The following is a 57,671-nucleotide window of genomic DNA, read 5'->3' as shown; positions in this document are numbered from 1 at the left end:
AATTGATAGTAGTCACCTTTTGGTGACCATCTGAGGAGATAAGCCTATGCCTGCCTGGGTTGACGGTAAACTGATGTTCTTCGCGGATTCCCCGCCGCGCCGCTTGATGGATCTTTTCTCCCTGAAGTGGAGCAGCATGGTGTTGCATGCGCTGTATCACTGGCCGAACCAGCGCGCCCGCACCGGGGAACTTCAGCGCAGTTTGCAGGGGATTTCGAAGAAGATGTTATTCCAAACGCTGAAAGAACTGGAACAACGTGGCCTGATCGCGCGCCATGTTTATGAGGTAGTGCCACCGAAGGTCGATTATCGCCTGACACCGCTCGGGATGACCTTTGCCGCACCGATTGAACAGATGTATCAATGGGGGCTGGAGAATCAGGCCGCGCTGGACGAAATGACCGCCAACTACCGCGCGGCTACGGACGCGCGAGACGTTTAACTGGCAGCCGAACGGACGGGAGTTGTAACAGGATATGCGTGAGGCAGATGATTTCAGTTTACCGATACTCGCCCGGATTTAGCGTACAAATCCGGGCGGGAAGGCTATCAATCGGCCTGATCCGTTAAGGTGTAAGGATCGATTTTTGTAGGCGGTAAACCAAATGCATTTAATTTAGCCATCAGCGAATTATAGGCATTGGGGTCTTTCGGCATCAATCCCCAGATGGAAAAGAAGGATGCAAGGTTATGCCCGGAATAAAAGCTGGCTCGCAAAATGAAGCTGTTTATTTTCTCTTCATCGGTTGCCAGAACAGGTTGCGTAGCACGGTAATAACGATGTAACGACTGATAAAACACATCACCATAAGCCAGCCAGAGCTGATGGAACATCATTAATTTTCCTTCATTGCCCAATTCCTTATCCAGATTGTAATCCTTTTCAGACGACGTCTTATTAAGATACTTTTTGGCTCTCCCCCAGGAATCAGTTTCTTTCATCCAGCGGGATGGATATATCCCCATGGCTCTTTCGGCCGCGAGCGTGAAAATATTAACCTGAACTTCGTTAATCCCATCCCATCTCCATAAATTCTGCTGATGCATATGGCCCAACTCATGCCAGGGGCCCCAACCATCGTTGGCAAATCCTTTAAGACTGAGGAGATGCCCCATCGTATCTTTGTAATAAGCGGTGTGATAATCGGTTGCAATCATAAACACGTCGGGATTATCTGTTTCAGTCATTAATATCTTGTGCAAACTTTTGCTATTTGAAGAAAAAAGTGTAGGATCATCTTGTAACATTGCAATTTTATCTTCAGCGTTTATGACTTTGTCAATGGCCTGTAACACTTTATCCTGATCTTCTTCGAGATAACGCAACGCATTTTCCCGCGAAGCGACAATAATGGCACGTTCTGATTCCAGAATGACATCAGGCGCCGGATAATTATCTAACATTGCGCGCCATGCGGCCTTCGTCGTCGTGCCCAATTGATACCTCGGCATTGGATTTGCGCCCTCTATGGTAAGGTTGCATGATGCGTCAGCATTATATTCCATCATTGCTGCCTGTGCGTAAAGAATGCCCCCATTCTGACCCGAGGTGAGAGTGTTATGCACATTCTGGACTACCGCTCTTCGTAGAGGAGTCGTGCCTTTATAACGGGTATAAGTACCTACCTGAATATAAGGATATATCTTGTCTTTATGATTCGTGCAATCAATATAATAATTAAAAGATTGTCCAGGCTCCACATAATATCCTAAAGGGGAACCATGATGCCAGGCCCATGATGCCATTCGTTTGGAATCCGGTACACTGAACGGAGTGCCTCTGAGCACAATTGGCGAATTATTAGAAACTGTTTCATTGCCAACCAGATTGATGGGAGGAAAAACCTGAGGAGATACGTTCATTGCATAGAGAGAGGAAGATCCAGTGATAAATATCAAGGCAAGAGTACGGGGCAGCATTTTTTTTGACAATTTATACATCCTTAAACATTAATTTCCATTTAATATTACTACCTGGTGCGGCCATATTTCTCTCAATAAGAATACTAAGGAGATAAGCAAAAGGTGGAAGTTTAGCCCCCCTTATTTCCACATCAAGAAATATGGCGCACAATAAAATCACTCAAAAGTAATAATATTTACTTGATCGCAATCAATTTCAAATAATCTGAAGGATTATCTAAATAAAAACCAGCTATTTCCATGAATGAGAAAAGCGCATGATTTATCACAAAATCTGGATGGGAATGATATCAGCCAGCCTAATCATTCAAGGAGTAGGGATCGTTTTTTGTAGGTGGAAAACTAAATACACTTAATTTACATATGTCCGATGGGGCATTCTCGATATAGATTCTTTCCTGATGGTTTATCGTTACATCTTAGTTAAAATGAGTTACTTCCGAGTAGGACGCAGATTTATGGATAAAAAATCGTTAATTATCCACATACCGTGGTAGCGGGATTTTGTCGCGCGGCTAGGGACGCGACATCAGACGCATCATGCACCTCTGGTCCTGCTCCTGACGCGGATTAAACACCACCAGGCTCAGGCCGGGTTTACCCTCGACGGCAAAGGTGCTGTACTCCAGTTCCAGCACCCCTTCGTCCGGTAGCCATAGTTGTTTGATCCCTTCGCCATGCTGGCTGACTTCCTGCGATTGCCACAAGTGGCGGAAGGTTTCACTCATGGTGCACAACTCGTCCACTAGCGCACGCACATGCTCGCTGGCTCCGGTGCGCGCCACATCGGCGCGGAAGTTCGCCACCATACCGCGCGTGACCTTCTCCCACTCGGGTAAGCGCTTTTTCATCTGCTCATCGCGGAACATCATCAGCAGGATATTGCGCTGATCAGGTGGTAGTTGCGCATAATCGACAAAAACCTTGGTAGCCGCCCTATTCCACGCCACCACTTGCCACTCGGCGGTTTTCACCAACGCCGGGGTGATTGGCATACTGTCCAGCACGCGCTGCAACGAGGGCGATACGCTCACCCCACCTTGCCAGCTGACACCAGGCAGACGATTCTGCGCCAGTAAAAAAAGGTGATCGCGCTCGGCGGCACTCAACTCCAGCGCCTTCGCTAATCGCTCCAGCACCACCTCAGATGGCGCACCGCCCCGGCCCTGCTCCAGCCAGGTATACCAGGTGGTGCTGACGCAGGCGCGAACCGCCACTTCTTCGCGGCGCAAACCCGGCGTACGACGGCGCTGCATCGGGTAACCGAGTCGGGCTGCGTCCAGACGCTGGCGGCGTTCACGCAGATAATTGCCCAGCAGATTGTCGTCTTGCATTGTCATGGTTTGTATCCTGTTAGTTTCAATACCCGTATAAGCTCACGTCTGTTCACCCGGTCGCAGGCTTTTATCATAGTGCCTGTTAACAGCCAGTGAGGAGCACGAATATGCGAATTTTTGTGACCGGGGCGAGCGGCTTTGTCGGCTCCGCCATTGTGAAAAAACTCCACGCACGTGGTCACGCGGTACTGGGGCTGGCGCGGAGCGATGCGTCAGCAGACAAGTTGCACCAGCAGGGCGTGACGGTGTTGCGCGGCGATCTGGAGGATATTGCCAGCCTGCGCGTCGCAGTGCGACAAAGTGACGGCGTGATCCACGCTGGCTATATCCATGACTTCAGTCGTATGGATCATGCCGCCGCTGTCGATCTACAGGCGATTTTAGCCATGGGTGAGGAACTGGCGGGTTCCGATCGGCCACTGATTGTTACCTCCGGAACCGCGCTGGTTGCACCGGGACGGTTAGCGACTGAGCAGGATCAACCGGTGGCAGGCGCGCATCCGCGTTCGGCTTCCAACGTGGCGGCACTGGCGCTGGCGGAACGAGGGGTGCGTGTCGCGCTGGTGCGCTTGCCACCGACGGTACATGGCGCAGGCGATCACGGTTTTGTGCCGATGCTGATTAACCTGGCAAAGGAAAAAGGCGCGGCGTTTTACGTGGATGACGGGGAGAACCGCTGGCCTGCGGTCAATCGCTTTGACGCTGCCGAGTTGTTTTGCCTTGCGGCGGAGCAGGCACAAGCGGGCACCATTCTGCATGCGGTGCAGGAAGAAGGTATTCCCTTCCGCCAGATCGCGGAAACCATTGCCGCAGGGTTATCTCTGCCGGTGAAAAGTCTGACACCAAACGAGGCGCAGGAATGGCTGGGTTGGATGGCGCGTTTTGCCGCCACCGATAATCCGACGTCCAGCGCATGGACGCGCCAGACCTTTAACTGGCAGCCAGACGGGCCGGGATTGTTGCAGGATATGCGCGAAACAGATTACTTTTGCTGATCGTACGGTACCGTAGCGGCGCGATTTATCGCGCGTTTTTTAACATCATAGGTCAAACGAGCGCGATAAATCGCGCCGCTACGGTTAACGACTATGCGAAAGGAAATTCACGCGCCAGCAGGCGTGCAATCACATTCAGCGCGCCTTCATCATTGTTGCTTTCGGTTTTATAACGCGACACCGCGTTGACTGGCGCGGCCGCATTCGCCATCGCAAAGCTGTAGCACGCCTGACGCAGCATTTCGAGGTCGTTCGCGCTGTCGCCAATCGCCAGCACTTCGCAATCATCGATACCCCATTTCTCCTGCAACAACGCGATACCGTGCGCCTTATGGCAGCCGGGAATGATCAGATCGACAAAGCCAAAACCACTGGATACCGGATGCATAATGTTTTCAACCGCATTCAGTTGCGTATGCAAACGCTCCATCAGCGCATCAACACCTTCATGCGCCAGATTGAGCGAAAACTTAAAGATGATGTCATCGATATCGTAAAGGTTGTCGCGTTTTTCCAGACGATGGTAATGGTTGGCGAGCATCGCCATTACCTCATCCGGCATCGAGGTATGCACATAGGCACCATTACGGCCGCACACCACGGTGCTGATCTCCGGCTCTTTTGCCAAAATGTCGAGGATCTGATGCACCGCTTCCGGTGCCAGTTCGCCACAGAAAATCTCTTCGTTGCTGTCCGATACCCAGGCACCGTTCTCTGCCACAAAGGCAATTTCGTTTTTGATTTCAGGAAAATAGCGCAGCAGCTGATAATATTGATTGCCGCTGGCGACCACGAAACGGATGCCCTTCTCTTTCAGCAACGCGTACTGACGCAGAAAGCGCTGCTTGTTGTACTGCTTGTTGTCATCCAGAAACGTGCCATCCATATCCACCGCAATCATTTTCACTGCCATAGTGCTCTCCTGTATCTGTGCGCCGTCACATCCATCCGGCTTCAAAGGTTTTATTCAGCTTACTCGCGGTGTGGATTAATGAGAATGTTAATTATCAGATTGTTCACCGCTTTCAGAGATTTCCAGACCATCTTTTACTGTAAATCGCTGCCTTTTTCCCTGATCCCGCTACAGATTCAGGTGAGGGCGTTGGTATCACGCCCCCGTCTGACGTTATGCCGCTGCGCTCTCCTCCCGCAATCCTGCCAGCAACGTCAGCGAACTGGCGACCGCACCGAAGATCCCACCCTGCATATGAATCATGCTTAAAGCGGCTTCATGATGCTTCAGTTCCGTTGCAGCGCAGCAGTCCGACAACACCAGACATTCGAATCCACGATCGTTGGCTTCACGTAACGTGGTATGCACGCAAACATCGGTGGTGATGCCGCTGATGATCAGATTGCGAATGCCGCGACTGCGCAGAATCAACTCCAGATCAGTGGCATAGAAGGAGCCTTTACCGGGTTTATCAATAATCACCTCACCGGGCAACGGTGCCAGCTCTGGGATAATCTCCCACCCCGGCTCCCCACGCACCAGAATGCGGCCACAGGGACCGGGCGCACCAATCTCGGCCTGCATGCGCTTTGAACGCCAGCGTTTGTTGGCTGGCAGATCGCTCAGATCCGGGCGATGACCTTCACGCGTATGAATAATAGGGAAGCCCAGCGCACGCATTTTCGCCAGCACCTGCTGCAACGGCACGATGGGGGCGCGCGTCAGGGCGATATCGTAACCCATGCTATCGACATAACCGCCTTTACCACAAAAATCGGTTTGCATATCGATAATCACCAACGCCGTGTCGCGCGAGCTAAAGCGGCCATCATACGGCCAAGCGTAAGGCGTTGAATCAATAGAATAGTCAGGCATTTTCTTTCTCCAGATTCTGTACTGTCACTGGCCGCTGCATCTTCACAATCAGGGTATAGCTGAGTGCCGCTGTCACCAGCCCAATCACCGCTTCACCAAATTGCGGGAACGCCACATGTGCCAGCACCGCACACAGGCTGCCAATCGCCCAGGCGGCAAACGCGCTGCCACGCAGACGGCGAGTCGGCCGTTTTTCACTGACTTTCGCCATAAAGATCAAATCGACAATCATGACCGCGCCAAAAGGTGGCACCACGATGCCGAGCAGACTGAGCCATTCAAGAAAGTATGACCACACGCCAGCCAGCGCCAGCACGCCACCAATCCCCCCCAGGATCAGCGTCCAGATGCGCATTTTGCTGCTGAACAGATGACTAAAACCCACCGCACCGTTGTACAGGCAATGGGTGCAGACCGAACCGAGGTTGATAAACACAAACAGGAAGGCAACCGTCGAGAGCAATACGCCGTGGCCCATCAACATCGGCAGAAAATTACCGCCGTTGCTGACCGGATCAACCGCCGCCCCCACCGCAACAATCACCACACCAAACAGATACGAGATGACGTTCGCCAGCGGGAAGGCCGAAAACGCGGCAATAACCGCTGAGCGCCCATCTTTGGACCAGCGCGTGAAATCTGCCGTCATGGTGCCGGAATCGGCAAAACCCGCCACCACCATAGTCACGGCCGTCCCCATACTCATCGCGCCGGCGGCGCTGGCACTGCCCTGCCACTGCGTGATGGCACTGAAATCATGATTTTCCGCAATCAGCCATAAGGCCACCAACCCCAGCACCACAAACAAGGGTGCGGCGATCATCCCCAGCACCGAAAGCGCCCGAACACCAAGAAAGGTGACGCCGGTATACAGCACCATGGCGAAAGCCGTTACCGCCAACGCGTTCCAGCCGAAGGTCTGGTTAATCACGGTTCCCGTCAGACCAGTCTGGAAAGCGTACCAACCAATCACCACCGTCGACAGAAAGCCAGAGACCAGAATGTAGCCTTTGGTGCCGAAGGTGCGTTTTGCCTGTAGCGCAAAGTTCATGCCGGTGTTGCCCGCAAACCAACTCAGCGCACCCACGTAGGCAAACAACACCAGATTACCCAACAGAATGGCGATCAGCGCAGGCCAGAAGCCGAGATGCCAGGTGATGATGCCGCCAAATAACGCATTGGTTAAGATCATCGGAAAACCAAACCACACCGCGGAGACCGAACGCGTTGAATGACGATGGCTCAGGGGAACAGGCTCGTGTTCGAATTCCTGCTCCAGGGCAGGGGAAGATTTATCACTCATGGACGACTCCGGTAACAGCAGGATAGAAATGATTCCAGGGTTGAATGCGCTCAAAAGCGGCACTTGCCGCCAGCACCAGGCCATCGTCCAGATGACGACCTACAATCTGCATGCCAATCGGTAACCCGCTGGCCGTGAAGCCCGCCGGGACGGAAGCCGCCGGTTGGCCGGTAAAATTGAAGGGAAAACAGAAAGAGAGCCAGTGGTCGCTGCGAACCATACGGCCATCAATGATCTCCGGGCCTTGCATGCCCAACGGGAACGGTGGTGTGGCTAAAGTCGGCGTCAGCAGCAGATCGTAACCTTGCATAAAGCGCCATAGCTGGTTACTGAGTTTTTTCCGTGCCGCGATGGCATCGGTGAATGTCTCCGCACGCCAGTCATGTTGTAGCATGGCGGCCAGATGGGGAGACATGCGCGATCCCAGTTGCGTGCGCAGGTCACGCATCCCACTCAGGTCACTTTCCAGCGCCACCAGCGCCGAAAAAGCGGCAACTTCATCTTCAATCGCCGGGTTAACCTCTTCCAGTTCTGCCCCCAGTTTGCGAGCAAAACGGCGTGCGGCGGCAGTCACAACGTCGCGGACTTCAGCATCAACCGCGACAAAACCAAAGTCCACGCTGAAGGCGATACGTAAGCCCTTCAGCGGTTTCGCCAGCGTATTTAGCCAGTGCACATCACTACAGGGAATGGAGTGTCGATCGCGCATATCGGGGCCAGCCATCACCGACATCATTAGCGCGGCATCACGCACGCTGCGTGTCATCGGACCGATATGCTCCAGCGACTCCCAACTCGATACTCCCGGATAGCGTTCGTCACGACAGCCAGGCCATAGCGGCACGCGCCCCATCGACGCTTTTAAGCCATAGACACCGCAGTGCGCTGCCGGAATACGCACTGATCCCCCACCATCGCTACCTAACGCGATGGGACAAAGACGAGCAGCCAGCGCCGCCCCCGAACCGGCACTGGAGCCACCAGGGGTTTTGCTGAGATCCCACGGATTACGTGGCGATGGGAACAGCGGATTGTGCCCTACACCGCTATAACCGAATTCCGGTGCGGTGGTTTTCCCCAACAACACCGCATCTGCCGCCAGCAGACGCTCGACAGTGATGTCATCTTCATCCGGGATAAAATCGGCATAGGCGGCGGAACCGGACGTGGTTTTTATCCCGGCAGTGCAGATCAAATCCTTCACCGCCAAAGGCACCCCAGCCAGCGCACCGAGTGTTTCCCCTTTCAGCCGTCGGGTATCAATCGCGCTGGCCTGTGCCAACGCCCGCTCTGGCACCAGAGTACAAAAGGCCTGAACCTGCGGTTCCCGCTGATTGAGACGGTCGAGTGCGGCTTGCGTCAGTTCACGTGCTGACACCTCACCGTTGCTTACCAGTGTCGCCAGCAATGTTGCATCACCATCCAGTAACTCATCAAACATGACTTTCTCCAGGAGAATCGTAGATACCCGGAGTCAGTGCAGATCGCGTGCCAGATTGCTCGGCTATAACGGTGGTAAAGCGAGAAAGTCAGTCAGGATACGGACTGGGATACAAGATCGAATTCTTATAGCCAGAAAACGTTAGCACCATTGCTAGCAATGCACTAAAACGGCGCGGGCATTGCGGCAAAACCGGGCAGAGTCTGGAGTACACTGAGTCGATCCACCAGCGCCCTGACGCGCAGTGGAATAAAACGCGCGTCAGGAAAAACCGCGTACAGGTAGCGGTCCGGCAAGCGATATTCAGGCAACACCTGAACCAGGGAGCCAGATGATAATGACGCAGCACCCAGCGGCAGTTGTAAACCACCAACCCCCAATCCCGCTTCAATCGCCTGCATCAGCACCTGGCTGGTGTTGGCTCTGAACACAGTATTCACCGGAATGGTGAGGGTTTCCTCGCCAGAAATTAAGGTCAGGGGTGCGTCTTTAGCGATGCCTGCGAAACGCACATGGGGAAAATCCCGCAACTGCGCCACCTCGCGTAACGGCCGATCGTGGATTAACGCCGGGGACGCCACCAACACCGTGGTTACCCGCGCCAACTGACGCGCTGCCATATTCGCCGGAGGGTGATCTGCCAAACGCAACGCCACATCAACACCTTCACTGATCACCTCAACCAGTCGATCATCCAGCGCGACATCCAGCCGGATACCCGGATGCTCCTGCTGAAAACGCAACAGATGCGGCAGGAATAGCTGGCCGATACCGCTGGGAAGCTGGATATGCAGATTGCCCCGCAATTGCTGCTGCACCGGGCGCAGTTGCGTCTCAATATCGTCCATTGCCTCTATCAGTGGTTGTATTTGTTGCAGATACTGCGCCCCTGCTTCCGTTAGCGCCATCGCACGGGTAGTACGTCGCAGCAACACCACCCCCAACTCCGCTTCCAGCGCGGCAATCTGCTGGCTGATCGCCGACTGTTTGCTGCCGCTCTGGCGTGCAGCCGCAGAGAAAGAACCCGCCTCTGCCACGCGAATGAAGGTGGCGATGGCATTCAGCTTATTGTTCATTTATTAAATTCCGTGATAAGTGACATCAAATTGATGGGATATAACCACAAAAAATAATAGATGAGAATGCAACCTCCACATCATTTGGAGATCCTCTATGCATCACTCATCACAGCAAAAGGTCGCCCTGGTAGCGGGGGCGACCGGCATCGTCGGCAGTAAACTGATAGAAACGTTGTTGGCGCAGCAGTGGCAAGTTATCGGCCTGACCCGCCAGCAGACGCAACAAACGCAGCCTATCCCTTTGGTTAGCGTGGATCTGCTGGACAGCACCAGCAGCGCATCAGCTCTGGCTGGATTGACTGACGTGACCCACATCTTCTACAGCGCCTGGCTGGATGCGCCCGACTGGTCGTCAATGGTGGAGCCTAACGTCACAATGCTGCGCAACCTGGTGCAGGGCATCGACGCTTGTGCGCCGTTGCAGCATGTCAGCCTGATGCAGGGATATAAGGTTTATGGTGCCCATCTGGGACGTTTCAAAACCCCGGCGCGTGAAAGTGATCCCGCCGTTGTGGGCGCGGAGTTTAATGCGGCACAGCTGACATGGCTCTCGGCATACCAGCAGGGTAAGCCCTGGCACTGGAGCGCGCTGCGGCCAGGCGTCGTCGGCAGCCCGGTAGCGGGCAATATGATGAACCTGGCGCTGAGTATCGCGATCTATGCCTCGTTATGTCGGGTGCTGGGATTGCCGTTACGTTTTCCCGCCTCACTCGCCACCTGGCACAGCATGGTCGATCACACCGACGGCAGGTTATTGGCAGCGGCGACCGTTTGGGCGGCAGATAACGATGCGGCACGTAACCAGGCCTTTAACGTCAACAACGGCGACTTGTGGCGCTGGAGTGAACTCTGGCCCGCCATTGCGCGTTGGTTTGAACTTGACAGCGCACCTGCCGCGACGATCTCTTTCCAGCAAATATTTCGCGACTACCGTCCGCAATGGCAGGCGCTGGCTGAGCAGGCTGCTCTGCGACAGACTGACCTGCTGCAACTGAGTGATGGGCGCTTTGCGGACTTTGTTTTTAGCTGGGATTACGACATGTTCGGCGATGGCAGCAAATTACGCCGTGCCGGTTTCAGTCACTACTGCGCTACTGACCAGATGTTTTTTGATTTGTTTACGCAGTTCCGTCAGGCGAGGATCATTCCTTAATCTCTGACTCATAGAAAAAGTTACACAACAGCTGCCAGAGATAGCTGGCAGCTGGGGTGAAACGGTGATCCACGCTGCGCAGCAAATGGCACTGACTTTCCCGCGCGATGCGGTGATCGAGGGGAATCGCCCGCAACCCCTGCTCCAGCAAAGCGCGTGGCACCGCCTGTTGCGTCATAAACGCAATGCCCAATCCGGCCTGGCACAGCGCCAGTGCACTGGAAAACAGGTTGCAGCAATATGCCGGGGCCAGCAACTGTCCTTCACTTTTGAAGATGGCACTGAGATAACGTTGCAGACCAAAGGTGTCGCTCATGGCGATCAGACGGTGCTGTGTCAGTTCCGCCACGCTAATTGAGGAGTAACCGGCAATGGGGTGATCCGGCGTAACAATGGCGCAAATTGGCCCTCGCACAAAGCTATGACTTTTTAAGCCAGGTGGCCCGGCAGTGCCAAAACCGACCGCCATATCGACCTCACCGCGCATAATCAAGTCAACGGTGGTTTGCATATCACCCGAACTGATATCGATAAACACCCCCGGCCAGGCGACGGAGAACTCCTGCAACACATGGTTAACCACCTCTTCCACCATGCCCTGCCCGATGCGCAACGTGACCGATCCACCACGCATATGCCGCATATCCCGCAGTTGTCGCTCCAGCAGTTTGCGGCGCTGCGTGGTCTGCGCATAATCCTCGGCCAGCAGCTTACCGGCTTCCGTGAGCACCACATTGCGCCCGCGCCTCTCCAGCAGCGGCAATTGCAGGCTACGCTCCAGCAGCGACAGTTGGCGACTGACCACCGAAGGGTTGATTCCGAGGGCATCGGCGGCACGCCGGATACCGCCCTGCATCCCCACTTCATATAAATAACTTATCGCTTTCTCAGGATAAGCGGCATTTGTCATAAGATAAGCCTATCTGTTGCTTTCAGGTCAACAATTCTAGCATTCCCAGTTCATTTTTAACCGCTGACTTTTCTGCGCATACTGCCGTCTGGACTAAGGCAGGAAAATATAAATGAACCATATAAAAAATTACTTACAGCAGCACGCCGACGAGATTCTGGGCGATATCAAACGTCTGGTGCAGGCGGAATCACCGTCACTCGACAAAGCCGCCGTCGATCGCTGTGGCGAAGTGCTACAGAGCATTTTTCAACAGCGCCTGGGGATCCATGCTGAAGTTGATCATCAACCGAGCTATGGCAACCATCTGCGTTTTGCGTTGGGTGAAGATGGCCCACAAACCACCCTGATCGGACATTTCGATACCGTCTGGGATCATGGCGAGTTGGCGCTACGGGAAGAGGATGGCAAGTTTTATGGCCCTGGCGTGCTGGATATGAAAGCCGGGCTGGTGCAGGCCATCTGGGCGGTACGTGCGCTGGTGCAGCTAAAGCGATTAACCGGGAAGCGCATTGTGTTTCTCTGTAACAGCGACGAAGAGGTGGGCAGCCCCAGTTCCAGTGCCTGGATCGGCCGCAACGCGATGGGTTCAGAACAGGTGCTGGTGGTGGAACCCGCAGAAGTGGGCAGCGGTGCGCTGAAAATAGCGCGTAAAGGAACCGGACGTTATGACGTGGTGATCACCGGTCTGGCGGCCCATGCGGGCAACAACCCCGAAGAGGGGATCAGCGCGGTGCAGGAGATGGCGTATCAAATCCACGCCCTGCACGCCCTGAATGATCCGCAACGCGGTACCACGGTGAATGTTGGCATCGCCAATGGCGGTAGTCGCATCAATGTGGTGGCTGACCATGCCGAGCTGGGCATTGATACCCGTGTGACCAGCGAGGAAGAGGCGCAGCGTATTCATCACGCCATCACTAACCTGCAAGCGGTGATGCCGGGGATCACCCTGGAAGTTACCGGTGAACAGGGGCGTCCGCCGATGCGGCAAACCCCGGCTTCCACGTTGTTGCTGGTGCGTGCACAACGCATTGCCTTAGCGCTTGGTTTTGCGGTTGAAGGCAAATCCGTCGGCGGTGGCAGCGATGGCAACTTTACCGCTGCGCTGGGACTGCCCACACTCGATGGCCTCGGTGCCACTGGCCGGGGTATCCACGCACGTCATGAACATATCAATATTGTCGATATCGTGCCGCGTGCCGCCCTGGTCGCCGGTATTCTCCTTGGCGACAACTCAGCAGGTGATACGGCATGAGTCAGGTGAATATTGCGCCATCCGCCACGGTGCCGGTGGCACGTCCCGCCGGGCAAAGCCCGTATTTGCTGCTGTTTATTATGCTGGTGGTGGCGGCTATCGCCACCTGGCTGATTCCGGCGGGTGCCTTCGATTACGAAACCCGTGAGGGGATTAAGTTTGCGGTGAAAGGCAGCCTGCATGCCGTGCCGCAGTCCGGGGTTTATCCGCTGGAGATCTTCACCGCGATTGCCGACGGCATGGTGAAAGCCGCGCCGATTATCTTTTTGATTTTGTTCACCGGTGGCGTGCTGGCGGTGGTGGAGTCAACCGGGGCGATTAAAACTGCACTGAATTCTCTTGCCCGCAGCACTCGTCTGAGCGATACCCGCATCATCCTGATCTTCGGTGTGATTTTCGCCATTCTGGGCACCACCGGCGCGGTGATCAACGCGGTGGTGGCGTTCGTGCCCATCGGTTTGCTGGTGGCGCGTTCACTGGGTTTATCGCCGATCCTCGGTGCGTCGCTGGTGTATCTCTCCTGCGCCGCCGGATTTAACGTCTCGGTGTTAGGGCCAGCCACCACCGGCCTGACGCAGCACCTGGCGCAGTTGCCGATTTTTTCCGGCATGCTGCTGCGCGGACTGACCTTTCTGCTGTTTGCGTTGAGCGCGATGGGCTATTTGATTTGGTCGGTGCGCAAAGCACGTAAGGCAGGCGAGTTACGTCCCAAACAGACAGAGGCGCAGGATGCCACGCTGGTGGTGACACCACGCCATAAGTTGATTCTGCTGACCTGTGCGCTGGCGCTGATTATTTTTATCAGCGGGGCGGTCAGACTGCATTGGGGCACCAATGAAATGTCGGCGATGTTTGTCTTGCTGGCGATTGTCGTCGGGTTGATTGGCCGCATGTCCGGGACCGACATCGCTAATACCTTCCTCGCCGGTTGCTCTGGCCTGGTGAAAGGCGGGTTTATTGTCGGTCTGGCGGGCGCGGTGTCACTGGTGCTGCAACAGGGCCATGTGCTCGATCCGATTGTCGGCTTCCTGACCGATTTGCTGGCCCCGGTGCCGCAAAAGGTCGCGGCCATTGGTATGTTCATCAGCGCCGCGTTGATTCACTTCGGCATTTCATCCGGTTCCGGAGAATCGGCAGTGCTGATCCCGATCTTCTCACCGCTGGGAGATAACCTCGGTCTGACCCGCCAGGTCACGGTACAAACGGTGCTACTGGGTGAAGGCATTGTGAATTGTATCAGCCCTACCTCGGGCGTGCTGATGGCGGTGCTGGCAACCGCGGGTATCCCGTTCGGTAAGTGGCTACGTTTTATTGCACCGCTGATTGCGGTGTGGTTTGCCATTTGCGTGGTGATGCTGCTGATTGGCGTCTCGATTAAGTGGGGACCGTTCTGATTTTATAGCCCGCAATACACGTAGCGGATTGATTTATCACGCGGTTTTACCTCACACGATAAATCGCGCCGCTACACCTCCCTCCCCCACATGTAACCCTGTCCGATGCGCGTTTTTCCCTCTGTGAACTCACGCAACATTCCACTGTTGCGGTTTTGTTATTTTCGCTGCATATTACGAATGAAAGTTAAAACTAGTTCATTCGAAACATCGTACCCGGACCTGGAGTTGCTATGAACATTCCTTTTACTTCGGTAACCCTCCCAGAAGATCACAAGGCGAAAATCCGCCTGATGAAACAACAACTCAGAAAACAAATTGGCGATGTCGACGGTTTATTCCTTCAAGTGAAAGCCAAAATCAACCAAGCGATTGCGCAGGCAAAGGAAGATGAAGCACAGCGGGGCTCAGCCTGGCCGGAAGTCAGCTGGCGGGATATTGCCGAAAAGAACGTCACTCAGGCACAAATCGACTTTATCAAACGTCGTGGTTGCGTGGTGGTGAAGCAAAACTTTGCCCGTGAGCAGGCGCTGGCATGGGATAAAGCGATGCTTGATTATCTCGAACTGAACGATTTTGACCGTCAGTATCGTGGGCCAGGCGACACCTTCTTTGGCAGCCTGGAAGCCTCCAGGCCGGAGATTTACCCCATCTACTGGTCCAAATCACAGATGGAAGCCCGACAAAGTGAAGGGATCGCGCTGACGCAATCGTTCCTGAACCGGCTGTGGAAATTTAACAGTGGCGGCGTTAACTGGTTTGATCCGGACGTCAGCATCATCTATCCCGATCGCATCCGCCGCCGTCTGCCCGGCACCACGTCGAAAGGACTTGGCGCCCATACCGATTCGGGTGCGCTGGAACGGTGGTTGTTGCCCGCCTATCAGCAGGTGTTTAGCAAAATCTTCAATAACCAATTTGCTGACTACGACCCCTGGGATGCCGCCCACAGGACTGACGTCAATGAATATGATGTGGCGAATACCACCAAATGTTCAGCCTTCCGAACCTTCCAGGGCTGGACGGCGCTGTCAGATATGGAAGCCGGCCAGGGGTTGCTGCATGTGGTGCCAGTACCGGAAGCCATGGCATATGTGTTATTACGTCCGCTGCTAAGTGATGTGCCGGAAGATGAACTGTGCGGTGTCGCCCCCGGAAAAGTGCTGCCCATCTCTGAGCGTTGGCATCCCGATTTGATTGAGGGTTTGTGCTCTATTCCGCCATTACAGGCGGGCGACTCTGTCTGGTGGCATTGTGATGTGATTCATGCCGTGGCCCCGGTTGAAGACCAACAGGGCTGGGGAAATGTGATGTATATTCCCGCCGCGCCGTTGTGCGATAAGAATCTGCGCTATGCCGCAAAAGTGGCGAATGCACTGGACTTCGGTATTTCGCCCCCTGACTTCCCGCGCGAAGACTATGAACGCGACTGGCAGGAACGTTTCACCACCGCAGACCTGAACGCCATCGGCAGACGTAGCCTGGGATTAGCCTGACCGCCATCCGCCCGGTGCTGCCGGGCGGGTTTCTGTTACACTGCGACATTATCCTAACCGTGCCCAAGCCTGATGCGATGAATAGCCGACACCAACAGATTATCCAACTGGTAAACGAAAGGGGCAGCGTCACCGTTAACGAACTTTCGCAGTTAACCGGCGTTTCCGAAGTGACCATCCGCCAGGACCTTAATGCGCTGGAGCGCGAAAATTTCCTGCGCCGCGTGCACGGCTCCGCCGTCGCTCCCGACAGTGATGATGTCGGTTCGCGCATGCGCACCCGTTACAAGATTAAGCAGGCCATCGCTGAACGTGCCGCGTCATTAGTCAATGACGGTGAAGCCATTTTCATAGAGGGCGGCAGCACTAATGCCCTGCTGGCGCGCTGTCTGGCTAACCGCAAAGATTTGACCATCATCACCGTCAGTCACTACATCGCTCAGTTGCTGCGTGACTCGCAATGTGAAGTGGTTATCCTCGGCGGCCAGTACCAGAAAAGCAGTGAATCGGTGGTAGGCTCGCTGACCCGCTTCTGTATCCAGCACATCAATTTCCATAAAGCCTTCCTTGGCGTCGATGGCTGGCATGCGGAAACCGGTTTTACCGGCCGGGATATGATGCGCTGCGATGTGATCAATGCGGTGATGGCCAAACAAACCTACACCGTCGCCGTTACCGACTCATCGAAATTCGGCGTGATCCATCCCTATCCCAGCTCGCCGGAACACCCTTTTGACGCCGTGATTACCGATGACGATATTCCCGCCGCCGCGCGTGAAAATCTGTCTGAATCGGGCGTGCGGTTAGAACTGGTGGCACAGCCTGAGTAGCATACGAACGCACAAATTGATCGTTGCCTGGCCTTGGGATAAGCGCATCATGTCCTCCTTTGGCCTAAAACCAGGATCAACACATGAGCAAATTGTTTAGTCCCATCAAACTGGGTTCGCTTGAGCTGGATAACCGCATCGTGATTGCCCCAATGTGCCAATACTCGGCACAAGAAGGCTGTGCCACCGCATGGCATCGTATCCATCTGGGACAACTGGCGTTTTCTGGTGCCGGGTTACTGATCGTCGAAGCCACCGCCGTAGAAGCACAAGGACGCATTTCACCGCAGGATCTGGGTTTGTGGGATGACGCAACGGAACAGGCCTTGCAGACGGTAGTTAACGATGTTCGTCAGTACGCCGATATTCGCCTTGGAATTCAGCTCGGTCATGCGGGACGCAAAGCGTCAACCTTCGCGCCCTGGCAGGGCGGTACGCAAATTCCGCTGGAGCAACAAGGCTGGCAAACTGTTGCTCCTTCTGCGATCCCGATGCATGAAGGTGAGCACTCACCTACACCCCTGACCCATTCTGACCTTGCCCGGATTAAACAATCCTTCGTTGCCAGTGCCCTGCGCGCGGTACGCATTGGTTTTGAGCTGATTGAACTCCACGCCGCCCACGGTTATCTGCTGCATCAGTTCCTGTCACCGCTTGCCAACCAGCGTGAGGATGAATACGGCGGTAGCCTGGAAAATCGTATGCGCTTCCCACTGGAAGTGCTGGAAGCGGTGCGTGCGGCCGTGCCTGATCATGTGGCCGTCGGCGTCAGGATCTCCGCCACCGATTGGGTCGAAGGGGGTTGGGATGTGAAGCAATCCGCTGAATTCTGTCAGAAAATTGAAGCACTTGGCTCAGCGTATGTGCATGTTTCCAGCGGAGGTTTGTCAGCACAGCAGAAAATTACCGTGTCGGCGGGTTATCAGGTGCCGTTTGCCCGTGAGTTGCGCAAAGTCACCCGTATGCCGGTGATCGCGGTGGGGCTGATTACTGAACCACGCATGGCGGAAGACCTGTTACAGGATGGCGACGCCGACCTGGTGGCCCTGGCGCGCGGCATTCTTTATGATCCGCGCTGGCCGTGGCATGCCGCTGCCGAGTTGGGTGCCAGCGTGCATGTGCCACCGCAATATCTGCGTTCAGAACCGCATGGCGTGAAAGGCAGCATTAAATCACGCTAGTGGATTGGAAAACAAAAAAGCACTGCCTGAGCAGTGCTTTAATAAAAAATTCAGCAATTAAAACATACTGAATGCGGCGCTTTAATAAATTAAGCTGCGACTCTCTGTGCAGGTAATGACGCGGATAACGCGACCATTACAGATTTGCAGAAAATGCATTTTGCGCCATAAGGATTCTTTCTCGTGATGTCAAAGGCAGAAGTTCTGTATTGAGAACTCTGGCAATGGGGACATCTGAAACGGTTTGCTACTAACTTAATTTTAGAGACCTACCACATTAACTGCTGAAGGGCCTTTCTGACCATTTTCAACTGAAAATTCAACACGTTGACCTTCGTCAAGTGAACGATAATCTGTACCCTGGATAGCAGAAAAATGAACGAACACGTCTTTGCTACCATCTTCAGGAGTGATAAAACCGAAGCCTTTCTCAGCATTAAACCACTTAACCGTTCCACGAATTTTATTAGACATAATATATTACCTTTTCAATGAGCCTTGCGGCGATAGAGGCTGAATTGCAGCAACGAATCAGATCTTGGGATAAAACTCAAAGAGAAAGGCTGGAATGCGGCACTAAACTGGATGAGAGATACTATAGGAACCAACTTTGATACTGTCTGCTAATCAGACCGACGGCGCATTAACGCACGTCTAAATATCATATGCAAGATAAATATTAATGAGTATGCATAACATCCCGTAGCACCGTGTAAATTCGCTCATCGGTGGATTGCGATACATTGAAGCGCAAAAAACGATCGCACATGCCTGACTGGCTAAAGGTGTTGCCAGGTGCCAGCACCACGCCCTGACGCAGGCAAGCACGGGAAATGTCCGCAGCATCGAACCCTTCCGGCAGTTCACACCACACAAACAACCCGCTTTGCGGCACCAGCCACGGAATAATGCCCAGTTCCCCGAGTCGCTGCATGACCTGTTGCCGGTTATCGGCCAGGCGTTGCTTTATCGTCTCTATATGGCGTCGATAGCCGCTATCTTTCAGCACGTTCAGCAACAGGTCAGCCGCCAGTCTACCGCTGCTGAAACCGGTGGCAATTTTCACATCGGTAAGTTTTTCCACCCAAGCTGGTTTGGCCGCGATATAACCGCAACGCACCGAGGCGGATACCGTTTTCGAGAAGCTGCCAATGACTATCACACGCGAAAAACCATCCAATGCCGCCAGACGGGGAGCAGTGTGCGTCTCCAGATCGGCAAAAATATCATCTTCCACAATCACCAGGTCCGAATTTTCGGCGATCTTCAACAAGCGATGCGCGGTGGCCGGAGTGAGCGTGCCGCCCGTTGGGTTATGAATACCTGAGTTGGTGATATACAGCCGTGGCGCATGCAGCATTAACGCCTGCTGAAACGCCGCCAAATCCGGTCCCTGGGCGGTCCAGGGAATACCAACAACATTAACGCGCTGCGCCCTGAACAGGGCGTGGAAGTTGAAATAACAGGGATCATCCACCAGCACGGTATCGCCTGGCTCCAGCAAAAAACGGCAGATCAGATCGATTGAATGCGTCCCGGAATCGGTCAGTAGCAGTTGGTCGGGTGTGGCGGAGAGTCCATACGCCGCCAGACGCCGGGTTAACAACTGGCGCAATTCCGGGTTACCCGCCGGAACAGCATAGTCAGTCAACAGCGCGCTTTCACTGCGCGCCGCTTTCCTTAGCGCACGCCGAATACCTTCTTCATACATCCACTCCGGCGGCATCCAGCCACAGCCCGGTTTTGGCATATCCGGTGCGGCGTCCAGCGCCTGGCGGGTAATCCATAACGGATCAATATCGCGCTCCACGGTCGGTGCCAGCTGTGTCAGGTCGAGGGGGGCAATCGGCCCGGAGACGAAGAAACCCGCGCCCGGACGCGAGACAATCACGCTTTCCGCTTCCAGCCGATCATAGGCTTCCACCACAGTTGAGACGGACACCCCGGCAGATTGGGCACGGGCGCGAACGGAAGGCAGGCGGCTGCCTGGGGTTAACACCCTGGAGGCGATCTGCTGACGAATATCATCCATCAATTGTTCGATACGGGTTTTGTTTCGCAACGTCATAGATTCTCCCGCTGTACTGCCCAATCGACCAATACAGTTTCGTTAAATTGTATTGGATTGTATCTGGTTTCACTGCCGAAATCAGTGGTTAACTGCGTAATATTAAGGGAGGAGAAAATATGAAAATTAGATTAAATGGCTGGGTCAGTGGCTTTATCGGAGTGATGATTTTTGCCGGTTCGCTGCCCGCCACGCGCGCCGCCATCGGCGGATTTGATCCGCTATTTCTTACCTGTGCACGCGCCACCATTGCGGCGCTGTTGGGCTGCGGGTTGTTACTGATACTGCGCCAGAAGCGCCCTGTGGCAGCGGATATCCCCGCACTGGCCATCACCGCGTTAGGGGTAGTGGTCGGTTTTCCATTGTTAACCGCATGGGCCGTTCAGCATATCTCCTCTGCCCGTTCGATTGTGTTTCTCGGCCTGCTGCCGATGTCGACAGCGATCTTCGCCGTACTACGCGGTGGCGAACGGCCACGTCCGATATTCTGGTTATTCTCCATCGCCGGCAGCGCCATTATTGCCGGCTATGCACTGGGTGGAAGCGCGGGAAGCATGATGGTGGGTGATGCGTTGATGATTGCGGCCATCATTCTCTGTGGACTGGGCTATGCCGAAGGGGCGAAGTTATCGCGCCGACTCGGAGGTTGGCAGGTGATCAGTTGGGCGTTGCTACTCTCTGCTCCGGTGATGCTGCCCCTCGCGATAGTCACCGCCCCTGTCAGCTTTAGCGGCATCGCCATCTCTGCGTGGCTGGGATTGGCTTATGTATCGGTATTTAGCATGCTGATTGGTTTTATCTTCTGGTATCACGGCCTGGCAAAAAGCGGCATCGCGGCGGTAGGACAACTGCAACTGATACAACCGTTTATGGGGTTCGCGCTGGCGGCATTGCTGCTACACGAATCGGTTAGTTGGACGATGCTGGCGGTGGCGAGTGGCACCATTATGTGTGTGTTTGGCGCAAAACGGTATGCATCCTAACGCAGCGGCGCGATACGTCGCGCCGCTGCGGTATCCGTTATTGGTTTTGCGGATAACTCAGGGTAATCGCATCATCCGGCAGTTTGGTGAAGTCTTTGATAAGGGTGTGGAAATCCGCGATCGGGTTGAGATCGCTAAACTGCTGTGGATAGAGATCTTTCGCCAGAATTTCCATGCCGATGATATTGTACGGATGGTTATAGAAATGGTGGTACACGCCATAAACACGACCTTGTTTCACCGGTTCGATCTGCGCCAGACCGGTGCGACTCAACAGTTTCTGGAAGGTGACAGCCACATCTTGCGGATCGACACCATAACCAAACGGCAGCACGTTAGTATTCGGACGTTTGGATCCGGTCATGATGTAGACGTCCGGCTTCATGGCAATGATTTTTTCCAGTGAAATGAAACCTGAGTTACCCGGCAGCAGCGCGGAGCCGATGTTTTTACCGCCAACCGCTTCAACCAATCCACCCCAGCCGTTGTGTCCGTGGGTAAAGCAGCAGTTGTCGCTGTTACCGGCGATCGGCTCAATAAATACCGTAGGTTTATTTTTAATTTTATCAATAACCTGCGTCATTTTCTGCATATGCTGCTGGTAGAAATTGGTGTAGGCTTTAGCCTCTGATTCACGATTCAGCACTTTACCCAACAGGGTGACACTCGGCGCGGTATTCTGGGCCGGATGCAGTTCATAATCGACGAACACTACCGGAATATGCAGGTTGTTCAGCGTGTCCAGCACACCCGATTGCTTCAGTGCCGGTTTGGCTCGCAGTTGGGCAATCATCAAATCTGGTTTTTGCGCCAATACGCTTTCCAGGTTGACCTGTCCCTGGTCGTTAAAGCCCATATCAACGATTTTCGTCGCTTCCGGCCAACGGCCTTTCAACATATCCCAGGTTTGGGTGTCTTGCTTTTTCGGCAGATTATTCCAGGCAACCACGCGTTTGAATGGGTCGTCACGGTCCAGCAGCGCCAGCGCCAGGACATCTCGGCCATCCTGCAAAATAATATGTTGCGGCTCCTTACTGATGGTCTGAGTATGACCATCCATATCAGTGACACTGAGTGGATAAGTGGTGGCGCAAGCCGCCGTTGAAGCCAGTAACCCCATAGCCAGTAACAGGCGCGTTTTCATCGCAAACTCCGTGATAAAAAGAATAGTTATTATTATCAATAACCTTAACACAACCTTAAGATACAAAAGTAAACTGCACATCAATGGGTTGTGCCGGAGTACGGAGAAAATGCACCGGATTCAGGTGAAATCAGATAATTTTTGCCCGGCAACGATCAATTCATTCAACAACGTCTGGCGACGCTCTTCTGGCGTATCGCGACTCACCATAAAACAGATTGCCGCCACCGCCTGACCGCTACGTGAACGAATCGGCGCGGCCATACAGCAGGTAAAACTCTCGGATAATCCTTCCGTCAGGCAATAACCCAGTTGTCCGGCACGATGGATATCCTCAAGGAACGCCTGTTTGTCGAGGATTTGCCCATTCGCCAGACGGTAATCTTCTTCGGGGATAAGATCGAGAATAGCGCTGTCCGACCAGTTGCTGAGCAGCAGACGGCCGGTGGCGGTCCAGGTAATGGGCACCCGTACGCCAATATCGGAGGTGATTTTAAACGGATGGGCGTTACTTTCCGACAGCACCACGGTGTACTTATTCCCTTCCAGCATACACAGCTGAACCGTCTCGCCATGGCGGGCCACTATCTCAACCATTAACTGATGGGCACGGCGGATGAGGTCGTTATGCGCCATGTAGTCCGCACCGTAATAGTGCATTTCACGGCCAAAGAACACCGCGCCGTCGGCATCCAGTTCCACCAGCCCGGCTTCACTCAGCAGGCTAACTAATTCATACACGCTGGAACGCGGCGCACCGGTGGCGTCAATCAAATCACGCATCGCCATAGGCTGGCGAGCAATATGCAACTGGCGAAAAATGTCGATAACCCGGTCAACGCCGCGCGCACGCGATGGCTTTTCGTCCGGCATAAGCAAATTCTCCTGATGCAGTCGGGGGGTGGCCCAGACAGTAAAAAAGAAAAGCATCATACACCCAGCGTCAACGTTAACCCATCCCCGTTAATTAAAATTTTATTGGTTGGTTATATATTTCTCTGTTCTATTTTGGTGCCTCATTTTAGCGCATGATGTGTCGGTTGTTTTTTTAAATCACGAGAATGATCACATTTCCATTCAAAGATTTTCTTCATTGCTTTTTTATTTTGCGATCGCGACTGCATCACAAAAAATTAATTCCCTGGAGACATATTGCAAAAGTGAAAATCCTGTGCAAATCTTGCTCTATCCGATATTGCAGATAACAGTCCGATATACCAGACAGTTGTCATGCAATGCAGATTGTCATTCTCAGTTCATAAAAGGAGCAGCATTGCATGACGATCATACGTTATGGCATTGAAGGCGGCACTGGGACCGGTGGGCAAAAACTGCCGTTCGCACGTGCAGTTGAGGCCGATGGCTGGTTATATATTTCGGGCCAGACACCGATGTGTGAAGGCGAAGTGGTGGAAGGCGGCATCATCGAACAGACGCGTCTGGCGTTTAATAACTGCCTGTCCATTATGCACGAGGCGGGTTATGCGGTGGAGGATGTGGTACACGTCACGGCAGTGTTAACCGACGCCCGTTACTTCAGTTCTTTTAATAAAGTTTTCAGCGAGATATTTAGCGGTAATCCGCCAGCACGTATTTGTAGCGTGCAGGATTTAGTCGTCGACTGCAAAGTGGAAGTGGATATGAAATGCTTCCGTGCCGATCGAAAATAATATTTACCATCTGATAAAAACTAATTTTTTATTTACCCGCCCACACCAGGGTAGTGCGTTAATAACTGATGCTTTTCATGTCGTCTCCATTAAATAAGCGAGAAAAACAATGAATGCAACTTCGTTAAAAATCATCGGTGGTGCGCTGGTCATGCTGGCCGTTGCCGGTTGTACCCCCACGGAAGAGAAAAAAGACATGGGTGCAGCACCACAATCTGCGCTGCAAACCGTATTGCAACGCGGCACGCTGCGCGTGGGTGACTGCCTGAGCTTTGCACCTTTCGGTTTCTACGATAAAGACGGCAATCCCGATGGCTATGACGTCGACCTGGCGAAAGCGCTGGCGAAAGAGATGGGTGTGAAACTGGAGATGGTCAACACCACCAGCGCCAACCGCATCCCTAACCTGCAAACCAATAAAGTGGATGTGGTGTTCTGTAACTTCACGCGAAACCTGGAGCGCGCCAAAGAGATTGGCTTCACCAACCCGTATGTCGTGGCGAGCGAAGCGATGCTGGTACGCAAAGAGAGCGGCATCAAGTCGGCGCATGATATGGCCGGTAAAACCATTGCCACGGTGAAAGGATCGACCAATGGTGATGAAGTGCGCAGCATGGGCATCGATGTGAAAATCCAGGAGTACGACTCCTCACAGGCCGCCATTCTGGCAGTGAAACAGGGCCAGGCCGATGCGATGATCGAGGATAACAACTTCCTTGCGTATCAGGCCAAGCTCGATCCGACGCTGACCGTCACCAATGAAGCACTGGTGCCGCTGGAGTACAACGCCTTTGGCGTGAAACAGGGTGATCAGGTGTGGCTTAACTATTTGAACGAATTCCTGTTTGAGATCAATGCCTCCGGTGAGAATGCCACGCTGTATCAAAAATGGTTCGGCGATAAGCCACGTTATCCGCTGAATCCGCAATTCTGATCGCACGCGGCGTAGCAGAACTTGCTACGCCGCAAGAAGGAGTCCATCCATGAGTTATCAATGGCTAACCCTGTGGAATTATGGCGAGACCTTTCTGGCCGCCGCCTGGCTGACGTTACAGGTCACGCTTCTCGCTTTCGTGCTGGCCGTGACACTCGGCCTACTGGCAGCGCTGGCGAAAGCTTCCGAGCTGGCCCCGCTACGCTGGTTGAGCCACTGTTACGTCGAATTCATCCGCAATACGCCGGTATTGCTGCAAATATTCATCATCTTTTTCGGTCTGCCTTCGCTCGGCATCACCATGAGCGCCTTTACGGCTGGCGTGCTGGCACTGGGGATTAATGTCGGAGCTTATCTGTCGGAGACCTTTCGCGCCGGAATACAGTCGGTGCCCAAAGGCCAACTGGAAGCGGCATGGATTTTAGGTATGCCACGCCGCCAGATATTTCTGAGTGTGGTGTTGCCCCAGGCGGCACGCGCAGTGTGGCCGGCCATTATCAACAATTTGATTCAGCTGTTACTGGGGACTTCGTTACTGTCGGCGATTGCACTGCCGGAGCTGACCGGCACCGCTACGGTGATTAACGCCCGTACCCTGCTGTATATCCAGACCTTCAGCGTAGTAGCTCTGGTGTATCTGCTGCTGAGTAATCTGTTTTCCTGGTTCGGCACCCTGGCGGGACGGCGTATGTTTCATCCGCCGCTGGTGACGAAGGTAAAAAAGTCCGCCTGGTGGTGGGCAAAAAAATGGCTGACTAAACCCATCAAACGGGAGAATGCGCTATGAGCGATTTGATCATCAGCTCGCTGCCGCTGTTGCTAAAGGGGTTGGGTATCACCCTGCTGCTTTCCATCACCGCTATCGTTGGCAGCACCCTACTTGGCCTGCTTGCCGCCGTATTGCGTACCAGCCGGTTGCCGGTCGCCCGACAAATTGCCGTGCTCTACACCGAGTTGTTTCGCGGGACGCCAGTGCTCATCACCCTGATGTTTATCTACTTTGGCGTGGCGTATTTTGGCTATGAAATCAATCTGTTTGCCGCCGGTATCCTCGGACTCAGCATCTATCAGGGTGCGTATATCGCCGAAGTGTTTCGTGCCGGAATTGAAGCCGTGCCCAAAGGACAATGGGAAGTGTCATGGATTCTCGGTCTGTCGAAGCGACAGACCTTTGTTAGCGTGATCCTGCCGCAGACGCGCGGCATCGTGCTGCCGCCACTGGTTGGGCAATATCTTTCCCTGATTAAGGACACCTCGATCGTCAGCATGATCGGCATGTCGGAACTGATGCACCAGGGCCAGGCGATTGTCGATCGTATCGGCCAGCCGGTGGTGATTTATGGTCTGGTAGCCGTACTGTATTTCGTTGTCTGTTTTCCGCTCTCCCGTTGGGTTCAACATCATCAAACCAGGAGCCAGTTATCATGAGCAAATCCGCCATTACGCTGAGCCGTATTACCAAGTCCTTTGGCGCTACTCAGGTGTTGAAGGAGATCAGCCTTGATGTTTCGCCCGGTGAAGTGCTGGTGCTGATTGGCGCCTCCGGTTCCGGCAAAAGTACCGTGTTGCGTATTATGAGTGGCCTGGAGACTGCCGACGGCGGAGAAATCTGGGTCAATGATGTGCCGTTGCATGATAACAAACGCAGCCGGGAAATTTGTGGACACGTCGGGATGGTGTTCCAGCAGTTCAATCTGTTCCCACACAAAACCGCGCTCGGTAACGTGACGCTGGCGTTGATCAAAGCACAAAAATTATCTGAAGCAGAGGCCAATAAACGCGGCATGGCGGCGCTGACGCGTGTCGGTCTGGCCGAACGTGCCCATTATTATCCGGCGCAACTCTCCGGTGGACAGCAGCAACGCGTGGCAATTGCCCGGGCGCTGGCGGTAGAGCCGAAAATTATGTTCTTTGACGAAGCGACTTCGGCACTCGATCCTGAGCTGGTCGGTGAAGTGATGGAGGTGATGCGCAGCCTGGCGCGCGAAGGTATGACCATGGTAGTCGTCACCCACGAAATGGGTTTTGCCCGCAAAACTGCCGACCGTGTAGTGTTTATGGATCAAGGTGTGATTGCTGAGCAGGGATCGCCGGAGCAGATTTTTGTTCATCCGCAGAATCCCCGCACCCAACAATTTTTATCACGCGTGCTTGAGCATTGATCGGAGGCGCTATGTCGATTCATTTTCCGCTGGTGGCGGATGGTCTGCTGGATGCACTGCAACCCGCACCTCGCTTTAAATCCGTAGCAGGTCGCGGCGATACGCCGTTACCTGTCGGCACTCCGGTACTTGCCAGCGACAAGGTATTTTCCCCATTGATGCTGATGAAGCAATCGGCACTGGAGAATAATCTGCGTCAGTTGGCGGATTTTTGCCGTGAACAAGGAGTGATGTTGGCGGCGCACGGCAAGACTTCCATGTCTCCTGCGATCCTGCGTCGTGCCATCACCGAAGGGGGCGCCTGGGGACTGAGCGCCGCCACACCTGCGCAGGTGCGCGCATTGCGTCAGTTCGGCATCCGTAACGTCTTTCTTGCCAATCAACTGGTCGACCCCGCGGGTATCCGCTGGATTGGCGAGTGGCAAAAGCAACATCCTGACCACGGCTTTCTTTGTTACGTGGATTCAATGCAAGGGGTGCGCTTGCTGGAGCAGCATCTCGGCGACACCCGCATAGCCGTGCTGCTGGAGATGTCGGTCAGTGGCGGACGCACCGGTTGCCGCTCACAATCTGACGCACTGGACATTGCTGCCGCGATTGCCGCCAGCCCTGCCCTGCAACTGGTAGGTTTGGCAGGCTATGAAGGTGCGCTGGGAGCAGGTCGTGATACCGCCGGTATCGCTAAAGTGCACGATTATTGTCAGATGCTGATCGCCACCGCTGCGCTGCTGGCTGAGAAGCAGCTATTCGGCAGTGACACCATCATTCTTAGCGCCGGTGGCGGTGCCTGGTTTGACGTGGTCAGCGCCTGTTTTACCGAAGCCAGATTGTCGTTGCCGATCACGCCGCTGATCCGTTCAGGTGCCTATATGGCACATGATAACGGGTTGTATGCCCGTATCACGCCGTTCGCCCAACCCGGTACGAACCATCATTTTGAAGCAGCACTGGAAATCTGGGGACGTGTGTTATCGCGCCCCGAGCCTGGTCTGGCGTTTGTTGATTTCGGTCGTCGCGATGCGCCCTTTGACCAGGATCTGCCAAATCCGCTATGGGTGCGGAATGTTGATGGCAGTGCGCCACGCGCGGCAGCGGGCATGCGGATCAGCGAAGTGAACGATCAACATGCCTATTTGTTGTTGCCGGAAGAGGATGCACTGAAGCCTGGGGACTGGGTCGGTTGTGGCATTTCACATCCCTGCACCGCATTTGATAAGTGGCGTTATTTGCCGCTGGTGGATGATGATTATTGCGTCACAGATTCACTGGAAACAGCATTCTGATTGGTAGCGGCGAGATTTATCGCGCCGCTACAGCATGCGCCCTAAGCGCTGGCAGCATGGCACGTCATTATTGGTGGTAATAAGCCATAATCATATTTATGTGGCGACGCGCAATATTAAAACCCTGGGTAATCACGCCCACCGCAAGTAAGACCATGCCACCTGTAAACATCAACACGTAGATCATAGCATCCTCCCAGACCTCTTTGGGAAGCGCGAACAGCAGCAGCAGTGCTTCCAGACTGGCTAGTGAGATAAAACAAATCACCTTTAACATGCCATAAAGCAGTTGCAGCCCCTGCTCGTCATCGTCTGCGGATGGCGTGACCAGTTCCCCACACATCATCGCCATAGTAATTTGCTGTTTTTCACTCTCTTGTGTGGCGAGCAACTGCCCCCGTTGCCCATGACGAATTGCCCGAGCCGCCCATTCCAGCATCAACCACTGGTAACCCGGCGTCCATATTTCAGCCACGGGCAAACTGTGCCAATTATTGTCTTGTATGCCAGAAGGGATTTCGTTTAAGGCATCCGTGAGCAAATCCCAACCTTCACCCTGCAAATTCCCTGTCCATACGTGGCGTAAATTTGCCGGTACTACCTGCCTGGCGGCGAATAAAATGTTGAGGTATTTTTCGACCTGATACTGCTGACAGCTGAGACTGCGAAAACACCAGACCGGCATCCGCGTGTCAGATGATGCGTGATCATGCGCAAACAGCAGCGCCGTGGCGTATTCACAGAAAGCGTCGTCATTGGCACCATGCAACTCCATGACAATCAATAAACGCGTCCCACAAAAACGGGTTATGATCCATTCTTCCAGCATTGCACGCTGTGGCAGCGCCTGGAGCAGATGGACTTTTGACTTGTACTGTAATGAAGGATGGTTGTTCAAGACGGAAGTGGCATCCTTCTGGGTTGGCTCGTCCGCGTTACGCATGTATAGCCAGATTTCTGGCCTGTTAAGTGTTGCGATATCGAGTTGGTCCAACAGTCGGGTTAACACCTGTTGCGTGCGACTCAACCCGACGTCCTCATCAACGCCAATACTGAGTTTACGGGGGAAATCTTTTTGCGGCGGCATTTCGCCTTCCAGGCGAACCATTTTCAGGGCGGCATTCTCCACCGGAAAAAGTGATGTATGTCCAGCCAGCCTGATCGAGGCCGACGCTTTGTGAATCCACCAGTTCCGCATCTCGATATAACTTGTTTGCATCATATCGGCCCAAAACCGGCTGGTATTATGGATAAGCAGGATAACGGTGAAAATGAGGGCGCTAACAACGGCAGGCATGACCAACAACCGAATAATTTTCACCGTATCCGGTGCGTCCGGCTCCATCACAAGAGCGCTGGTAATCGCAATGACAATTCCCACCAGGACACAGAAGGATATGCTGATAAGGTACGGGATATGCTGTTCGTCTGGCCTCCGCGGTTCAGGCAGGGGTTTCCAGATATTCATGACTCAACCGCTCCCGCGACAGGTAATGAAGAAACGAAAGAACAGCCGCATTTAGCCTGGTACGCCTCAGTGACCACATTTCGGCCATTCATCGTCCATGTGGGATGGCCTTCGTCAGCTTTGGTTTTACCGTGAATCGTGCAACGGGCGCTGTCGCCCACTAACATGACGGGTTTGCCATCAAATATTTCACCGGTCGCATCAGTCACGCTTCCACCGTGCGATAATTTGTCTCCGAGACGGATAACGCCTTTTATCATCTTCTTAATCCTTTAATATCCATTGTTTTTCGTTTACCGGATAAATAATCAGAGTCCGGCATTCAGGTCGCATTTCATATGCGTCCAACCTTGATAGTTTTTAACTTCGGGTATGCGATCGGGCAGGTTCTGGAAGTTGGTGTAATGTTTGTAAATTACTCTGTTAAGCGTTCGGGCATCGAAATAAAACATCCCCCAAGTGGAAGCGTTCTCTGTGGAGGCAGGATCTAGTGCATGAATATGATGATGTAAGGTTCTGCCTTTGAATTCGACCGTGTAGTCAATTCCCGGACCGCCGGGTTGCAGACGCGGATCATCGAAAGGCAGGGAGGACATATAAATGCGTCCCTGTTTGGTTAACAGAAAACCCTGGTCGTTGACAATCGTAGCAGAGAGAATGTCATCATAGTCTGGAGTATCAGAACCATTATCTTCTTCGCCTTTAATTGACGCATTTTGCCAGGTTTTTCCGTAGTCTTTGGATACGACAAATCCCGCTTCTCCCCAGTTGGGAACGGCTATATATCGCTCTGAGGCATTGATGTAGGGTTTGGTGAATATCCGGTAAAATTGAGACCATATTTCGCTGCGAATACCCCGTTGCTGATCAACGAACCACAACGCCCCTTCACAGTGGAATCCCTCCAGTTCAAGCCAGCGATGATCATCGAACCGGTAAACCACCTGTACCGGTTTCTGTCGAGGTTTTAACCAGTGACTCTGGCACCCGCTAAGTATGAGCAAAGTAATAACCATCGATGTAATTCCTTTTACATATTTCAGCATCATTAAAACACCATTTTGTGACCCGTTGAGGGAAGATCCAAATAGTAGCGGCGCGATTTATCGCGCTGTTTTTTTGTGCGCTTAACACCGCGCGATAAATCGCGCCGCTACCGGTCAGAGTCCGGCATTCAGGTCGCATTTCATATGCGTCCAGCCTTGATAATTTTTGACTTCGGGTATGCGGTCGGGCAGGTTCTGGAAGTTGGTGTAATACTGTTTTACCGAGCGATGTAAAATGCGCGGATCAATATAGTCCCTGCCCCACAATGACGTATCCAGGCCTTCAGCAGGTTGTATTGCATTGATATGGTTAGGGATCTTTCTTCCTCTGAACTCGACAACATAATCCACGCCTGTTCCGCCAGGTTGCAGGCGCGGATCGTCAAAAGGCAGGGAGGACATATAAATACGGCCCTGTTTGGTCAGTAGAAACCCCTGATCATTGACAATCGTGGCAGAGACGATGTCATCATAGTCAGGAGTATCAGAACCATTATCTTCTTCACCTTTAATTGACGCATTTTGCCAGGTTTTTCCATAGTCTTTGGAAACCACAAATCCTGCTTCACCCCAGTTGGGAACCGCTATATATCGTTCAGAAGCATTGATATAGGGTTTGGTGAATATTCGGTAAAATTGAGACCATATTTCGCTGCGAATACCCCGTTGCTGATCAACAAACCACAAAGCCCCTTCACAGTGGAATCCCTCCAGTTCAAGCCAGCGATGATCATCAAACCGGTAAACCACCTGTACCGGTTTCTGTCGAGGTTTTAACCAGTGACTCTGGCACCCGCTAAGTATGAGCAAAGTAATAACCATCGATGTAATTCCTTTTACATATTTCAGCATCATTAAAACACCATTTTGTGGCCCGTTGCGGGAAGATCTAAATAACTGAGGGGTTCCGGCATATCCCACTGAGGTAATGGGATCTGTTTATGGTGAAATTCTCCAGGTCGAGCCGGATCAATTTTGGTTGCAGGATGGTACTCATTAACAACGCCAAATTCACCTTTTGGTAAAACATCATTGGGCTTGTTCATGAAACGCTTGATGTCCCTTTCAGACAATTGCCCAGATTTGTAATAAGCCTTAGTATCCTCATTTGGATTATACATATGCCGCCAGTCGGCCAGCTTTCTCAGCCGCAGCCAGAACTCCGGATCTTCAAACGCCATACAGTTACCAATCGCCAGGTCATACGCCACCGCTTTTTCCTGCACGTTCGGGTCCATCACAATGGCCGAATGCTGGCTGAGTTTTACCGGATCGCCATATTTCGCCATTTCATCAATTTCCTGATCGGTTTTATTCCGTAACAGCAGATATTCCATCCACTGCTTCGTGCCGATAATACGCCCACCGGTGAAATGGGTTTTGTAGTGAATATTCACCGCACTCAGCTCGGCTTCGGTCAGAATATGCCCCGGCTGCATACCATAGCCGTGTAACGAGATCAGGTGCCGGGTTTCCTTTACCTGCCACACGCCCTCATGGGCACGGGCGGAGTAGTCGATATAGCGATCTTCCCCTGTTACCCCGGTCTTAAACTTCATGTCTCCGTCATGACTGCTGCCCATCATGCTCAGCTCAAACACCTGCGGCAACGCTTCGGCATTGAGGGTCACGCCACTGTGGTACGGATAGGCCGCGTTGGTTGCCCGGCCGTCATAACGGAAGTCCCCTTCCCGCCAGGCGGGCTTCTCAAATGGCCGGTGCGTCGGGTTACCGCCGGTGGTGTAGTGCTGGCAAAACGCCCGCTGGTAAAGGTTCTCCATCCTCGATGCAACCTGATCGGGAATGCCGCGCCAGCCAACCCCCTGCACGCTCTGTAGCGACACGATGCCATCGTCCGGACAGAAGTAGTTGTATACCCGGCCATAATTGTTACGGCTGTAGCGCGGATCGCTGTGCCACTGGTGTTTGCGCGCCAGCGTGCCGTCGTTAAACATCGCCTGCACAAAGTCCGGGTGATAGCGCCCGGCAGGATCGTATTTGGGGTTGGTGGCCATCAGGCGGCAAAAGTTGCGCAGGGTTTCCTGACGGGCTTTAGCGGTCTGCTGGCGGCCCGGTAGCAGGTTCTCCAGAAAACGCGGTTCCAGTGAATAAGGGGAATGGCAGAGGATGGTGCAGTCAGCAACGGTATATTCAGGTGCCTTCTGCCTGAGAATCATGTTCGCCAGCATGGTGATAAGGGTGCCCTGGCTGTGCGCCACGATATTGATGGTATCGTAGCGGGTACGTGGGTTATCTCTGATTTCCCAGATAAGATCCGCCAGCCGCTGCGCCGCAAAGAACTGATAAATCCGGTGCGGATTGCCGTAAATCGGGTGGGTAAAGTCGCCACCATTCAGCTTGCGGCTGTAAACGCCCGCCATCCAGATCGCGCCGCCGTTGGCACCCGGCCCGAGCATATCCGGAATACAGGTGGTGGCATTGGCAAAGGGGCCACCATTCTTGGTTACCGCAAGATTCAGCACATTGCCGTAGTTATCGTTGCAGAAGCCGCGCATTTCAGGATTAAGTTTTTTCAGGCGTTGCGGATCATTCTCCTGAAAGGCGTCATATGGCAGTACCGATTCCAGCCCGAGCTTTTTGACCTCGGCACGATAACGCTGCTGGTCGGCGTCATAGGTTTCCCGATCCACCGGACGATATCCCCAGTAAAACGGGATCACCGGCGAGCGACCGCTTTGGGTAACACGTCGCGCGGCACCGTTCAGATCGGTTAAACCGCACATCTCCGCCCATTCATGGATATGCATATCCGTGCGGGCCAGCCGGGTATTCAACCCGGCGACAATCCCCTGCTCCTGCGTCTCATAGGCTTCACCAATATCGTTGACGCCATGCACCAGAATAACGATGCAGGGTAGCGGGCTGCCCACCGCTAAGTCCTGAGTGAGCATCGCCCCCGCGGTCTCACGATCCACACCAATACAAGTCCCAAGTACCGGGTTGTTAAACACACCGTTCGCGTAATTTTCCTTGCTCATGGTTTTGCCTTCCTGATTAACGTGATTTCCAATTGTTCGGTCTCCGCCACATCCAGTAGCGGTGAGTATCCGTTGGCATCGGTTATCCCCTCGACCACACTGCCATTCGAGTTTGTTACCTCGAATGCCTGATTGAGCAGCGGATGTTTGTGGTCACCATCACGATACAACCGGACCTTGCGCGCCAGCGGGTTAGCCACAAATACCGGATCAACAATCTTCGCCATCTCGCCCGGTTGATAACTGAGCGTCGGCGATTTCTGTTCAATGTATTTTGGCGAGAAAATTTCTACCCCACCGCCGGGATGGATACGGATACCGCCGCCACCGCAGTGCAAAAACAGCCCCTTTTTCGCGCTAATCTGTACCTCACCATTCACACTGGTGATCTGCATATCCTGTTCGGACAACGCGGACAGCTTGCCCCGCTGGGCCTGCAAGCTGATGTGCCCCGACGCGGCAATAAGTTTGATCCCCACGCGACGCACAAATGCAGAGATCCCCTGCCCCGCCGCCAGAGACAGCGTTTTAAAGATGTTTACGCTGCCATTATTGCTGGCGGTAATCACCGCATCCTGCCCGGCGGACAGTTGCAGGCTTTCCGGCGTGGCCTGCACCAGCCCGGCATCGGCCCAGGCCACAATGCCAGGTTTTTTCAGTTCGGAAAGTGATTGCTGAAGTTGTTGCTGCGGCGCGGTATCCACGCTATCGGCCCCAGCATGGCCCGCACTCCCTTGCAAGCTATACGCCAGACTGAGCGCCTGTTCCAGATGGCGGATCGTCTCTGCCATATCAAGTTGGTTACCCTGCGCATTGGGTTGTGTCGCGGTGGTCAGAAAAATACCCTGCCCTGCTCTGACCGAGGCATGACGGTCAGTACGCAACTCAGCGCCGGCACCGCGCGGCTGGCGTTTGACGTCCACCAGATGGCCGATATTCAGCTGCGTTTTGCCAAATTCGGTTGCCAACTTGACGTGCTCATGTCCCTTCTCGTCCTCCATACGCAGCTTGTTTTTGCCAAAGGTACGAATGACGTTGCGGGTACTGTTTAGGTCATTCACCAGATCAGGATTGGTCACATCATGCAGGACGTGCGCAATATATGGACGTTCCGGATCACCGCCCTCGAAAGCAATCGCAACCTCGGTGTTATCCAGTAACGGGAAATGCACGCCGAAACGATCCCCGGCGTAAACCCGCGCCAGACGCACTGGCATACTTTCCTGTCCCTTCACCCATTCATCCTGGTCGAAGCAGAATTTCACCCGGTAGCGCCCCAGTCGATCGGGGCGCGCTAAGGTGTCATTCATATGGTGACCGGAGATACGCGCTGGAACGGTCCCGGCAATAACGGGCCGTGGGAGCCGCTCAGGTCGATACGAAATGCGTGCACTCCAGGGAATCCCGCTCAGTTCAGACTGGAATGGGCTGTCGCGGGAACCACGGCTTATCAGGCCCACCACCAGCCATCCGTCGGAAAACGCGTCAGGGCGCTCCCCGATAATTTCCGACACCATACCGGGTAACAGCGCAGGATCATCAGCCCTTGCTGTAAGTCGAATGCGATGACACAAATGGCGCTCATGGCGAATGCGGGCATAAAACCAGGACGTTTCCGCCTCCCCCGCCTGCATACTTGCCCAGCGGTCTCCTTCGCCGTAGTGAATATCCGCGTAGTGGTAATCGCGCCCACAGGTGAACGCAGACTCATTCGCCATATCAGCCGAGGACTCCAACGCAGTGAGGCGCTGGATACGGTAGTCATAATCTCGGGTATGGACAGCCGCAGGCACCACCGCAGCATGGCTGGTCATATCTCGAATGGTCAGGTGTTCCCCCGCCATGCCAGCCTGAGGCAATGCCCTGATGTTATGACCCGACACGTACCCCGATGGCATATCACCAAACATCATTACGGTCAGATGGCTGGCCGTTTTATGCGGTTCAAAGCGAAACCAGATCCCCACTTCAGACAGTAGCCGCAGGAGAAATTGCAGGTCAGTTTCTCCCCACTGGACAATCATTTCACGTTCGGGGTAAGTCCAGCGCAGACCCGTCATATCCATTTCATGGCCTTGCATACCGTGCGATTTCAGCACACGGCAAACCAGCTCTGGCACGGCGACATTCTGGAAGATAGCGTAACGATGGGTATGGCTTAGCAGAGAAAGGGGGGATTCGAGCACAACTTCGTATAACGCTTCATCCCGACTGGCAGATAAACGAGACATCGCGGTAATGACACCATTAATCTCACGATACACCGGCCGTCGTCCCTCTGGCAGCGGCGGACTTGAACCACCGTCTGAAGGGCCGCGGATCCTGAACGAAGCCTTCTTCATCATCAGACTATCGGGCGGGATATCACGATCTTCGCAGGTAAAGCGGATAACATAACGCCAAGGCTGACTCAGCGCCTCCTCGCCGGTGAACGACTCAACATCAGCGTAACTATCTGATTCTGCGAAGCTCAGCAAGTAGCGATTGTGCGCGCTGAGTTTAACTTCCTCATGAAAATTTGTGTTATTTAACATACTTTCTCTCCCTGAAAGTCGTTTCACCACATTTAGTTGCGGGAGAGAATAGTCAACAACGGTGATTTAGTGAACAAATACGTATCAGTTTTGCAGCATGGCCCCTGATTTTTAGCTGATGATCTGACTAAGACAAGGCAGCTTTTACCGCATCCTGCGCATGGATCAACGTGGTATCGAACAGCGGTACGCTGGCATCTTCCGGCTTCACCAGCAAGGTGATTTCCGTGCAGCCGAGAATAATGGCTTCCGCCCCGTCAGCAACCAACTGCGCGATAATCTCGCGATATTGCGCACGTGACTCCTCGCGAATAATGCCCAGACACAGTTCCTGATAAATGATGTCGTGCACCACTTGACGCTGCGCTGCCGCGGGCACCAGCACCTCAATACCGTACGCCTGTTGCAGCCGCCCTTTGTAGAAATCCTGTTCCATGGTGAAGCCTGTCGCCAACAGGCCGACACGTTTTACCCCCGACTGGCGGATGCGCGCAGCCGTGGCATCGGCAATATGCAGCAGCGGAATGTTTACCGCCGCCGTGATTTGCGCGGCAACTTTATGCATGGTGTTGGTACAGAGCACGATAAAATCGGCACCACCGCGTTCAAGGCTGAGCGCCGCAGCCGCCAAAATCTCACCGGCTTTTTGCCACTCACCGGCTACCTGTAATTGCTCGATTTCTTGAAAATCAACGCTGTACATCAGGCTGCGAGCTGAATGCAAGCCACCCAGCTGTTGCTTAACCTGTTCATTGATGATGCGATAATAGAGCGCCGTCGATTCCCAGCTCATCCCGCCAATCAGGCCGATCAGTTTCATTCTGTGTCCTTTATCCTTTCCGGCCAGCGTGCCGTCGGAAACAACGATAACCGAATATTGAACAAATGGAATAGCGGGATAAATAACGCATGTTCTTGCACGGCTCCGGCCTCCAGACCAAGTAGTAAGCGGTTCAGCTCCATCAGCAAGGCTGGCTGCGGCTGAGTCTGCAATGATTTCAGGCGCTGCTTGAGGAACTGGCTTAACTCATGAAACATCGCTCCACTATCGATGTGATGCGTTGCCAGCAGCGCCTGATGGCGCACATAAAAGTCATAGCAATTCGCTCCCAACCACGCCTCGGCAATCAGGTTGCCACCGGACACCAGATCCGGCACCGGATCGACCCGTTTACGAGGCAGGATCACGTTGACCTTATCCAGGGTCCGCGCCACAAACTGCTGCCGCATCGACATCGTCACGCCATCCAGTCGCATCGCCGTGATAAATTGCAGCAGCTCACGAATCCCTTTGCGCACCGCGCGTTTCGCCGTCCACGAGGGGCGTTTGTTACGAATTAACGCGGTGATCACCACACCAAACACAATCCCCACCATCGTCGACAGCACCGCGTTCACTATAAGAAGTAAATCAGGTTTGAAGTGGTGACTCATACCGATAAAACCGGGTATCTGGGTTGCGACGATCAGACCAATCAGGTTGGTTGAGGGATTGGCAATGACCAGCCCCAGCGCCAGTAACCCCGGCGCCAGACAGATCACCAGCGCTTCAAACGTAATCGCTTGTGGAATAAGAAACACGATATACATCAGACTGATCGCCACTGCGATGATCACGCCCTTAAGGAACAGCTTCATCGGGGCAATCGGGCTATCCATCCCGGCAAAGAAGGAACAAAGTACCGCCGCCATCATCGGCGCAGTCGAACCATCCACCCAGCCGCTACCGATCCAAAACAGGCAGGTGGCGAAAGTGGCGATAAAGGCAGTGAAGGACGAGAGCAGCAACAAACCTTTATCAATATGGCGGTGGCTACGCACCACGGTTTTTCCCGGTTTCACCGTTGGTGTCCACTCACTAACACGTTCACTTACGCTGTGGTAGGCATTGGCAATACGCACGAAATTCAGTAAGCGCTCCAACAACCCCAGCAACAAGATACTTTCTTCGCTGTTTAGCCTGCCCTCCTGCCACGCCAGCTTGAGTTGATCCTGTGCTGCTACCAGATTGTCATGCACCGGCTGCTCTTCCGCACCGTTTAGCCAGACCAGGAATTGCTGAAACGCCTGTGCAACGTACTCAGGGAACAGGATTTGTTGCTGTGCCAGTAGGTTAAGCCGCGATTCAATCGCCGTCAGCGTTGGGATCAGATATGAAAGATGTTGATATTGCACACTCACCAGACGTACCAGGCGGCGTGCCGCATCGCCTTCATAGACACAGTGGGTGATCAGCGTTTCGACATTCAATGGATAGTTAGCCATCTGAATCAGAATGCCTTCGCGTTCAAGCGCCTTGTCGTTCGGCGTCGACGTCACCAGCTCACTACACAGCTTGCGCGCATTCTGATACCACTGACTGACGCTTTGCTCCAGCAGATGGCGCATCGACACCGGCATGATCAGACGATGTACCAGGCTGCTGCACACAATCGCCACGGTGATCTCCTCAATACGCGAGATTACGGTGTAAGTAATAGAAGCCGGTGACGTTACATCGGGGAAACCCATAATCGCGGCGCTGTAGCCCGCCAGCATGAACACATAGCTTTTGGGCGTCCGGTCGTGCAACGAGAGATAGAGACACACCGCCACCCACAGCGAGATACACAGGCTGAACAGCATCGGGTCCTGTACCGTCATCGGGTAGATTAACAGCGTGAACAATCCGCCCAGTACCGTTCCCATAAAGCGGAAGATGGATTTTGACACCGTCGAAGCGGAATAGAGCTGCGAGGCGACATAGACAGTGGTCAACGACCAGGCCGGTTTATCGAGATTGAGTTCCAGAGCAATATAAAAAGCCAGAAAGGCGGCAAGACACGTTTTGGCAGAAAACAACACTGCACTTTGAGAAAGCCACTTCATAAAGCAAAAAAGACCTTGAGCATGCAGGAATTGGCTTATCCTGGCAGAAGCCTCTGCGGAAGGCATTTTGATTTGTTATACAAATTATTACCGTGCTAATTATATGGGCCTCTATGGAAATTAAGGGGGAAATTTTCACCCGCTGGCTGATTACAGTGAATGCAGCGCAATTAAATAATAAAGTTATAAGCGATCGAAAATTGTTATTTATTGGTTATATATGCGCTTTGCTATGGTGGTAAAAAAACCACGAGAGAACAATGATGAAACGTAAAACGCACCTCTTAAGCACGCTGGCGTTAAGCCTTGGACTGCTCTCCGCATACAGCTTCGCTGCCAACCCGGAAACCGTCAACATCGGTTATCAGAAAGCCAATATCTTCGCGTTGCTGAAATATCGTGGCACGTTGGATGAGACGTTGAAGAAGGAAGGTATTAACGTCCGTTGGGTTGAGTTTCCCGCCGGGCCACAAATGCTGGAAGGATTGAATGTCGGCAGTATCGATCTGGCAGCAACCGGAGATGCCCCACCCGCCTTTGCTCAGGCCGCCAAAGCCGACCTGATCTATCTGGGCCATTCGCCCGCAAACCCCAAAACCGAAGCCATCGTGGTGCCAAAAGATTCCCCGATTAAGAGCGTTGCCGATCTCAAAGGTAAGCGCGTGGGTCTGAATAAGGGATCGGATGTCAATTATCTGCTGGTTAAGGCGCTGGAAGACGCCGGACTGAACTACAAAGACATCACCCCAGTGTATTTGCCCCCTGCTGATGCCCGCGCGGCTTTCCAGAAGGGAGCGATTGATGCCTGGGTGATCTGGGATCCGTTCCTGGCCGAAGTGGAAGCGCACACCGGTGCGCGTCAGGTCCGCAATGCGGAAGGTCTGGTGCCTCATTACACTTTCTATCTCGCCAGCCGTCGTTTTGCCGAGGAACATCCGCAAACCGCGAAACAGGTGGTGGATGAGTTAAGTAAATTGAGTGACTGGGCTAACCAGCATAAGGATGAGGCCGCTGCCATTCTGTCAAAATCGACCGGACTGGATAAAGCCATCTGGCAAACTACGCTGGCACGTCTGCCCTATGGTGCGCAGCGCATGACGCCACAGGTGTTTGCAGAACAGCAGGCGCTGGCGGATACCTTTACCCGTGTCGGTTTGCTGCCGGTGAAGGTGGACGTGCGCAGCGCAACCTGGTCACTGGATAAGAAATAAAGACATACATCGTAGCGGCGTGATTTATCGCGCAATTCCGTGCGCGCTGGCGTTAAATCACGCCGTTACAACTCGAAGGGGCGCTTTTCGCCCCCCTATTCATTCTCCGCTGCCGATCTGCCAGATACCGGTTGGCGGCGTGCCATTCACCTTCCAGTTCCCGATATCACGCGCTTTATAGATCACCGGGTTATGCGATGCCACAGTGCGTGCGTTACGCCAGTGACGATCCAGTGCTTTGCTTAAGCGGGTATCAGAAGCACCTAAGGCATTAAACAACTCGGTCGCGGCACGCGGCACCAGTTCGCTGGCGACCACTTGCGCCTGCCCGGCTTCCGCTTCTGCAAGGTCGTTTACCTGTTTGATATAAGCCTCATCACTGCTGAGATGAGCCTCATACGCTGATTGCAGTGAATGTGCGGTGCGGATCACTGTCGCTTCCACCGCAAAAGCCAGGCTGGTCACTTCACCCACCACCTGCAAAACCTGCACATCCTGGCGTGATGCACTGCCGTTGCTGTGACTGTAGATGCGTTGACGTGCCGCCACACCCAGTGCCGCATCACGTGCAGCTGCACGCGCAATCCCCGCCAGCGTCGCCAGCAGCACATGCTGGTAGAACGCCGTTTGGTAACGGAAGCGCTCAGCAAAGTCGAAAACATGTTCTTGTTCGACGTAGGCGTTATCAAAGCGCGTGGTGCCGCTACCGGTCAGACGTTGACCAAAACCATCCCAGTCATCTTCACGACTGACGCCTGGCTGGTGAGTGTTGACCAGCGCAATCACATCACCCTGATTGTCATTGCGGCGTGCGTAGACATCAATCCAGTCGGCAAACAGAGTGCCGGTACTGTAGAACTTTTCGCCATTCAGCGTCCAACCTTTATCACCCGGTGTGACACGAGTGATCACCTCCCCCAGTTTGACCGTACCTATTTCCGTCCAGCCACTCCCGACCAACTCGCCATCAATAAAACGCCGGAACCAATTATCCCGTGCCGGGCTATCCGGCTGATTCAGACGGTCTTCGACAAAGGCAAAATGCGCACGCAGCGCCTGTGGCAGATTCGAATCTGCTTCGGCCAGCTCCGTTAACAGCTGGAACAACTGCGGCAACGAGGCCCCCCAACCGCCTTTTTCGGGTGGAATACGCACCGTGCCAAAGCCTGCTTCTTTCAGCCAGGCCAGAGGTTCATGCGGCAACGTGCGATGACGTTCGCGGTCGGCGGCACCAGCGGCGATACGTTCAAATACCGGACGGAAATGTGCAGCCAGCCGCGCGTAATCAGTTCCTGTTGCTAATAAGGTCATGGTTCACTCCTGATGGGAAAGATCGTCGATATCGTGGCGGGTTGGCTCATGGCGTACCGCCAGCAGGAAGAAAATCGGGATAATGGCGCTGAGCGACACCACCCAGAACATATTGGTGCCGAGTGCAGCCTGGAGGATCGGCAGAATAAACAGCGCCAGAGCGCTACCGATACCCGACAGGGCACGACTAAAACCGACGCCGGTGGCGCGAATTGAGGTGGGATAAGACAGCGCCGGATAAACCATCAACTGCGCACCGGGGCCAAAACCCTCGGCAAACAGCCACAGACCCAGCATCAACACTGCAAACACGATGCCCGCCACCGCTTCGGGGTGACCAATCAATGCCAACGCAATCAGTGCGACAAACTGCAAGGCAAATCCGGCAATCGCCACATGACGCGATGGATATTTCCACGCCAGGCGCATCCCCAACAGGCCACCGGTAAAGGCGAACAATGCGTTCAGGCCCAGCGAGGCAGAAATGGTTTCAAACACGCCCGCACCAAGGAACTGCGCCAGAATTGATGGCAGAAAGAAGGCGATGGCGGTGTATTCAAACGAGATACAAATATTCATCACCCCGGCGACAATGGTGCGTTCACGCCACGGTTGCTGGAACAGTACGCGGAAACTAACTTTGGGTGCGGCTGAGGCGGGTGGCGCTTCGGGTTCTGCTTCATGGGCATGGATACCGTAGGAATCACGCAGGATGCGCACCGCCGATTTCAGATCCCCCTGATTAGCCGCCCACAATGGGGATTCATTCATAAACTTGCTGCGCACCGCGATAATCAGCAACGCAGGCACCGCACCAAACAACAGCGAAGCCCGCCACAGCCAATCGAGATGCTCTTTCGGCAGCAGAAAGTAGAGGCCAAAGATCAGCAGGAAGCAGAGCGTCGATGCGGCGTACCACATCGGACACCAGGCGGCGAGACGTGCCGCTTTGTTACCTTTCCCGGCAAATTTAGAGAATTCGGCCAGGTAAGACATCGCCACCGGCAGATCAATCCCCACGCCGATCCCCATCAGAAAACGAGCGCCAATCAGCACCCAGACGTTGGGAGCCAGCCCGGCAGCAATCGCCGACACCACGAAAAACAACATATCCGCCATAAATACCGAGTAGCGGCCGTATTTGTCGGTGAGCCAGCCGCCGATCAGGTTGCCAACGATGGTGCCAACCATAATCGATGAAGTGACCAGCCCGGTGATAAACGGTGAGATCTGAAATTCGCGTACCACATCATCAATGCCGTACGAGAGCGTGGTGAGATCGTAGGCGTCGAGAAAGACGCCACCGAGCGCCAGAAACACAATCATGCGCGCGTAATTATTTTTATCACTGCGGGTGTTGATCAGGCGCGCAACGTCGCTGACCGAACGGACCGGTTCGGAAACCGGCAGGGTGTTTTCTAAAGGGAGTGTGCTCATACCGCCTCACGCTGTTATTTGTTATGCAGGTGAGGTTGTTATATGCGCTAATCGCTCAGGACCAAAGCAACAAATAGTGATATTTATTTGTTTTAAATCAATAAGATAATTAAATAAAAACACAAAAAACCAGGCGCGCATAACGTGCCTGGGGAAACCCGTAATCAGGGGGAAATCAGTCGGCGGAAACGGGCACCAATACGCCTTTTACCAGCGGATCATCTGTGGTCTTCAGCCATTGTTGCAGGCGCGGATCGGCAAAAGCTTTTTTCAGCTTTTCGATATTTTCCTGTGACAGGTATGGCGTACCGATCACCAGTTGTGATGCGAAGGTACGTGGCGCAGGCGGGAACAGAATGCCTTTATCACGCGGCACTTTGCCGGCATCAAATTGCGACACGTAGCCAATCGCGGCATCCACCGAGTTCAACGCACGCGGCATCGTCAGCAAATCCAGCTCCTTAAACACAAAGCCATGTGGGTTAACGCTGATGTTTTTCAGTTTTGCCGTACGCGGTTCAACATGCGGATCAAGGGTGATGAGTCCCTGTCGCGCCAGCAGCCACAGCGCCTGGCCCTGGTTTGCACCATCGTCCGGCACCACAATGGTGGCGCCCTGCGGCAGCGCATCAATTGAACTGTAGCGGTCGGAGTAGACACCAAATGCCCACTGGAACAGCGGCAACGTTGGCGTCAGTGCAAAATTATTCGCGTCCACCACTTGTTTCAGCCACCACTGATGTTGATACACCGTCGCCGCATATTGTCCTTCAGCTACCGCGCGATCAGCCTGTACCGGGTCTTGCACGCCCACGGCTTCCAGTTTCAGACCGTAATCTGCTGCGATATGGTCGTTCACATACTCAATCAGCTTCTGCTCACCCGCCATCGCCGGTTCATAGTGAATTTTTAAGGTGGTGCCAAACACCACCGCCTGCGGTTGCTGACTACGCCAGAGCCAGGCCGTTGCAGCGACAGCAACGACCACTATAATCAGTAGCAGCCACGGCCAGCGGCGGGTTTTGCGTAACTCAAATTCTTGTGTTGTCATAGCGATGTCCCCTGAGGATGACGTAAAGCGGTAACCAAACGATCACCGAGAAACTGAATGGTTTGAATCAAGGCGACCAGCACCACGATAGTGGCGATCATGATGTGATTGTCGAAACGCTGATAGCCGTACACCACGGCCAGATAGCCAATGCCACCTGCGCCGATGGTGCCAGCAATCGCCGAGTATTCGATCATGGAAATCAGGTTGAGGGTGATGGCCGCGACGATGGCTGGCAGGGCTTCGCTCAGTTGCGCCTGGCGGATGATTTGCCAACGCGAGCCGCCGCAAACCAGGCCCACTGCAGTGACCTCAGCCGGTAACTCACGCAGGGCGTTATCCACCAGGCGTCCGAAAAATGGGATACCTGCGGCGATCATTGGCACCACCGCAGCCGGAATGCCAATAGTGGTGCCGGTCAGCCAGAAGGTGAACGGGATAATCGCGGCCATTAACACCAGGAACGGCAGCGAACGCCCCATGTTCACAATCCAGCTCAACACCCGGTTTACACCCCGATGAGGAAACAATCCGCGCGCGGAGGTATTAAACAACACCACACCCACGACCCCACCGCAGGTCACGACAAACAACATCACAATGCCGACCATCAGCACCGTTTCACCCACAGCGGGCAGCATCAGCGCGGGTATTTCATTCCACGGTGTATCCTGGCTCATAACGGAGACGCTCATACCGCCTCCTTCAGCAGCGGAACTCCGGCAACAACGCTGGCACTCAACCCCAGTTGCTCCAGCTGTTTCAGCAACTGCGACAAAGGCACGCGTTCGCGCTGGAAGTGAACGCCAACCTGCAAGCGTCCCAGTTGCAGGCCATTCACCTGCTCGACATGCGCACCCAGCAGATCAATGCGCAGGGCAAATTGCTGGCTAAGCCGCGATAACCAGTCGCTGGCAACCGGCACATCGGTGCGATAACTCAGTTGGAGTACCAGTTCTGACGAGGCGGCTTGTGGGGCCAGCGGCAGAAGCTGTTGCGCCAACCGGGAATCCGGTTGTGCCAGCAACTGCCTCACCACGCCGTAGTGCACAATCTGCCCATCGCGAATTTCTGCCACAGCATCCGCCGCACGGCGTACCGCATCCATTTCATGGGTGATTAACACAATCGCCAACCGATACTCGTCACGTAACTTACGCAGCAGGTCGAGGATGGTGATGGTCGCTTCGGGGTCGAGTCCGGATGTCGCTTCATCGGCCAGCAAGACCGATGGACGCAATGCCAATGCACGGGCAATACCAATGCGCTGACGCTGCCCACCAGAAAGCTGTGCTGGAAACGCGGTGGCTTTATGGCTCAGCCCCACGTGTTCCAGCAACTCCCCTACCCGCGCGTTGATATCGCGCTCAACCACTCCAAGATAACGCAACGGCAACGCGATATTTTCCCAGGCGGATTTACGCTGTAACAATGCCGAGGATTGAAATACGGTGCCGATGGCACGTCGTTCGCGACGTAATACGTCACCACTCAGCCGGGAAAGGTCATGCCCATTGACGCGGATGCTACCCGCACTCGGTCGTTCCAGCAGGCTGATGCATTTTGCCAGCGTAGACTTCCCTGCCCCACTCGGCCCCACCACCGCCGTGATGTTGCCGGGCTGTACCTCAAGGTTGATTGACTTCAGCACCTCGGTTACGCGGCCATCAGACGCACGGTAGTGCTTACTCAACGCTTCTATCTCGATCATATAACCTCCTGCGGCACCGACTGCACGCGATAACCCGCGCCAGGATGGGGTGCCTGCAACTGAGGCCCGGCATGGAATAATTTCTCGCGCAGCGTGCCGCTGGCGTACTCTTTCTTAAATACGCCACGCTTCTGCAATTCCGGGATCAACAGCTCGACCACATCTTCGAAGGTTTCATGTGTCAGCGCGTAGGCGAGATTAAAACCATCGACATCGGTTTCCTCGACCCAGCTCTGCAACTCATCCGCTACCGTTGCGGCACTCCCGACCAGCAACGGACCGAAACCGCCGATCCCCACCCAATCGGCGAGCGCAGCGACGGTCCATTGGCGGTCAGGGTCAGCGGTAGAGAAGGTTTCCACTGCCGACTGGATGGCGTTGGTATGTAAATACTTCAGCACCTGATCCGGCTGATACTGGCCGAAATCGATGCCGGTCCAGCCCGACACCAACGCCAGCGCGCCTTCATAGCTCACCCAGCTTTTGTACTCCTGCCACTTCGCCTGGGCCGCTTTGTCTGTTTCCCCGACGATGACCGTCTGTAGGTTGAAGATCAGGATGCTGCGCGGATCGCGGCCCGCTTCTGCTGCACGGCGGCGAATGTCCGCCACGGTTTTCTTCAGCAGCACTTTGGACGGTGCCGCAACAAACACGCACTCGGCATGCTCGGCAGCAAACTGTTTACCTCGGCTGGATGCCCCCGCCTGATACAATACCGGCGTGCGTTGCGGTGATGGCTCGCACAGATGAATCCCCGGCACATTGAAGAAGGTGCCCTGATGGTTGATGGGATGGATTTTGCTCGGGTCGCTGAAGATACAACGTTCACGATCGCGCAGCACTGCATCGGCTTCCCAGCTGCCTTCCAGCAGTTTGTACACCACCTGCAAATACTCATCGGCGTAGTCGTAACGACTGTCGTGGTCGGTTTGCGCCTTGTGGCCGATATTGCGCGCACCGCTCTCCAGATACGAGGTGACAATGTTCCAGCCGATACGCCCTTTGGTCAGGTGATCGAGCGTGGAGAGACGCCGGGCAAACGGATAAGGATGCTCAAACGACAGTGAGGCGGTGAGTCCAAACCCCAGATGTTCGGTCACTAACGCCATCGGCGTGATCAACGACAGCGGATCGTTCACTGGCACCTGTGTCGCCTGACGAATGGCAGCATCTCCGTTACCGTTGAGTACATCGTAGATGCCCAATACATCGGCGATAAATAACCCATCGAATTTACCGCGCTCCAGCAGGCGTGCCAGATCAACCCAATATTCCAGGTCCTTATACTGCCAGGAGCGGTCACGCGGATGCGCCCACAAACCCGGTGACTGGTGTCCGACACAGTTCATATCAAAAGCATTCAGGCGAATTTCACGTTGCGATGGCATAGCAATCTCCATAGCGAGGCCGTGATCGTTGTGCGACCCGGCGTTCGTCAGTTAATTTTGGGGGAATGTTGAGAAATTAGGGCGCTAAAGGGGGACATCGCTCAGCATGTTGGATATGCAGCGATATGAGAATTTGTCGAGCCACATCAGCGGCATGATCAGCGACCTGTGGCAACCCCATCAGTTCGCCAAAACGCGCCCTGGCGGCTGGGCCAACCACAAACAATTTTTGGTTTGGCTGACCGGATCGCGTCAGCGTGTGGGACTGGTGATCGACGTCAATACCAAAACCTAACGCATCGGCGCGGATGATGCCCTGCTGACTGAGGGATAGCAGCAACGGTTGGCTGGCCGTCAACGCCCCATGGCCTGGACCGGTGGTAACGATCAGATGGTCGAGCTGATGGTTTTCTGCCGCGCCTTTGCGGGTATGCAGCCCAATGTCGAGCTGGTTGCCACGCGATGCAATTTTCGTAAGACGGGCAGCCAGCACGCGCAAACTACCCGTTTGCTGACGTCGGGTGATCTCCGCCGCTACCTGTGGCGCAATGCGGTAACGATGTACATCCCACCAGGAACGCAAATGCCGGACAAAACGTTGTTGTTCACTCAGTGGTAACGACTGCCAGATAGTTTGCCCCTGCGCGCGCACTTCATCCAACACCCGCTGCCACGGTAGTTGTTGTTCTGCGGCACGCGCTACTTCCGCACGGATGTGATGTAGCCACAGACGCGTGCTGGGTTGTTGTTGTGGGGCCAGAGACCATTCTGGCCAGTCACCGCTCAGGTTGGCGCGTGACAGCTGACCGCGCCGGGAGAATGCTAATAACGGGCCACGATGTTGTCGTATACCCAGCGAGGCTACCACATCGGCCATACTCAGGCCGGTGCCAATAATCGCCACCGAGGCATGGCTGTCAATGCTGTCCAACACACCAGGCTGCCATGGGTTAGCAATCAGGGCCGGGTGTTCCGCGAAGGGCACAAGCGCACGCGGCAGTGACGGCGGTGGATGGCTGATCGCCAGTGCCAACACATCGCCTTGCAACGTTTCCCCGTTGCTCAGGAGCAACTGCTGCCCTTCCCAGGCAATGGCGCTGGCCTGGAGATGACGTAATGTCACCTGCGGGTGCTGTTGCGCGGCCTGCACAAACTGTTCGGCGAGGTAACGCCCAAACATGCCACGCTGTGGATACACCGTGCCATCTGCGCAGTGCGCTACTGAATCCAGTGAACATTCTGGTTGCTGCCGATACCAGCGTTCAAACGCGCCCTGCTCGTCCCCGCTAAGTTGCATACGAGACGCAGGGACATTGATACGATGCGCAGGCTCCTGAGTAGAATAGGCGACGCCAGCGCCCAGGGTATGCCGCGGTTCCACCACCGTGACGCGCAATGGCGCTGTCGCATTACGGGCAAGATGAATCGCCAGCGCTGTGCCGCTGAATCCTCCCCCCACAATCATCACATGCGGTATCTGCATCGCCTGGTCCTCACTGCATTTCTTCAGCATTAGCTGGCGCTCGCCTGTTTGCCTGGCCGCTTATCGCCACCGATGGTTTCGCCAAACGGTCCGGTGTTGACGCTGCGGGCGCGCTGTTGCTGCCCATGTGCCAGCGGCAGCAATGGTAAGAGTAACTCTGCCACACGATGCGCCTCTTCCAGATGCGGATATCCGGAAAGGATGAAGTTGGTCACGCCCAGCGCCTGATATTCGCGGATACGTGCCGCCACCTGCTCCGGACTACCTACCAACGCAGTCCCTGCCCCACCGCGTACCAGCCCTACTCCTGCCCACAGATTTGGTGCAATGTAGAGGTTGTCGCGCGAGCCGTTGTGTAACGCGCTCATCCGCGCCTGGCCAGCTGAGTCCATACGGGCAAAAATTTTCTGCGCCTGCGCGATCGTCTCTTCATCAAGATGAGCAATCAGTTTATCTGCGGCCACTCTGGCCTCTTCTTCTGTTTCCCGCACGATGACATGTAAACGAATACCGTACTCCAGCTTGCGCCCGCGCGCCTCAGCCTGTGCACGGACCACCGCCAGCTTCTCCGCAACCTGCGCGGGAGGTTCACCCCAGGTGAGATAGGTATCGATTTGCTCGGCCGCAACGTCAATCGCCGCATCAGATGAACCACCAAAATATAGCGGCGGTCCATTTTCCTGTACCGGCGGGAACAACACTTCGGCACCTTCAACGTGAATATGCTGCCCCTTATAGTCAACCTTTTCACCGCGTAGCAGACGACTGTAGACATCCAGAAACTCTTTCGTCACTTCATAACGTTCACTGTGACTGAGGAAAATACCGTCCCCTTTGTTTTCTACCGGGTCTCCTCCGGTCACCACATTAATCAGCAGCCGACCATCGGAGAGTCGGTCCAGCGTGCTGGCCATACGTGCCGCCAGCGTGGGTGGCTGCAAACCAGGGCGTACTGCGACCAAAAAGCGTAACCGCCGTGTTAACGGGGCCAGTGCTGAAGCCACCAGCCATGAATCTTCGCAACTTTTACCGATCGGAATTAGTACGCCATAAAACCCAAGATTATCCGCAGCCAGCGCGACTTGCTGTAAGTAACCTAAATCCACCGGTCGCCCGCCCTCGGTAGTGCCAAGGTAGCGCCCGTCGCCGTGTGTAGGAAGAAACCAGAAGACATTGATGTTCTCATTAACGAAATCGGTCATTATGCAATTCCTATATAACTTTATTAAAAAATGATCATTTAACTTCATTTATTTAGTTATATAGCCATTAGCGAAATACGTGCCAGCTTCTGGTTTTGGTTAAACTCCTATTTATCAATAGATTGATATGTTCAACCGCTTTCTTACCTGTTGTATTCGCAACTTTGCCTCAACAGCATTTGCTGCATTTGCAACTTCTTATGCTTTTTTCCTGATGTCCATAGTTAATCTGCTTGTATAGCGTGAGCATATGCTTGCAACAAGGATACTCACCATGCTGACACCCTATGCTGACTTTACTACTGATTCACCTCGTTTGGTCGATCCCGCTTCTCGTGCTTTCCAGGCTTTGTTGGACAAGTTTGCCCCCACCGATGCCACCGTGCTGATAGCCGGTGAGACCGGCACCGGTAAAGAAGTCGTCGCACGATATTTGCATCATCATAGCGCCCGTCGCCATGGGCCTTTCCTGGCGGTTAACTGCGGTGCGTTAACCGAGAGCCTTGCCGAAGCTGAATTGTTTGGGCATGAGAAAGGGGCGTTTACCGGTGCAACACAAGCGCATCCGGGGTGGTTCGAATCAGCCCAGGGTGGTACGTTGCTGCTTGATGAAATTGGCGAGCTAAGCCTGTCATTGCAGGTCAAGCTTTTGCGCGTATTGCAGGAACGCGAAATCACCCGTGTCGGTTCACGTAAACCGATAAAAATTGATGTTCGTGTGATTGCCGCTACCCACGTCGATCTGGCCCAGGCAATCCGGGAACGACGTTTCCGGGAAGATTTGTTCTACCGCCTCAACATCGCCGTTGTCCCCTTGCCCCCTTTGCGGCAACGACGTGAAGATATCCCGGTACTGGCACAACATTTCCTCGCCCTTTATTCCCGCCGTCTCGGTCGTCCGGCACGTCGTTTATCCCCGGATGCGCTCGAAGCTCTCATGGAGTACAACTGGCCCGGTAATATTCGTGAGCTTGAAAACACGCTGCATAATGCGGTGCTGCTCAGTCGGGACGAGACATTATCACCAGCACAACTACGCCTTGCTGGTTACAGTGAACATCAGTTCACCGATACGCAGAGTTCAACGCTGGATAGTTTTCTACGCCAATCCTTAACAACCGAACCCCACCAGTTGTTTGATCGCGTCGTGCAAAGCCTGATTAAGAATGCGCTTGAGCTGTCCGACAACAATCAAACCCAGGCGGCAGCGTTATTAGGCATTAGCCGTCACACCTTACGTACCCATCTGGCGAATCAAGGGGTGATTAAAGGACGTCGCAAAACAGCATCCATGACACCGACCCTCATCGCTCCTCCTCAACCAGGTGAACGTGAACTACGTATCGGATATCAAAAGTTTGGCAATCTTGGTGTATTAAAAGCTCGGCAGAGCCTGGAACAATGCTTTGCGCAGCACGGGGTGAGTGTGCTCTGGAGTGAGTTTCCTGCCGGTCCTCAACTGCTCTATGCATTGCAAAATAACGAAATCGATTTTGGCACTACGGGTGAAGTGCCACCTATTTTTTCCCAGGCCAGTGGCAATGCTGTGACCTATATTGCCTGGGAACCACCTGCCCCCAGTAGCGTGGGTATTGTTGTACCATTCGATAGCAACATCAAGACGTTGAGTGACCTGCGCGGAAAACGAATTTCCGTCAATAAAGGCTCCAACGTGCACTGGTTGTTGTTACAGTTGCTGGATGAGGCAGGTATTGGCCTTGAAGAAGTAAAAGTGGTTTATGCGCCGCCCAAATATCCATTGACGGTCAGCGATTATATCTCCGTTGATGCATGGATGATGTGGGACCCGATACTTAGCGCTGCGGAGAATAATCCGACACTGCGGGTTCTTGCCAATGGTGAAGGGCGTGTCAGTAACCATCAATTCTATCTGGCTCGCCGCGACTACGTACAACTACATGATGATATCCTGCGTCAGTTAGTGGAAGCGTTGCAGCAGACCGGGCAATTTATCGATAACCGTGGGCAACAGGCAGCGAAACTTTTGGCTCTGGAATTGGGTCTGGAAACTGACGCGGTAGAGCGTGCGTTATCACGTCGCAGCCATCAAACTCGCTCAATGACATTTGAAGTCATTAAACAACAACAGGCCATCGCTGACCGTTTTTATGCGCTGGGTTTAATCAACAAACCCGTTCGCGTCAGAGAGGCCGCATGGCGATTTTCTTCAGAATTGCGGTTGCTGGCCTAACTCATCTGGCGAAGTGAGGGGGCAGGGTGCTGAAGAAAGTTATCCACCTTTTCTGTGGATAAATCATTGAATATCATCTGGCTAACAAAGAAAGAACGTGACAAGGGTTGATGATTGAGAGTTGCACCACTGGCGATTTCACCCTGAAATTAATTTCAAAAAATGATGATTTTCATATAGATAACAATGAAATCGACATGGCGAAATTTAGTAATTTCATCTTTGCTATCATATTCAAAATTCAAAATCGCCGTTTGGACTCATCCCACGGCTACCGGTCAATCCTGCACCAGACCCGCTGGATATTTTGTCTGCCGAGTATGATGCTGGGCCTGAAATCGTGGCGATTTCAGCCTGAAATTTGCGGCATCACTGTCGGTTTTTCATGAGGTTAGCGATGAAAAACAGCTGGCGAGGCGCAAAAAAAAACCGCCCGAAGGCGGCGTAGCTTACTGATTGAGGTATTTGTTGAGGGTTTCGTTTATCACCCGGTCCAACTCATCCTGCAACTCTTTTGACTGGCGATTAAACTCATAGCTGAACATACGACCGCGCGTCTTTTTACGGGCAAAACGGTCTTTGTCGGCAAAGTTCCAGAGCGCGGTAGCAATCACTTTATCTTTTGCCGGTGACTGTATCAGCGTCTGACTACCGTTACGCACCAGGCGCAGAATACCGTTCTTCACTTCATCTTCAGCCAGACCATCACGTGCACAAACGGTATCAACATCCATACCAATCGCATCGATCAGGGCCTCAACCGTCTGCCCGGTCTCCTGTAGCTTCTCATAAGCCTGCAACAGGGATTTATAATCGGGATAAGTCAGCTCTGAATGGTTGGGGAACAGGGTAATTAAATCAGCGGGTACACTGGCAGCCTGCAATGCACGCGTTACCTTGGCTTGTGAAAGCCCCTCACTCTGCGCAATTTCTTTTTGTGACAGGCCGCTGTCCTTCAGTGCCATCAGGCGCATACCGACTTCGCGTAGATTATGTTCACGCGCAGTCTGAATATCCTGTGCCAGGCGACGGGCTTCCTCGGCGCTAATCGCAGCGTCGGTTACCAGCACGTCGAGGCCGGTTTTGCAGTGCAATGCCGCTGCCCGGCGACGTGATCCATCAAGAATCTCGATGCGGTCGTCACGTTGAACGCCAATTGCCGGGAAGAATTGCTGAAGTTTGATAGTGCGGATAATATCGCGCAGCGATTCAGGTGTGAGGCCCGACTGGTCGCGGCCATTGGTTTCCATCACCACATAGGTTTTGTCTTCAATTTCTTTCGCTGCTATGCGTTCAAGGGTGAACTGGGCGCGTTTCCCTGTCGACAGGATAAAGGTTTGGGCATGGCCTTCTGATGTTTCTTCTGTTTGCAGCGGTGTCTGGCTGAACGTTCTGCCAATCGTAATGCGTTTTGCGCTCATAGTAACCTCAGTTCAGGCGAATAAATTCAATACGGTCAAATACGGCCTTGGCGAAGTCTTCCGCCGCCGAACGCGCATTCTTTAAGGCTTCACTGCTGCCTACATAGGTAGAAGGATTGGCCGAGATTACAGTGTCAAATGACTCTCCACAACGCTCAAAACCGTCCAGCCTCGGTAATGCTGCATCCAGCATATCGCCGCCAAAAATCTCTTTCGCGAGACTGTGACACAGCTTATGGTCAGCTTTGTTGGAAAGCTTCGACATAAAACCAATGTTGCCTTGCAAACGGCAACTGGCACCAGAATCTTCAATGATGCCAATCAGCTCCGGCAGACGCGTCAAATACTTCAGCGTAGAGTGAAAATCGACCTGTGCGGGTGGTACGGGTGTCATCAGTAAATCGGACGCAGCAATAGCATTTTTCAGGAAAGCATCAAGATGCGGACCGCTGTCAATAAAGATGAAGTCATAATCTTTCTTCAGCTTAACGATGACATTCTCATACAACACCGAATGAACATTGTGCTGCGGTAGATGCTCGGCGCAAAGTTCGTCCCAGCGTGAAGCAATGAATGCATCATCAATAGAAGCGGGCAGCACATCCACACCAGGAATGATGGAAGGCACAATAAACTCGCTCAACAGTTCCTCACGGCCGACATTCTGTAACATCGCCTGTGCCGCCGTTGCTTCGACCAGGCCAACAGAACGTTCATGATTAAGGAACATGGTCGCTGAGGATTGCGGGTCAAGGTCGATAACCAGAATACGCAAATCTTCAAACAGCAAATGCGGATGCGCTCGTAACGCATGAGCCAGAGATACGGTTGAGACGGTTTTCGATACGCCACCTTTCAGATTGCCCACAAACAGCGTGAAAGCATCGCTGTGTCGGTCACGGTACTTAGGAACACCGCGGTGATGGTAGATATCGATGATGTTCTGAATCGACATGGCATATTTTGTTGAGCTGCCAGCCGCACGTTTGTCAAAAGGATAGCCGTTTTCTTCCATCTCATTAACGGCGTAATCAACACTGGCACGTGTAAGCTTTGGCAGTTTTGCCAGAGCGGCTTTCGCGTAAACCTGATAGAAGGTGTTTTCCTGCAATTCTTCTTTTTGTGCCTGGATCTGTTCCGTCAGACTCATCAGCATTCTCTCAGAACGCTGAGCAACCTTCAGAACCTGCTTTTCATCGTTAGCCATAGTTGCTCCACATATGTAGGATTTATGACTTTATACCGAAATCCTGCACATCAGGCAAATATATCTCATCTAATCAGAAAGAATTGAAATTAGCGAAACACCTTAAGGGAAAGGGGTTCAAAGGAATGTTCACTGTAATCAGTGCCGTAAAATTAGCCACACCTGGGATGTTGTGTAAATAACGCACTGATCACTTTCCGAGCGAACTCGCAAACATTCACTGTAATCAGAGAAAAAGAGAGAAGGCTTAAGGACGTTGCAAGCACGGATTTTGTGAAATCACAGACCCAGACCAGACCTCAACATTCACTGTAGTCAGTTAAATTTGCTGATTGCTCTCGCAAAGATTCACTGCAATCAGCATAACATTCACTGTAATCAGTGAGCCGGATAGAAAGATTCACTATAGTCAGCATTCAACGCAGAACAAAGCCGCTCACTGGCGACAACAGGGGAGAGTAGTTGTCTCGGACATTCACTGTAATCAGTAAAAGTAACCGCTGATTTGCGTTACACAAGGAAATGTTCACTGTAATCAGTGAATCGAGGCTATGGAAATCCGGGATGTTCACTGTAGTCAGTAGGGTTATGTGACTACCAATGAGAACGTTCACTGTAATCAGCATATCTTGTACCGGCATCATCCAATGTTCACTGTAATCAGTAGAACGCCTGATCGCGAATCCCATAAAACATTCACTGTAGTCAGTGAACCGATATTGGATGCTAATAACCGGCCACCCATCCACATTCACAGCGACAACTAACATCACGGACAGGAGGATAAAACATTCACTGTAATCAGTACGGCGAAGCACGGATTTGATGGGTGAAAAAGGCATCAACTGGTGCATTGGAAAAACAAACATTCACTGTAATCAGTAAACGAGGCAGGGAAGGGGTATCGCCAATGTTCACTGTAATCAGTACCCGATCCCGAATCAGTAAAACACAACGTTCACTGTATTCAGTACGTGCGAGTCGGCCACCTCTCATTACGTTCACTGTAATCAGAATGGAAGCATGCATGACCAAGGGAAGGGTAGATCATTCACTGTAATCAGTAAGAGGTAGCCAACGACAATCACTCAAAGGTTCACTGTAATCAGTAGAACACCCGCCCCCATGTTTCGGATGTCATTAACTGAGGCTTGTAAATGACGGATGTCAGTAACATGTTCACTGTAATCAGTGACAACGTGACGTGAGATTTCATACCAAAGATCCGGATTGGAATCCTTATTTTAGCGTCCACTGTAGTCAGTAAATGGGATAACAATTCACTGTAATCAGCAAATGTGACCAACCCTGTCACTTTTTGCCCATGCTGGAAGCCCCGATTACTGATTACAGTGAATCTTTTTTAGCATTCCATATAAATCATTTAAAATCAGAATGATATATAAAAACATTCACTATAATCTGCAACCGAAGCAGACCGCATACATTCACTATAAAGAGTGATAATCGATGATATGAATACGTTCACTGTAATCAGTAAAAGCATCCTGATAGAGATGCCTTCGCTCTAAAATATAACAATGTGAGCACTCACTATCATCTATAGACTGATAAATGGTGATTTTCAGGAAAGGATGATTACGGGAAATCGATGAAACAAAGCAAAATCACTGATTACAGTGAACGTTACTGATTTCAGTGAATGACCGGATGGAGTACTAATTACAGTGAATGCTTAAGGAGACGCGCAGTGTCACTTTTGTCCTAAAAGTGACACTGCAACACGAGAATGGCAGACTACAGTGAACGTTAAAATTCAGTCTTCAAAATCCAAATCTTCGAGAGAGTCGATACTCTCAAGATTGCTGATTCCATCCAGTTTTGGCGTACGACTGTGGATAATAAAAAACACGGAACGTCCGCGCTTTACTTCTGAATAGTCGAGATAACCAATCTCTTTCAGTTGCTCCATAGCGCGACGCACCACATGGTTTTGCGTTGTGGTTTTAGAACCGAGATTTAAACGCATACGCAGGCGCGCCAGCGAAATAGGTGCCGGGTTGGTTGGCAGACTCTCCAGATAGGTATACAGCGCCTGGGCTGATTCCTTCCGCTTAAGCCGTGAGATGGCTCGCAACTGCAACAGAACCTTGTGATCGAAGTTATACAGCTCAAACAACTTCGGGTCCGCCTGAATACGCACCACGTCCTTCTCACGATCGTAATAGGCCGATTGCACCAGGTGAGTATGATAAGCCTTACCATTACCTTCGAAGGAGAGGGTATTGGTGGCGATACGCCGTAATGAGGCATCGAGACGCTTACGCAGAGCCGCAGAGGAGTTCGCCGAGGGGATGCCACACATTTTGACGAAATCGATAAACGGTAATGTCACCGTATCGCCTTTCGACGGATAGCGTGAGAATGACTGGATAATCCCGGCCCAGGTTTTGAAATCGTTATCCATATCCAGCCTGGCACCAGTGATGGTAATCTTTTCATAGCCCTCGGATTTCACCAGCGAGAGGTTCTTCAGCTCTTTGGTCGCATCTGTGGAGGCCATAGCGCCAGATTTACCACGTGCAGTTGACTTCAATGTCGGAACAAACAGTCCAAGGCGCATTAACGCCACCGGTTGTACGGTGTTATTTTTATTAGGGTGGAGCTGAATAACTTCACCGCTGTTTTTTGTCACCGACAGAAAAGGTTCAAGTAACGCCTTGTTTTCACTCTCTTTATCTGCCATAGCCTGAGATCTTCATTCTGTGGATGAAAAGGATCGGTTTCTG

General features: G+C 53.3%; 50 protein-coding genes. 18 read left to right on the top strand and 32 right to left on the bottom strand.

The window, feature by feature from the left end:
• Positions 1-46 precede the first annotated feature (46 nt).
• The gene (locus tag AC6I8W_RS20785; RefSeq protein WP_497838557.1) at positions 47-442 is read left to right on the top strand and encodes a winged helix-turn-helix transcriptional regulator; all 396 of its coding nucleotides are present in this window, start codon (positions 47-49) and stop codon (positions 440-442) included.
• Between the two features lie 107 nt (positions 443-549).
• Here AC6I8W_RS20785 and AC6I8W_RS20780 read toward each other — a convergent pair whose 3' ends face one another.
• Positions 550-1,932, bottom strand: a complete 1,383-nt coding sequence (locus AC6I8W_RS20780) for a M60 family metallopeptidase (protein ID WP_497838556.1) — start codon at positions 1,930-1,932, stop codon at positions 550-552.
• A gap of 506 nt (positions 1,933-2,438) precedes the next feature.
• Positions 2,439-3,263: a helix-turn-helix transcriptional regulator gene (locus tag AC6I8W_RS20775; RefSeq protein ID WP_497838555.1), complete on the bottom strand. Its 825-nt coding sequence runs from the start codon at positions 3,261-3,263 to the stop codon at positions 2,439-2,441.
• A gap of 104 nt (positions 3,264-3,367) precedes the next feature.
• On the opposite strand from AC6I8W_RS20775, the gene AC6I8W_RS20770 reads away from it, so the two are divergent.
• The gene (locus AC6I8W_RS20770) at positions 3,368-4,255 is read left to right on the top strand and encodes an SDR family oxidoreductase (protein ID WP_497838554.1); all 888 of its coding nucleotides are present in this window, start codon (positions 3,368-3,370) and stop codon (positions 4,253-4,255) included.
• A gap of 91 nt (positions 4,256-4,346) precedes the next feature.
• Here the strand turns inward: AC6I8W_RS20770 and AC6I8W_RS20765 are convergent, their stop codons facing one another.
• From AC6I8W_RS20765 to AC6I8W_RS20745, 5 genes are all read right to left on the bottom strand, one after another.
• Entirely contained in the window at positions 4,347-5,168 is an 822-nt protein-coding gene (locus AC6I8W_RS20765) for a Cof-type HAD-IIB family hydrolase (protein ID WP_497838553.1), read from the bottom strand.
• Between the two features lie 213 nt (positions 5,169-5,381).
• A complete protein-coding gene (gene biuH, locus AC6I8W_RS20760) occupies positions 5,382-6,083 on the bottom strand; it encodes a biuret amidohydrolase (RefSeq protein ID WP_497838552.1) in 702 nt (233 codons plus the stop codon).
• Entirely contained in the window at positions 6,076-7,386 is a 1,311-nt protein-coding gene (locus AC6I8W_RS20755) for a purine-cytosine permease family protein (RefSeq protein ID WP_497838551.1), read from the bottom strand. The genes biuH and AC6I8W_RS20755 overlap by 8 nt, the downstream gene beginning before the upstream one ends.
• Complete coding sequence (locus tag AC6I8W_RS20750; RefSeq protein ID WP_497838550.1) at positions 7,379-8,827, bottom strand: amidase; 1,449 nt, start codon at positions 8,825-8,827, stop codon at positions 7,379-7,381. Before AC6I8W_RS20750 ends, AC6I8W_RS20755 begins: the two co-directional genes overlap by 8 nt.
• Positions 8,828-8,991: 164 nt before the next feature.
• Positions 8,992-9,903, bottom strand: coding sequence for a LysR family transcriptional regulator (locus AC6I8W_RS20745; protein ID WP_497838549.1), 912 nt, complete (start codon positions 9,901-9,903; stop codon positions 8,992-8,994).
• A gap of 97 nt (positions 9,904-10,000) precedes the next feature.
• On the opposite strand from AC6I8W_RS20745, the gene AC6I8W_RS20740 reads away from it, so the two are divergent.
• On the top strand, positions 10,001-11,059 hold the full coding sequence (locus AC6I8W_RS20740; protein WP_497838548.1) for an SDR family oxidoreductase: 1,059 nt from the start codon (positions 10,001-10,003) through the stop codon (positions 11,057-11,059).
• On the opposite strand, the gene AC6I8W_RS20735 is transcribed toward AC6I8W_RS20740, so the two are convergent.
• Positions 11,049-11,969, bottom strand: coding sequence for a LysR family transcriptional regulator (locus AC6I8W_RS20735; RefSeq protein ID WP_497838547.1), 921 nt, complete (start codon positions 11,967-11,969; stop codon positions 11,049-11,051). The genes AC6I8W_RS20740 and AC6I8W_RS20735 overlap by 11 nt on opposite strands.
• Before the next feature lie 112 nt (positions 11,970-12,081).
• Here AC6I8W_RS20735 and AC6I8W_RS20730 point away from each other — a divergent pair, with 112 nt between their 5' ends.
• From AC6I8W_RS20730 to AC6I8W_RS20710, 5 genes are all read left to right on the top strand, one after another.
• Positions 12,082-13,227, top strand: a complete 1,146-nt coding sequence (locus AC6I8W_RS20730; protein ID WP_497838546.1) for a M20 family metallopeptidase — start codon at positions 12,082-12,084, stop codon at positions 13,225-13,227.
• Positions 13,224-14,621, top strand: coding sequence for a YfcC family protein (locus tag AC6I8W_RS20725; RefSeq protein ID WP_497838545.1), 1,398 nt, complete (start codon positions 13,224-13,226; stop codon positions 14,619-14,621). Before AC6I8W_RS20730 ends, AC6I8W_RS20725 begins: the two co-directional genes overlap by 4 nt.
• Before the next feature lie 233 nt (positions 14,622-14,854).
• On the top strand, positions 14,855-16,117 hold the full coding sequence (locus AC6I8W_RS20720; protein ID WP_497838544.1) for a DUF1479 domain-containing protein: 1,263 nt from the start codon (positions 14,855-14,857) through the stop codon (positions 16,115-16,117).
• A gap of 77 nt (positions 16,118-16,194) precedes the next feature.
• Positions 16,195-16,947: a DeoR family transcriptional regulator gene (locus AC6I8W_RS20715; protein ID WP_497838543.1), complete on the top strand. Its 753-nt coding sequence runs from the start codon at positions 16,195-16,197 to the stop codon at positions 16,945-16,947.
• 83 nt (positions 16,948-17,030) lie between these two features.
• Entirely contained in the window at positions 17,031-18,128 is a 1,098-nt protein-coding gene (locus AC6I8W_RS20710; RefSeq protein ID WP_497838542.1) for an NADH:flavin oxidoreductase/NADH oxidase, read from the top strand.
• 89 nt (positions 18,129-18,217) lie between these two features.
• On the opposite strand, the gene ymcF is transcribed toward AC6I8W_RS20710, so the two are convergent.
• The 3 genes from ymcF to AC6I8W_RS20695 form a co-directional block, all read right to left on the bottom strand.
• Entirely contained in the window at positions 18,218-18,388 is a 171-nt protein-coding gene (gene ymcF, locus AC6I8W_RS20705) for a cold shock small protein YmcF (protein WP_497838778.1), read from the bottom strand.
• A gap of 1 nt (position 18,389) precedes the next feature.
• A complete protein-coding gene (cspE, locus tag AC6I8W_RS20700; protein ID WP_497838541.1) occupies positions 18,390-18,602 on the bottom strand; it encodes a transcription antiterminator/RNA stability regulator CspE in 213 nt (70 codons plus the stop codon).
• A gap of 205 nt (positions 18,603-18,807) precedes the next feature.
• A complete protein-coding gene (locus AC6I8W_RS20695) occupies positions 18,808-20,196 on the bottom strand; it encodes an aminotransferase-like domain-containing protein (RefSeq protein WP_497838540.1) in 1,389 nt (462 codons plus the stop codon).
• A 119-nt stretch (positions 20,197-20,315) separates the two neighbouring features.
• Here AC6I8W_RS20695 and AC6I8W_RS20690 point away from each other — a divergent pair, with 119 nt between their 5' ends.
• Positions 20,316-21,179 (top strand): DMT family transporter, encoded by an 864-nt coding sequence (locus tag AC6I8W_RS20690; RefSeq protein ID WP_497838539.1) that lies wholly within the window; start codon positions 20,316-20,318, stop codon positions 21,177-21,179.
• A gap of 37 nt (positions 21,180-21,216) precedes the next feature.
• Here the strand turns inward: AC6I8W_RS20690 and AC6I8W_RS20685 are convergent, their stop codons facing one another.
• Together AC6I8W_RS20685 and AC6I8W_RS20680 are read right to left on the bottom strand one after the other, a co-directional pair.
• The gene (locus AC6I8W_RS20685) at positions 21,217-22,323 is read right to left on the bottom strand and encodes an ABC transporter substrate-binding protein (RefSeq protein WP_497838538.1); all 1,107 of its coding nucleotides are present in this window, start codon (positions 22,321-22,323) and stop codon (positions 21,217-21,219) included.
• A gap of 120 nt (positions 22,324-22,443) precedes the next feature.
• Positions 22,444-23,196 carry an IclR family transcriptional regulator gene (locus tag AC6I8W_RS20680; protein WP_497838537.1) on the bottom strand — a complete coding sequence of 251 codons (753 nt, stop codon included), beginning with the start codon at positions 23,194-23,196 and terminating at the stop codon, positions 22,444-22,446.
• A 404-nt stretch (positions 23,197-23,600) separates the two neighbouring features.
• On the opposite strand from AC6I8W_RS20680, the gene AC6I8W_RS20675 reads away from it, so the two are divergent.
• The 6 genes from AC6I8W_RS20675 to AC6I8W_RS20650 all read left to right on the top strand — a co-directional run bounded on the left by AC6I8W_RS20675 (position 23,601) and on the right by AC6I8W_RS20650 (position 28,372).
• Positions 23,601-23,993 (top strand): RidA family protein, encoded by a 393-nt coding sequence (locus tag AC6I8W_RS20675; RefSeq protein ID WP_497838536.1) that lies wholly within the window; start codon positions 23,601-23,603, stop codon positions 23,991-23,993.
• Positions 23,994-24,102: 109 nt separating this feature from the next.
• Positions 24,103-24,927 carry an ABC transporter substrate-binding protein gene (locus tag AC6I8W_RS20670; protein ID WP_497838535.1) on the top strand — a complete coding sequence of 275 codons (825 nt, stop codon included), beginning with the start codon at positions 24,103-24,105 and terminating at the stop codon, positions 24,925-24,927.
• A 49-nt stretch (positions 24,928-24,976) separates the two neighbouring features.
• On the top strand, positions 24,977-25,714 hold the full coding sequence (locus AC6I8W_RS20665; protein ID WP_497838534.1) for an amino acid ABC transporter permease: 738 nt from the start codon (positions 24,977-24,979) through the stop codon (positions 25,712-25,714).
• Positions 25,711-26,355 (top strand): amino acid ABC transporter permease, encoded by a 645-nt coding sequence (locus AC6I8W_RS20660; protein WP_497838533.1) that lies wholly within the window; start codon positions 25,711-25,713, stop codon positions 26,353-26,355. Before AC6I8W_RS20665 ends, AC6I8W_RS20660 begins: the two co-directional genes overlap by 4 nt.
• A complete protein-coding gene (locus tag AC6I8W_RS20655; RefSeq protein ID WP_480372115.1) occupies positions 26,352-27,089 on the top strand; it encodes an amino acid ABC transporter ATP-binding protein in 738 nt (245 codons plus the stop codon). Before AC6I8W_RS20660 ends, AC6I8W_RS20655 begins: the two co-directional genes overlap by 4 nt.
• Positions 27,090-27,100: 11 nt before the next feature.
• Positions 27,101-28,372, top strand: coding sequence for an alanine racemase (locus AC6I8W_RS20650; protein WP_497838532.1), 1,272 nt, complete (start codon positions 27,101-27,103; stop codon positions 28,370-28,372).
• Positions 28,373-28,439: 67 nt separating this feature from the next.
• Here the strand turns inward: AC6I8W_RS20650 and AC6I8W_RS20645 are convergent, their stop codons facing one another.
• The 8 genes from AC6I8W_RS20645 to AC6I8W_RS20610 all read right to left on the bottom strand — a co-directional run bounded on the left by AC6I8W_RS20645 (position 28,440) and on the right by AC6I8W_RS20610 (position 39,287).
• Complete coding sequence (locus AC6I8W_RS20645) at positions 28,440-29,840, bottom strand: hypothetical protein (RefSeq protein ID WP_497838531.1); 1,401 nt, start codon at positions 29,838-29,840, stop codon at positions 28,440-28,442.
• On the bottom strand, positions 29,837-30,100 hold the full coding sequence (locus tag AC6I8W_RS20640) for a PAAR domain-containing protein (protein WP_497838530.1): 264 nt from the start codon (positions 30,098-30,100) through the stop codon (positions 29,837-29,839). Before AC6I8W_RS20640 ends, AC6I8W_RS20645 begins: the two co-directional genes overlap by 4 nt.
• A 48-nt stretch (positions 30,101-30,148) precedes the next feature.
• Positions 30,149-30,889: a T6SS immunity protein Tli3 family protein gene (locus AC6I8W_RS20635; protein ID WP_497838529.1), complete on the bottom strand. Its 741-nt coding sequence runs from the start codon at positions 30,887-30,889 to the stop codon at positions 30,149-30,151.
• A gap of 111 nt (positions 30,890-31,000) precedes the next feature.
• Entirely contained in the window at positions 31,001-31,741 is a 741-nt protein-coding gene (locus tag AC6I8W_RS20630; RefSeq protein ID WP_497838528.1) for a T6SS immunity protein Tli3 family protein, read from the bottom strand.
• Positions 31,741-33,885, bottom strand: coding sequence for a T6SS effector phospholipase Tle3 domain-containing protein (locus AC6I8W_RS20625; protein WP_497838527.1), 2,145 nt, complete (start codon positions 33,883-33,885; stop codon positions 31,741-31,743). The genes AC6I8W_RS20630 and AC6I8W_RS20625 overlap by 1 nt, the downstream gene beginning before the upstream one ends.
• The gene (locus tag AC6I8W_RS20620) at positions 33,882-36,419 is read right to left on the bottom strand and encodes a type VI secretion system Vgr family protein (RefSeq protein ID WP_497838526.1); all 2,538 of its coding nucleotides are present in this window, start codon (positions 36,417-36,419) and stop codon (positions 33,882-33,884) included. The genes AC6I8W_RS20625 and AC6I8W_RS20620 overlap by 4 nt, the downstream gene beginning before the upstream one ends.
• Positions 36,420-36,546: 127 nt before the next feature.
• The gene (locus AC6I8W_RS20615; protein WP_497838525.1) at positions 36,547-37,239 is read right to left on the bottom strand and encodes an aspartate/glutamate racemase family protein; all 693 of its coding nucleotides are present in this window, start codon (positions 37,237-37,239) and stop codon (positions 36,547-36,549) included.
• Positions 37,236-39,287, bottom strand: a complete 2,052-nt coding sequence (locus AC6I8W_RS20610; RefSeq protein ID WP_497838524.1) for an FUSC family protein — start codon at positions 39,285-39,287, stop codon at positions 37,236-37,238. The genes AC6I8W_RS20615 and AC6I8W_RS20610 overlap by 4 nt, the downstream gene beginning before the upstream one ends.
• A 263-nt stretch (positions 39,288-39,550) precedes the next feature.
• Here AC6I8W_RS20610 and AC6I8W_RS20605 point away from each other — a divergent pair, with 263 nt between their 5' ends.
• The gene (locus AC6I8W_RS20605) at positions 39,551-40,498 is read left to right on the top strand and encodes a sulfonate ABC transporter substrate-binding protein (RefSeq protein ID WP_497838777.1); all 948 of its coding nucleotides are present in this window, start codon (positions 39,551-39,553) and stop codon (positions 40,496-40,498) included.
• Between the two features lie 99 nt (positions 40,499-40,597).
• Here AC6I8W_RS20605 and AC6I8W_RS20600 read toward each other — a convergent pair whose 3' ends face one another.
• The 8 genes from AC6I8W_RS20600 to ssuD all read right to left on the bottom strand — a co-directional run bounded on the left by AC6I8W_RS20600 (position 40,598) and on the right by ssuD (position 50,081).
• Positions 40,598-41,809, bottom strand: coding sequence for an acyl-CoA dehydrogenase family protein (locus tag AC6I8W_RS20600; RefSeq protein WP_497838523.1), 1,212 nt, complete (start codon positions 41,807-41,809; stop codon positions 40,598-40,600).
• A gap of 3 nt (positions 41,810-41,812) precedes the next feature.
• Positions 41,813-43,246, bottom strand: coding sequence for an MFS transporter (locus AC6I8W_RS20595; protein WP_497838522.1), 1,434 nt, complete (start codon positions 43,244-43,246; stop codon positions 41,813-41,815).
• 175 nt (positions 43,247-43,421) lie between these two features.
• The gene (locus AC6I8W_RS20590; protein WP_497838521.1) at positions 43,422-44,297 is read right to left on the bottom strand and encodes a MetQ/NlpA family ABC transporter substrate-binding protein; all 876 of its coding nucleotides are present in this window, start codon (positions 44,295-44,297) and stop codon (positions 43,422-43,424) included.
• Positions 44,294-44,992 carry a methionine ABC transporter permease gene (locus tag AC6I8W_RS20585; RefSeq protein WP_497838520.1) on the bottom strand — a complete coding sequence of 233 codons (699 nt, stop codon included), beginning with the start codon at positions 44,990-44,992 and terminating at the stop codon, positions 44,294-44,296. Before AC6I8W_RS20585 ends, AC6I8W_RS20590 begins: the two co-directional genes overlap by 4 nt.
• The gene (locus AC6I8W_RS20580) at positions 44,989-46,008 is read right to left on the bottom strand and encodes a methionine ABC transporter ATP-binding protein (RefSeq protein ID WP_497838519.1); all 1,020 of its coding nucleotides are present in this window, start codon (positions 46,006-46,008) and stop codon (positions 44,989-44,991) included. Before AC6I8W_RS20580 ends, AC6I8W_RS20585 begins: the two co-directional genes overlap by 4 nt.
• Positions 46,005-47,396, bottom strand: a complete 1,392-nt coding sequence (locus AC6I8W_RS20575) for an LLM class flavin-dependent oxidoreductase (RefSeq protein ID WP_497838518.1) — start codon at positions 47,394-47,396, stop codon at positions 46,005-46,007. The genes AC6I8W_RS20580 and AC6I8W_RS20575 overlap by 4 nt, the downstream gene beginning before the upstream one ends.
• Before the next feature lie 76 nt (positions 47,397-47,472).
• A complete protein-coding gene (locus AC6I8W_RS20570; RefSeq protein ID WP_497838517.1) occupies positions 47,473-48,879 on the bottom strand; it encodes an FAD/NAD(P)-binding protein in 1,407 nt (468 codons plus the stop codon).
• 29 nt (positions 48,880-48,908) lie between these two features.
• A complete protein-coding gene (gene ssuD, locus AC6I8W_RS20565) occupies positions 48,909-50,081 on the bottom strand; it encodes an FMNH2-dependent alkanesulfonate monooxygenase (protein WP_497838516.1) in 1,173 nt (390 codons plus the stop codon).
• 274 nt (positions 50,082-50,355) lie between these two features.
• Between ssuD and AC6I8W_RS20560 the strand changes: the two genes are divergently transcribed.
• Together AC6I8W_RS20560 and AC6I8W_RS20555 are read left to right on the top strand one after the other, a co-directional pair.
• The gene (locus AC6I8W_RS20560; protein WP_497838515.1) at positions 50,356-52,293 is read left to right on the top strand and encodes an aliphatic sulfonate ABC transporter substrate-binding protein; all 1,938 of its coding nucleotides are present in this window, start codon (positions 50,356-50,358) and stop codon (positions 52,291-52,293) included.
• Positions 52,294-52,403: 110 nt separating this feature from the next.
• On the top strand, positions 52,404-52,682 hold the full coding sequence (locus AC6I8W_RS20555) for a hypothetical protein (protein ID WP_497838514.1): 279 nt from the start codon (positions 52,404-52,406) through the stop codon (positions 52,680-52,682).
• 60 nt (positions 52,683-52,742) lie between these two features.
• Here AC6I8W_RS20555 and AC6I8W_RS20550 read toward each other — a convergent pair whose 3' ends face one another.
• From AC6I8W_RS20550 to AC6I8W_RS20540, 3 genes are all read right to left on the bottom strand, one after another.
• Positions 52,743-53,714, bottom strand: a complete 972-nt coding sequence (locus tag AC6I8W_RS20550; RefSeq protein WP_497838513.1) for a ParB family protein — start codon at positions 53,712-53,714, stop codon at positions 52,743-52,745.
• Positions 53,715-53,721: 7 nt separating this feature from the next.
• On the bottom strand, positions 53,722-54,921 hold the full coding sequence (locus tag AC6I8W_RS20545; RefSeq protein ID WP_497838512.1) for an AAA family ATPase: 1,200 nt from the start codon (positions 54,919-54,921) through the stop codon (positions 53,722-53,724).
• Positions 54,922-56,698: 1,777 nt separating this feature from the next.
• Positions 56,699-57,628, bottom strand: coding sequence for a RepB family plasmid replication initiator protein (locus AC6I8W_RS20540; RefSeq protein WP_497838511.1), 930 nt, complete (start codon positions 57,626-57,628; stop codon positions 56,699-56,701).
• Between the last annotated feature and the right edge of the window lie 43 nt (positions 57,629-57,671).

This window comes from Pantoea sp. X-Soil-TKNS-1211 (assembly GCF_059730495.1).
The sequence above is the reverse complement of the archived record's forward strand: the minus strand, read 5'-3'. Positions and strand labels throughout refer to the sequence as shown.

Coding starts and splice junctions, on each gene's coding strand:
- AC6I8W_RS20695 (WP_497838540.1), bottom strand. CDS start 20,196: ATGACGTTGCGAAACAAAACCCGTATCGAACAATTGATGGATGATATT.
- AC6I8W_RS20785 (WP_497838557.1), top strand. CDS start 47: ATGCCTGCCTGGGTTGACGGTAAACTGATGTTCTTCGCGGATTCCCCG.
- AC6I8W_RS20655 (WP_480372115.1), top strand. CDS start 26,352: ATGAGCAAATCCGCCATTACGCTGAGCCGTATTACCAAGTCCTTTGGC.
- biuH (WP_497838552.1), bottom strand. CDS start 6,083: ATGCCTGACTATTCTATTGATTCAACGCCTTACGCTTGGCCGTATGAT.
- AC6I8W_RS20645 (WP_497838531.1), bottom strand. CDS start 29,840: ATGAATATCTGGAAACCCCTGCCTGAACCGCGGAGGCCAGACGAACAG.
- AC6I8W_RS20550 (WP_497838513.1), bottom strand. CDS start 53,714: ATGAGCGCAAAACGCATTACGATTGGCAGAACGTTCAGCCAGACACCG.
- AC6I8W_RS20740 (WP_497838548.1), top strand. CDS start 10,001: ATGCATCACTCATCACAGCAAAAGGTCGCCCTGGTAGCGGGGGCGACC.
- AC6I8W_RS20665 (WP_497838534.1), top strand. CDS start 24,977: ATGAGTTATCAATGGCTAACCCTGTGGAATTATGGCGAGACCTTTCTG.
- AC6I8W_RS20600 (WP_497838523.1), bottom strand. CDS start 41,809: ATGACCTTATTAGCAACAGGAACTGATTACGCGCGGCTGGCTGCACAT.
- AC6I8W_RS20585 (WP_497838520.1), bottom strand. CDS start 44,992: ATGAGCGTCTCCGTTATGAGCCAGGATACACCGTGGAATGAAATACCC.
- AC6I8W_RS20650 (WP_497838532.1), top strand. CDS start 27,101: ATGTCGATTCATTTTCCGCTGGTGGCGGATGGTCTGCTGGATGCACTG.
- AC6I8W_RS20570 (WP_497838517.1), bottom strand. CDS start 48,879: ATGCAGATACCGCATGTGATGATTGTGGGGGGAGGATTCAGCGGCACA.
- AC6I8W_RS20755 (WP_497838551.1), bottom strand. CDS start 7,386: ATGAGTGATAAATCTTCCCCTGCCCTGGAGCAGGAATTCGAACACGAG.
- AC6I8W_RS20745 (WP_497838549.1), bottom strand. CDS start 9,903: ATGAACAATAAGCTGAATGCCATCGCCACCTTCATTCGCGTGGCAGAG.
- AC6I8W_RS20720 (WP_497838544.1), top strand. CDS start 14,855: ATGAACATTCCTTTTACTTCGGTAACCCTCCCAGAAGATCACAAGGCG.
- AC6I8W_RS20770 (WP_497838554.1), top strand. CDS start 3,368: ATGCGAATTTTTGTGACCGGGGCGAGCGGCTTTGTCGGCTCCGCCATT.
- AC6I8W_RS20710 (WP_497838542.1), top strand. CDS start 17,031: ATGAGCAAATTGTTTAGTCCCATCAAACTGGGTTCGCTTGAGCTGGAT.
- AC6I8W_RS20610 (WP_497838524.1), bottom strand. CDS start 39,287: ATGAAGTGGCTTTCTCAAAGTGCAGTGTTGTTTTCTGCCAAAACGTGT.
- AC6I8W_RS20730 (WP_497838546.1), top strand. CDS start 12,082: ATGAACCATATAAAAAATTACTTACAGCAGCACGCCGACGAGATTCTG.
- AC6I8W_RS20715 (WP_497838543.1), top strand. CDS start 16,195: ATGAATAGCCGACACCAACAGATTATCCAACTGGTAAACGAAAGGGGC.
- AC6I8W_RS20735 (WP_497838547.1), bottom strand. CDS start 11,969: ATGACAAATGCCGCTTATCCTGAGAAAGCGATAAGTTATTTATATGAA.
- AC6I8W_RS20595 (WP_497838522.1), bottom strand. CDS start 43,246: ATGAGCACACTCCCTTTAGAAAACACCCTGCCGGTTTCCGAACCGGTC.
- AC6I8W_RS20635 (WP_497838529.1), bottom strand. CDS start 30,889: ATGATGCTGAAATATGTAAAAGGAATTACATCGATGGTTATTACTTTG.
- AC6I8W_RS20575 (WP_497838518.1), bottom strand. CDS start 47,396: ATGCCATCGCAACGTGAAATTCGCCTGAATGCTTTTGATATGAACTGT.
- AC6I8W_RS20605 (WP_497838777.1), top strand. CDS start 39,551: ATGAAACGTAAAACGCACCTCTTAAGCACGCTGGCGTTAAGCCTTGGA.
- AC6I8W_RS20625 (WP_497838527.1), bottom strand. CDS start 33,885: ATGAGCAAGGAAAATTACGCGAACGGTGTGTTTAACAACCCGGTACTT.
- AC6I8W_RS20560 (WP_497838515.1), top strand. CDS start 50,356: ATGCTGACACCCTATGCTGACTTTACTACTGATTCACCTCGTTTGGTC.
- AC6I8W_RS20725 (WP_497838545.1), top strand. CDS start 13,224: ATGAGTCAGGTGAATATTGCGCCATCCGCCACGGTGCCGGTGGCACGT.
- AC6I8W_RS20615 (WP_497838525.1), bottom strand. CDS start 37,239: ATGAAACTGATCGGCCTGATTGGCGGGATGAGCTGGGAATCGACGGCG.
- AC6I8W_RS20775 (WP_497838555.1), bottom strand. CDS start 3,263: ATGACAATGCAAGACGACAATCTGCTGGGCAATTATCTGCGTGAACGC.
- AC6I8W_RS20580 (WP_497838519.1), bottom strand. CDS start 46,008: ATGATCGAGATAGAAGCGTTGAGTAAGCACTACCGTGCGTCTGATGGC.
- AC6I8W_RS20685 (WP_497838538.1), bottom strand. CDS start 22,323: ATGAAAACGCGCCTGTTACTGGCTATGGGGTTACTGGCTTCAACGGCG.
- AC6I8W_RS20680 (WP_497838537.1), bottom strand. CDS start 23,196: ATGCCGGACGAAAAGCCATCGCGTGCGCGCGGCGTTGACCGGGTTATC.
- AC6I8W_RS20555 (WP_497838514.1), top strand. CDS start 52,404: ATGATTGAGAGTTGCACCACTGGCGATTTCACCCTGAAATTAATTTCA.
- AC6I8W_RS20640 (WP_497838530.1), bottom strand. CDS start 30,100: ATGATAAAAGGCGTTATCCGTCTCGGAGACAAATTATCGCACGGTGGA.
- AC6I8W_RS20545 (WP_497838512.1), bottom strand. CDS start 54,921: ATGGCTAACGATGAAAAGCAGGTTCTGAAGGTTGCTCAGCGTTCTGAG.
- AC6I8W_RS20690 (WP_497838539.1), top strand. CDS start 20,316: ATGAAAATTAGATTAAATGGCTGGGTCAGTGGCTTTATCGGAGTGATG.
- AC6I8W_RS20620 (WP_497838526.1), bottom strand. CDS start 36,419: ATGTTAAATAACACAAATTTTCATGAGGAAGTTAAACTCAGCGCGCAC.
- AC6I8W_RS20750 (WP_497838550.1), bottom strand. CDS start 8,827: ATGTTTGATGAGTTACTGGATGGTGATGCAACATTGCTGGCGACACTG.
- AC6I8W_RS20675 (WP_497838536.1), top strand. CDS start 23,601: ATGACGATCATACGTTATGGCATTGAAGGCGGCACTGGGACCGGTGGG.
- ssuD (WP_497838516.1), bottom strand. CDS start 50,081: ATGACCGATTTCGTTAATGAGAACATCAATGTCTTCTGGTTTCTTCCT.
- cspE (WP_497838541.1), bottom strand. CDS start 18,602: ATGTCTAATAAAATTCGTGGAACGGTTAAGTGGTTTAATGCTGAGAAA.
- AC6I8W_RS20590 (WP_497838521.1), bottom strand. CDS start 44,297: ATGACAACACAAGAATTTGAGTTACGCAAAACCCGCCGCTGGCCGTGG.
- AC6I8W_RS20670 (WP_497838535.1), top strand. CDS start 24,103: ATGAATGCAACTTCGTTAAAAATCATCGGTGGTGCGCTGGTCATGCTG.
- AC6I8W_RS20630 (WP_497838528.1), bottom strand. CDS start 31,741: ATGATGCTGAAATATGTAAAAGGAATTACATCGATGGTTATTACTTTG.
- AC6I8W_RS20660 (WP_497838533.1), top strand. CDS start 25,711: ATGAGCGATTTGATCATCAGCTCGCTGCCGCTGTTGCTAAAGGGGTTG.
- AC6I8W_RS20540 (WP_497838511.1), bottom strand. CDS start 57,628: ATGGCAGATAAAGAGAGTGAAAACAAGGCGTTACTTGAACCTTTTCTG.
- AC6I8W_RS20765 (WP_497838553.1), bottom strand. CDS start 5,168: ATGGCAGTGAAAATGATTGCGGTGGATATGGATGGCACGTTTCTGGAT.